This window comes from Romboutsia maritimum, assembly GCF_002251085.2.
GTDB lineage: Bacteria > Bacillota > Clostridia > Peptostreptococcales > Peptostreptococcaceae > Romboutsia_B > Romboutsia_B maritimum.
Genome location: NZ_NOJZ02000013.1, coordinates 1 through 57,671 on the forward strand (window position 1 = coordinate 1; position 57,671 = coordinate 57,671).

Here is a 57,671-nt window from a genome sequence, read left to right on the forward strand (position 1 = left end):
ATGCCATCATTCTATCATAGTTATTAACATCTGTTAAATCTGCATTATCTAATAAGTCTATAGCTATTCTCATTTCTTCTATTGCATATACTAATTCTTGATTATACTCTTGTTTTTGACTAACTTCTGATTTAGATTCATTTTCATTTGCATATATATTTGTTGGAACTACCGTACTAAACATTAAAGCTGATGCCATAGCACTTCCTACTAATTTAGCCATTTTATTCTTAATCATTCTTATTTATACCCCCTAATTTTATAATATAAATTTTATGCCTAATTTCAATATACTGAAATATATGAATCAATTGATAAATTTACTCCCTATATCATTCTAGCATTTAATATAATATTTAGAACCATACCGAAGTATAGTTATTAGGTATAATTTTTTATTATACTTTAGGTCCGTTGCAAAAAAATAAAAATAGAACTATCTCAAAATTCCATTTTAAGTAGTTCTATTTTTATTTTTAACTTTTTTATTCATTTTTTATATTTAAATTTGCTATTCCATCATATACATCAAAATCATTTGGTGTAATTTTACCATCTAACCTTCTATTTTTCACAATATAATCATCTTTAATCACTAAGCTTATAAATGCTGCATTATCTCTAACATATTTTTGTATAGATTTATAGATTTCTTGTTTATTACTCTGTGATGTTGATTTAGTCAATGATGTCATATAATTAGTTAGTTTTTCATCATTATATCCACTATTCTCTATTATCTGACTTGCATCTGGTATTAAGGATAATTCCCATCCTACACATGCTAAATCATAATCTTTAGAACTAAGTGCTTTATCCATTTCTTTATCGTCTAATTCTTGTACTGTTGATTTTATACCTATTTCTTTTAAATTCTCACAAATTATGTACGCTGATTTTATTCTCTCATTATTATTTTTATTTACTATTATTTTTAAGTTCAAATCTAAAATCATTTTTTTAATCGTTTCTTTTTGATTATCTATTTTTTCATTTGAACTACTATTAGAACTTGATGAATTTTTATTTACTTTTTTTACTTCTTCACTACTTGATAAATTTACTTTTTCAAGATATTTTTTAGCTTGTTCTTTATTATATTCTAAAGGTTTAATGCTCTTATCATAATATTTAGAGTTTGAGTTAAGAGGAAAATTAACTAAAGTTGCTTTATCCATATAGCCTTCTTCTTGTATCTTTTGTTTATTTATGGAATGTGCAATAGCTTTCCTAAAGTTAACATCTTTTAAAAATTTATTATTATAATTAAATATTAAATACTCATATTCTCTTCCTTCATAATTAGTTATATTAAATTCTTTTTCATAAAATTTACTTAAATCATCAAGTGATACATTCGCTAAATCACTTTCTAAAGCCATTACTAAAGAAACTTGAGATTCTTCATCTGGAACTACGCCAACCTGTATATCTTTAATATTTTCAGGTAATTGATCATAGTAATCCTTATTTACTTCTAGTATAATCCCTTTTCTTTCTTCATATTTTGCTATTTTGTAAGGTCCATTACCCACTAAATTTTTTTTGTACTCTGTAATATCTTTTTCAGCAAATGAATTCAATTGATTTTTACACACTATAGGAAAAATTAAAGTATCAATTGAAAACGCATATGCATCTTTAAACTTTAAATTTACTTCATTAGTACCATTTACTGATACTGAAGATATATTTTGAGTAAATACGTTATATGGACTATCTGAATTTTTTTGTATTAAACCTATAGTATATTCTACATCGCTAGCTGTAACACTTGTCCCATCGTGCCATTTTGCATCTTTAAGTTTAAGATTAACACTCATTCCATCTGAAGATACATTATACTTTTCTACTAATTGAGGTACTACATCATAATTTTCATCTATAGTAAATAAACCATCATAAATTAAATTTGTAACATACCCAACTGATTTATCCTTGTTTAATATAGGATTAATAGTCTTAGGTTTTACCATAGTTAAATGTATAAGTTCTGAGTTTATAGCGCTTTGAGCTACTTGATCAGACGTACTAGTTTTTTGATTAATATTACATCCCGTCACTATAAGAGATATAGTTAGAATCATAGTTAAAACTTTCATACTTTTCATTAGTTTGTTCCTTCCTTGCCATATATCTTATTATACTTTTCATAGTTATTTCTAACTTTTTCTACATATGAAGATGTCTCTTGAAATGGAATACTATCTAGATTTTTTCCATCTTTGCTGTAGCTGTGATTTTCAAGCCATTTTCTAACATTGCCTGATCCTCCATTATAAGCTGCTATGACTAAATCTAGCCTTCCAAATTCTTTGTACAACTTATTTAAATACCAACATCCAATTTGTATGTTAGCCTCAGGATTAAAAACATCCACTTCTCTTAATTGTAACTCTTCTATTGCCCAATCTCTAGTTATATCACTTATTTGCATTAAACCTTTAGCCCCTCTATGAGAAACTGCAGCCTTATCGAACTTACTCTCAGCTTTCATTACACTATATACTATGTTTTCTTCTAATTTAAATTCTTTAGCATATTTTTCTACGTATATAGAATATTTTTTAGGATACATTAATTTTTGTATAGCTTTACTTTCCACAAATAAAGTACCAAATAAGATTATAAAAATAGATAGAATTAACACTTTTTTCTTATTCACACCAATTCTCCTTCATATACTTTATAAATTCATCTGCTTTTTTCTGTAACTGCATTAGTGTCCCCGAATTATCTATTATATAATCTCCATATTTAGATTTTTCCCTTTGACTTATCTGTGAATTAATTCTGCTTAAAGCATCTTGTTTACTACAATTATCTCTAAGCTGAATTCTGTTAATTTGTACTTCTTCATCACAAACAACTACTATAAGTTTGTCTAAAATCTCTAAATATCCACCTTCTACTAACAAAGCTGCATCTATTAATACTATATTTTCACCTTGTAACTTTATATTTTCTACTTCATTTAATATTTTTGCTCTTATTCTTGGATGAGTTAAACTATTTAATTGTATAAGTTTATTATTATCATTAAATACAATTCTTCCTAAAGCCTTTCTATTTAATGTATTATCTGAATTTTTTATCTCTTCACCAAAATATTTAAATACATCCTCTAAAACTCTCTTATCATCAAAAATTTGTCTAGATATAATGTCTGCATCAATTATATGTATCCCATTTTTTTTAAATATATTAGACAGGCTGCTTTTGCCACAGCCTATATTTCCTGTAAGACCTAATACTAACACAAAATCACCTACTTTGTTTCATACCAAGAATCACCTACATTCAAGTCTACATCTAAATGAACGTCCATACTAACTGCATTTTCCATCTCTTCTTTTACTATCTTTTTAACTATGTCGATTTCTTCCTCTACAGCTTCTACTATCAACTCATCGTGAACTTGAAGTATAAGTTTTGATTTTAAATCATTCTCTTCTAATTTTTTATATACATTTACCATTGCTATTTTTATAATATCTGCTGCACTTCCTTGTATAGGCGCATTCATCGCAAATCTTTTTCCTCTATTTCTTTCCATAAAGTTACTTGATTTTATCTCTGGTATATATCTTCTTCTATTAGCTAGCGTTGTTACATATCCATCTTTACTTGCATTTTCTATAGTCGTATCCATAAATTCTTTTATTTTACTATATTTAGAAAAATAACTATCTATATACTCTTTAGCTTGTTTTACTGAAATATTTAAATCATCCGCTAAGCCAAAATCACTTTTTCCATAAACAATACCAAAGTTAACTGCCTTTGCTGCACCCCTTAATTCACTAGTTACATTTTCTATTTCAACATCAAACACTTGAGATGCAGTTTTTGTATGTATATCTTCATTATGTTTAAATGCATCTATCATATTTTCATCACCACTCATATGAGCTAAAACTCTAAGCTCCACTTGAGAATAATCAGCATCCACCAATTTACATTTATCATCAGAGATAAATACTTTTCTTATATTTCTTCCTAATTCTAATCTTACTGGTATATTTTGAAGATTTGGCTCAGTTGAAGAAATCCTTCCTGTTGTAGTTATAGTTTGATTAAATGATGAATGAATTCTATTACTTATTGGATTTATTATTGATAACATACCATCAACATACGTAGAATTCAATTTTACAATTTGTCTATACTCAGTAATTTTATCTATTATCGGGTGCTTATCTCTTAGCTTATCTAGTACCTCAGCATTAGTTGAATAACCAGTTTTCGTCTTTTTAATTACTGGAAGTTCTAATCTTTCAAATAATATTACACCTAATTGTTTTGGTGAATTTATGTTAAATGGCTCTCCTGATAATTCATATATTTCTTTTTCTAAAGTTAATATTTTTTCTTTAAATTGAGCACCTAATTCATTTAATTTCTCTATATCTACTTTTACACCCTCATACTCCATTTCTCCAAGAACTTCTACTAAAGGCATTTCAATATCATATAAAAGAGAATCCATATTAGTTTCTATAATATTTTTTTCCATTCTTTCATAAACTGTAGCCACAACATTTATTACCTTACCTATATACTCTGACAGTTCTTCAAGTTCTAAATCTTCATATTTTTTAGCTTTTACACCTTTACCTAATAATTCTTCTTTAGATTTCATTTTTCTTGTTAAATATTTCATAGATATATCACTACATTCATAAGATGTTGATGAAGTTGAGTCTATTAAATATTCAGCTATAGTTATGTCAAATCTCATATTTTCTAATTTTATATCATAAGGTCTTAATGCTAAATAATCATCTTTTAAATTATATCCAATTTTCTCAACCTCATTACTTGAAAGTATAGTTTCTAATTTTAAAATTTCATCTTCGTTTATGTAATATATGTTCTTTCCATCTATACTTATGTACATATACATTATATTTTTTTCAAGTATATTTCCTTCTTTTTTAACAGTTTTTAATATTAACTTTTTCTGATTTTTTGATTCATTAATAAATTCTTGTATGTTTTCTAATTTACTAATATTTAATTCTATTTCTTCATTAACTATATTTCCTCCATCTAGTTCAACAAGTCTTGATAATAAACTTGTAAATCCTAGATTTCTAAAAGATTCTATAACTGCATCCTTGTCAAAATCTCCATATTCTAATTCTTCTAAGTTTATTTCTATAGGAACATCTCTAATAATTGTTGCTAGTCTTTTACTCATTACAGCTAACTCTTTATTTTCTTCAAGTTTTTTCTTAACACTACCTTTAAGGCTATCTATATTTTCTATTATATTTTCTATACTCGAGAATTCTTTTATAAGTTTTATACCTGTTTTTTCTCCTATACCTGGCACTCCTGGTATATTATCAGATTTATCTCCCATTAATCCTTTTAAATCTATAAATTGAGTTGGGGTCATTTCATATTTTTCCATAACAGAATTAAAATCATATTCTTCTACTTCTCCAACACCCTTTTTAGTTATTAAAGTCGTTGTTTTATTAGAAGCAAGTTGTATAGCATCTTTATCTCCTGTAACTATATATACTTTATAATCATTTTCTTCTGCAATTTTAGAAACTGTACCTATTATATCATCAGCTTCAAATCCATCTATTTCCAATCTATGTATATTAAATTTATCTAAAAGTTCTTTTAATGGTTCAAACTGAACTCCTAAATCATCTGGCATTTTTTTTCTACCAGCCTTATACTCTTTAAATTCTAGATGTCTAAATGTTGGTGCTTTTCTATCAAAAGCTACACTTATATGTGTTGGTTTATATATATCAATTATTTTGAATAGCATTGTTGTAAATCCATAAATAGCATTCGTCTTTAATCCTTCTTTATTATTCATTTCTGGTAATGCATAAAATGCTCTATTTATTATTGAATTTCCATCTATTATTATCAATCTTTTGTCCAAATCTATCACTCCTAAGACTTCTCTATTTTTATATCATATATGTATTATATACAAATATGCTATTATTTAATATTACCACAATATTAATAGGATATTAAGCTTAAATGTGTTGCTAATGATATATTTAACTGCTATAATGAATATTTTATATTCTGTCGTCATTTTTTAATGATAATATAAAAGCTTACTTTCATAAATATTGTAGTTATTTTTGTAAATCAATTGCAAATTTATAATTTATTTGATATAATTATACCGATAAGCCGGATTGGTGGAATGGCAGACGCGACGGACTCAAAATCCGTTGGTAGCAATACCGTATGGGTTCAAGTCCCATATCCGGCACCAATAATAACTTTATATACTCATAAAAATACTAATTTTTTAATTAGTATTTTTTTATGCTAAAAAATCTAGCATGTATTTATGCTAGATTTTTTCCACTATTATCTTTTATTAATCTCTAAATTCACGTTATATTTAGTCCAATTACTTTCTAAAAATGCTACAACTTCTCCGTCTTTTAATATTTGATGTATCGCTATTAAATTTTCTTCTTCTTGTCTTATTTCTGTCTGAGCTTTTACATCTGATCCATATGGAATTTCTATTTCATATTTAATTTTCAGATGAGATACTCTGTAATTTTTAATTATATCTATAGGCATAGTTTCCATTATCCAAGATACATACTTAACATTTCCAACATGTGAGTTAATATCTATATCTATGTATCTAACATTAAAATTTTTTTCATAATCTATATTTTCTAACTTGCTTATTTTAAACTTAGTTCTAGAAACTCCACCTGTTTTAATATCTACTCCATAAGCTTCATAATACTCTTGTGGTATCATAATCGTTTTTCTTTTTATAGTATCAATTAAAAATGCTACTGTTTTTCCTTCAACTATAAGCTCATTTTTATCATTGTATACTTTAAAATTTCTTACAGCATAAAACTTTTTTATACTATCCACATATGTAACTATTTTTAATACATCTCTATATTTTGCATATTTATATACATTAATATTATAATCATAAAGTACCCATGTTTGATTATTATCTATTAAATCAAAAAATGAAAAACCAAGATTATTTTCTTGACTCATTCCACAATCTGCCATAAAATCCATATATGAAGTTAAATGACATTCTTGTCTAGCATCAGCATCTCTATATGTTACTTCATATTTTTTTTCATATTTTTTTTTCATATCTGCACCCCTATTCTATAAAACATCCTCAATTTATCTCTAATAACACTCAATCTACCTATTTCATATAAATTTAAATTATTGTGTTAAATGGTTATCTAATAAGTATACATTAATCAGATAGATTATTGTACTTTTATATTAAATTAATAAAAAAGATTAGAAAACTAATTTTATAATTTCTTTATCACTATTTTCATGATTATATAAAGTTTAAGTTTACAAAAAATAAAACAAAAAAAAAGAGCATTTATCATACTCTAAAAAATTATATTAGTGTTATAAATTAAATTTTAATTTATAATAGAGTTTTTAAATTATATACTCTATTATAACTGTTGTTATTACAGTGATCTTAGGATTAAATTTATGTTTTAAATCTACTAAATTAAACATAACATACCTTCAGTTATATTTCAATAAATCTGCATAAGTAGCTATTATAATGGTATAACTGGCTTATTTTATATTACATTTTATAGGAATCATTAATTTTAACATAAAATTATAATTAGTATACTCTATGTTTATTTCCCCATTATATTTTTTAATAATTCTTTCAATACTAGAAATTCCCATTCCATGATAAAATTTATTATTTTTACTAGTTAGTATTTTATTTTCTTTTTTTATTATATTGTTTTCTTTAGAATTTTCTGCCTTTAATATGAAAATTTGATTTAAGTAAGTTCCTCTTATATTGATTTGCCTATGTATATCTAATGTGTTTATTTTTTCGCAAGCTTCTATAGCATTATCTATTATATTAGAAAATATACTACATGTATCCATCATATCTACAAAATGACACATTTTAAAATTTATATCAGCTATAAAATCTATATTCTTATCTTTACATATTTGTTCTTTTTCGCTAAGTATTATATCTAATATCATATTTCCTGTATTAAATGAATTTTTATGTTCATTTAATTCTTTATTTATATCTTTTATATATTCTTTTGCATTTTTACTATTACACATCTCTTCTATGCACATCATATGATTCTTCATATCGTGATAAAGTTGTCTTATCCTAATATTACTCTCTTTCAAACTTTTATAATGTTTATACTGGATATCCATTTTTTCTCTGATACATTTACTTTCATTTATTGCCTCTCTATCTTTTATAATTTTAGATAATATAAATATAATTGATACATTTGATCCAAACAAGATTATTGGCATTAATAAAATAAACGGACTTTCTTTAAAATTACCCGTATTTAATTTCAAAAAATAATTACATACTAATGATATACTAAACACATTTGCTATAACAGGTATGCTCATGTATAGGATTTCTTTTTTAGAAATATTAATTTTTAGATTTCTGTACTTATAAATTAATATTAATACTATTAATAACGACTTTGATAATATCATACCCTCTAATCTATATTTTGTATTATGTAAAAGCAGTCCTGCATTTGGTAAGTCATTTACTTTTATAAGTATAGACATACTAAGAACTTCTGCACCCATTAGAGTCATTATATATATAAGTACTATTAATATGCCCTTAGATAATTTTTCATTATAATTTAATTTATAAAAAATAATTAAGTTTATTATATTTAAAAAAAGTCTAATGTTATGTTGGATATCAAATAGCAAAAAACTAATACTAATACACAAACTTATTATAAAATTAAAGTATATCTTTTTATTACTTAACTTTTTTTCACTCTCATCATCAAAAATTAATTTCATTAGAATATACTCTAAAATCGATACACTTGCATTTAAAATTTCCCAAAATAAGTTTCCTTGTATCATATTTTCTCCCCTAATACATTTAATAATTCTAGCTTAACTTCTCGAAGTCGATATTTACTTATAGGAATTTTATATTTTTGTATTATAAGTACATTTTTTTCAATATACTCTACCTTCTTTAGATTAACTAAAAAACTTTTATGACATCTAAAAAATTTATATTTTCCTAATTCCTCTTCAGCTAATTTCATACTCATAACAAACTCATACACCTTATCTTTTGTATATATTTTCATATCTTTTCTATTTACTTCTAAATATAATATATCTTCTATAAATATTTTGTATATGTTTCCTTTTTCTTTTATTAAAATATATTTATCTTTATAATTTTCTATTAACTCTATACATGATATTATATGTTTCTTTAATTCATCAAACTTTATAGGCTTTAATAAGTATCTATAAGCTCTTACTTCATACCCATCTTGTATATAGTCAATTACTCCTGTAATAAAAATTATTTCTACTTTATTATCAAATCCCCTTATTTTTCTAGCTGTTTCCATACCATCTAATCCTGGCATTTGTACATCTAGCAATAAAATATCTATATTTTTAGGGTAATTTGATATCAACTCAATCCCAGATTTATATTCAAATATTTGATTTTTAATATTTTTCTCATCTAATATTTTTCGTAAATAATCTTTCATCCTCAATCTTTGAATGTCTTCATCCTCACATAAAGCAATCTTAAGCATAACAAATTCTCCTTTTAAAATAAAAACGCATGATAAACTACAATCTCAACCTCAAGATTGTTTGAAATTTAACTTATTGATTTATATGTATCACTAACAATAACATATTTTATATTAACACTATTTTCACCATTAGTTAATATAAATTTTAAAATTCATTTATTTAAAATGCGCAAAAACATGAAATTTATCGAAAAACTAAATATTTTGAAATTTATTTTGATTTAAGTATTATTTTAACTATCTCTGGTCTACAATTTAATCTAATTAAAACTTTAGAACCTCCTAAACCTTTAGTTAATAGCATCGTTGAGTTTTTTATATCATATCTTCCTAAATCGTATTTAGGAAAAAACTCCCTATTTGGTGAAAGTAATCCTCCTAAAAAAGGAATTCTTATTATACCTCCATGAACATGACCTGCTAAAGTTAAATCTGCCCCCCATTTTGCATATTCCTCAAAATAAAATGGTGTATGAGCTAAAAGTAAATTAAAATTATTTTTATTTATATTTCCTAATCTATTTTGTATAAAATCATTTTCTAAGTTAATATTTTTATTTTTATTAAATAAATATTTATAATTTTCTAATGGAATAATTAATCCATATACATTTATAAAACTATTCCCTTTTTGTATTTTTACTACCTCATTATTAAGGTTATTTATATTTTTCTTCTTTAAATCTTCAAAATAGCTTTTATATAAATTTTTATATTTTTTAATTAAAGATTTTTGCTCATGGTTACCTATTATATGATATATTTCATATTTTTTAGTTAAATCATCTATTAAATTTAATGCTACTTCAAAATTTTTACTTTCTCCTTCAACTAAGTCCCCTGTTATAAATACAGCATCTGGATTTATATTATCAATCTTTTCAAGTAACCTTTTATTATCTTTTCCAAAAGATTTATTATGTAAATCACCTATCTGAACTATAGTAAAACCATCAAATTCTTTTGGTATTTTTTCTGTTTCTATTATATATTCTACAGTTTCTATAGTATCTGTCTCATATTTATAAAAAATATAACCAACTAAAAATATAGCCACTCCTATTAATATTTCTACTATCATAATGGTCAACCTTTCTGAATTTTATTTTTCCTAAATAATTATATAACACTAGAAAATTATGTGCTATATATTTATTTTCTTACCTATAAAATAACCCTGTAATAATTGAATTTTAAAATTCAATTATTACAGGGTTTATAATTTACATAAACTATTATATTTTAATCTTTTTTCTTAACTTTATGATATAATTTTTCAGTTTTAGTTTTGTTAGTCCCGCTATCCTTTGCTCCTATTTTTTGACCATCTTCCACTCCTAATTCAGAGCCATGTTCATAATACATTTTTCTCATTTCAGCTTTTGATTTTGGTCTGTCTTTAAGTCTATTTTTATTATTATCCATTAGAATGCCTCCTGTAACACTATTGATTATATTAATGTTAATTTGTCCAAAACTAATTTCTAATATTCTTAATTTTATCTATATTTGCAATTTCTATTTACTATGAAGAGTGCTATAAACACCTTTCTTAGTTATTAACTCATCATGAGTTCCTCTTTCTTCAACTCCATTTTCGGTTAAAACTATTATTTCATCTGCATTTTTTATAGTAGACAATCTATGTGCTACAACTAAGCTTGTTCTATCTTTGCTCAATTCTTCTAAAGATTCTTGTATCTCTCTTTCAGTTACATTATCAAGTGCTGAAGTTGCTTCATCTAAAATTATTATTGGAGGATTTTTTAAAAAGATTCTTGATATCGAAATTCTCTGCTTTTGTCCTCCAGATAATTTAACACCTCTTTCTCCTATATATGTATCATATCCATCTGGTAAAGCTTTTATAAAATCATGTATCCTAGCCTTCTTGGCTGCACTTATTACTTCATCATCAGTTGCTTGTGGTTTACCGCAAAGTATATTATCCTTAATAGTTCCTGTAAATAAAAATACATCTTGTTGAACTACACCTATATTTTTCCTTAAAGATTTCAAACTTATATCTCTTATACTTTTGCCATCAATTTTTATATCACCTTTTTCAAATTCATAAAATCTAGGTATCAAGTTACATAGAGTAGTTTTTCCTCCTCCAGATGGACCTACTAATGCTACTGTCTTACCAGATTGTATCGATAAACTTAAACCATCTAGAACCCTAGTTTCATCTTCATACGTAAACGATATATTTTCTATTTCTATTCTTCCTTTAACGTCTTTCAATTCAACAGGATTTTCAATTTCTTTTTCAGTTTCTTCATTTATTATTTCTGTAAATCTTTCAAAACCAGTCATCCCACTTTGATATTGTTCGGTAAAGTTTATAAGTTTTTTTATTGGCTCTATAAACATCTTTACGTATAATATATATGCTGCAAAATCCCCAATAGTTATTTTACCAAGATAAGTAAAATAACCTCCAGCAACAAGTGCTATTAGTTCTAAAATATCCATAAATAAATTCATACCAGAAAAATACTCTGCCATAACTTTATATGCACTTTCTCTAGCTTTTTTAAATACGTCATTACTTTCAATAAACTTTTTTAGTTCTTCATTTTCTGTACAAAAAGATTTTGTTACCTTCATCCCTGCTATACTATTTTCTAAAGTCGCATTAACATCACCAGTTTTAACTCTAGTTTCCATAAATGCCTTATTCATCTTTTTTCTCTGAGCCACTGCAAACCATACTACAAAAGGTAAAACTACAAATATTAATATTGTAAGAATTACATTTATATCTAAAAGTATAAAAAATGATCCAACTAGCATAATTATAGAAATAAATAAGTCTTCAGGACCATGATGAGCTAATTCTGATATTTCCATTAAATCATTTATTATCCTAGACATAGTTATACCCGTCTTATTATTATCAAAATAAGTATTTGGTAGTTTTTGCAAATGTGTAAATACATAGCCCCTCATGTCAGCTTGCATTCTTACACCTACAACATGCCCCCAATACTGCATAAAATAATTTAATCCTGCCTTAAATATAAAAATACCTATAAGTACTATTGTAAATAACAACAACATTTTTAAATCTTTATTTGGCACAACATCATCCATTATATTTCTAGTTATCATAGGATAAACTAAATTACATAATGCAAATAAAAACGCCGCTAATAAATCTAATATAAACAACTTTTTATAAGGTTTATAATATTTAACAAACTCTTTCAACATTTATATATTCTCCCTTCTTTTATCTTCAAATCAGTATAACACAAATTAAAGACTATAATAAATTTATAATTTTAATTAAAATAAACTGCCCTAACATAAAAATCTTAGGACAGCTTATTTTAATTAATAATATAATCAAGATCATTTTCACTTACCTGAATATAATTTTTAATAATACATTCTTCTAAATAATCAGCTATTTTATTATAATCATCTAATTTAAATTGCATTATATCTAAATCATAAGTTATATCACTTACTATACCTATTAAATCATTAATATTAGATATAAGATCAATATATTTATTCTTTCTTGTTATTTCTAATTTTTTAAATCTATACTTTTTATAACCTTCTATTATAATTAAATCCATATTTTTGTATAAAGCAATTACATCTTTTAAATTCTTCTCTTGGTTTACCTCTTCTATATAAGAAAATCTATTTTTAGAAATTACAGATACTTTACTTGCACCAGCTTCTCTATGTTTATAAGTATCTTTACCTTCCTTATCTATATCAAAATCATGGCATGTATGTTTTATAGTTCCAACTTTGTATCCTCTTTTAGATAATTCTCTTACTATAAATTCTATTAAAGTTGTTTTACCTACTCCTGAATATGATGTTATTGATAATATATTATACATTTCTAATCCTCTCTATTAAACCTATAATTATTAAAATGTAACTACTTCTACCATTTGATTATCAGTTAATGTAGTTCCTTTATTAACTTTTATCATACAATTGCTATTTAAAGTTGCATATAATCTAGCTTTTGCATCTTTATTATCCGTCATCTTTACGTATAATTTAGCATTTTCAGTAAATAGTTTCGCTCTTATAAATCTATCTTTTTTAGATTTCTTATTAAATTCACCTTTAAATATTGCTTTTATTTTATGATTTTTTTCTTTATTAGTTATATACTCTATTGCAGGAATTAATATGTTATCAAATACTATTAAAGCAGCATGTGGATTTCCAGACAATCCAAGTAATAATTTTTCTTCTAATATAGCTGAATAACATGCCCCTCCTGGCTTTACATTAACCCTCCAAAACAACTCTTTTGCCCCTAATTCTTTAAATGCTTTAGGTATCAAATCCTTATCTCCAACAGACACTCCTCCTGTAGTAATTAAACAATCCACTCTTTTAATAATACTTCTTACTTTCTCTTCTAATTCTAATAAGTCATCTGATGCTTTATCAACTACTACATTATTTATATCCATCTTTTTCAATTTAGAATTTAATATATATTTGTTACTATCGTAAATTTTTCCATCCATTAAAATTTCATGTAAATCTTGTATTTCCGTTCCTGTAATAAGGATACCTACTTTTATATCATCATAAACTAAAATTTCATGTATACCTAAGCTTGCCAATACACCAATATCTTCAACTGATATTGTACAACCTTTATTTATTATTAATTGACCCTTGTTTATATCTTCACCCTTAAATATATAGTTATCGTGTTTATTTAATTTTTTATTTAGAATAATATATTCATCAATTATATCTACATCTTCTTTTTTTATAACACAATTTGCTTCTTTTGGAATTTTAGCTCCTGTCATAATTTTAACTGCTTCATTTTTATCTAATTTTTTTTTGAAAATCTCTCCAGCAAAAACAGTTCCGACTACCTTTAATTTATTAGTATCTATATCACTATTATATGTATATCCATCATATGGTGATCTATCAAATGGTGGACTATCTATCGGCGAATAAACGTCTTCTACAGATACCTTATTTATTGCATCAATAATATTACACGTTTTTACTCTTTTTATTTTTTTTACGTTTTCTTTTATAATTTCAATGGCTTCTTCTAACTCTATCATTTTATCCCCCCTATAACTTCATAAAAATACGTTATATTACATAATTTCTTTAATCCTATATAAATTCCTTCATAAATACAAAAATTAAAAAAGACCATAGAAATCTATTTATAAATTTACTATAATCTTTAAATTTAACTATTTTAATAAATAATTTTTTATTGCATTAATGCTCTTTTCTCTATCTAGTATCTTAACTTCTTTTATTTTATTTCTATATATAAATATAGTTAAAACCTTACTTTCATTTTTATTTTCATCTTTTAATAAGTAACTCATAATATAAGCTTCATCTTTATTTTTAGTATATGCTTCTAAATTAGGATTTTTATTTCCTACTATTTTCTTTATTTTTTCTTTGTCTTCATCTTTAAACTTTTCTAAGTCTATATTTTTTATATCCTTTAAATTTATTTTCTCTTTTTCGTCATACTTGTCTATAATTATATCTATATTTTTGTTATAACTTTCTTTGTTAATATCACGAGTTGAAAAATCATAATTTTCAACTTCAGTTACTTTATTTTTATTAATTTCTATATACAATGCACTTTTTTCCATTTTATTATCTGATGTATATTTTGGATACACTAACCTAATATTAGTCACTTTATTAAGTTTTTCTATTGTATCTATATCTTTTTTTATACTATCAGCACTTATATAATACGTTGTACAGTATGGAACCCCCATGTTTTTTACAACATAGTTATAGTCTTTATTCATTATTTCATTAACATCATTTTGAACTTTAGTCATAGTTTTTTGTTGAGTTGCCTTGTCTGCTATGACATCCTCTTTTTTTGTATTTTCTATATTACATCCGGTAATAAACATACTTAAAACAATTATACTAACTAAGGATTCTTTTAATTTCATAAATTACCCTCCTTTCGTTAAATCTTGTATAAGAATAAACTTAAAATCTAATTTAATAACTAATATTTTTTAATTACTTAAATAAATTATATAACATTTGTTTAAATTTAATCATATTTGATGACAACCTGTAATTTTTTTGTAACATGATATATTTTCCAGATAGTCTTTGACAATAAATTTGTATAATTTAAAAATTCGATATAAATACTTTCATAAAATTATACCATATTATCCCTTTAGAATCAAAAACTCTATTATACTCATTAGATTTTTGTTGAAAAAATACACAGCAAGCTTTATTTTATCTTCTATGTTATAATATATCTAGATAATTTAAGGGGGATTTTTTAATGGACTTTAAACAACTCGAAGTATTTGTTGCCGTTGTAAAACACCAAAGTTTTTCTAAAGCTGCAAAAGAACTTTTTTTAACTCAACCTACAGTAAGCGCTCATATTCAAAATTTAGAAAGAGATTTAGATACTATTCTTGTTAATAGAAGTAATAAAACTATCACTCTTACAAAATCTGGTGAAATACTTTATAACCATGCTATATATATATTAAATAATTGTAAAAAAGCTGTATATGATATTAAAGAATATTCTGGTAAAATCGAAGGTATTATAGATATAGCATGTAGCTCAATACCCGAGACTTACATACTACCTGATTTTTTAAAAAATTTCTCATCTCAATATCCCGATGTCAAATTTAGTATTAGTCACTATGACTCTCAATATGCTATATCAGAGATTTTAAATGAAAGAATTAGCTTTGGCCTTGTTGGTTCTAAATTTAACAATAATCAAATTAAATATATTGACCTAATTAATGACGAATTAGTCCTTATTACTCCAAATAATTTAGAAATTTATTCTGAAAATGGCTATATTGATATTAATGAATTGTATAATCTTACATTTATTATGAGAAAAGAAGGTTCAGGTACTAGAAATTTATTATTAAATACACTTAATAAAAATGATTTTCCTATAGACAAATTAAATATTATAGCTCATGTTGAATCTAATGAATCAATTAAAGAAATGGTAAAACTAGGAATCGGAGTATCCTTTGTGTCATATACTTCTGTAATTGACTATATAAATACAAATAAATTAAATTGTTACAGAATAAAAAATATTGATTTTGTAAGAAAATTTTATTTTATATGCTCTAAGAAAAAAACTTTTACTCCTCTTGAGGACAAGTTTTTAAATAAATTATGTGAATACTTTGATGTAAATAAATCTTGTTAGTATTATATATATTTTTTATTTTTAACATGGGCCTATCTTAAAAGCTTAAAAATTTTGTGAAATAACCCAGCGAAGGGGTGATATATAAGTTATACTTATATTCAACCCAAGCAGTAGGTTAACCACAAAATTTTATTTTTATAACTTCTATAAATTTATATTAAAAAATGCTTTATATCCCCTATACATTTCATATATATCAGCTTTAGAAACTACTTCATGAGGTCCATGCATATTTAATACACCTACTCCACAATCTATAACTTCAGCTCCATAATTTGCTAATATATATGCTATTGTTCCACCACCGCCTTGGTCTACTTTACCAAGTTCAGCAGTTTGCCATACTACACTTTCTTTATTAAATATTCTTCTGATTTCTGAAACAAACTCAGCATTTGCATCATTACATCCGCCTTTACCTCTTGACCCAGTATATTTACATAAAACTATTCCATTTCCCATATATGCAGAATTTCTTTTATCATAAACATCTGGATAGTTTGGATCATACCCTGCAGCTACATCAGCTGATAATACTTTTGAGTTTGCCATCGCTCTCTTTAACTTTAATTCACAATAATCACCTTGTAATGCTATAAGCTCAGCAACTGTATTTTCAAAAAATTTTGATTGCATACCTGTATTCCCTATTGAACCAACTTCTTCTTTATCTACACATAAAGCTACCGCACTATATTCTGGTGTATCAGTTTCTAATACTGCTTTAACAGCTGCATAAGAACAAACCCTATCATCATGACCATAAGCTAATATCATAGATTTATCAAATCCTAAATCACGAGCATGACCAGCTGGGACTACTTCTATTTCAGCACTTAAAAAATCTTCTTCTATCATAAAATATTTTGCATTCAATATTTTTAATATATTTCCTACTATTGCTTCTTTTTCTACACCTTCTAAAGGCATATGTCCTATTAATAAATTTAATCCCTCTCCAGTTACTCCATTAGCAAGTTTCTTTTGCATTTGATCTGATGCTAAATGAGGTAACAAATCTGTTATACAGAATACTGGATCAGAATAGTCTTCACCTACACAAATATCTACTTTTCTACCATCATTTAATATAACTGTTCCATGGATAGCAAGCGGTAATGATGTCCATTGATATTTTTTTATACCACCGTAATAGTGTGTTTTAAATAGACCCAAATTTGCTTCTTGGTATAATGGATTTTGCTTTAAATCTATTCTTGGAGCATCTATATGCCCTCCAACTACCTTCATCCCTTTTTCTAGGTCATTTTTTCCTATTGAAAATAAAGCTACACCTTTATCTTTATTACATGCATAAATTTTATCCCCTGGATTTATACACTTCTTATTTATAGCTTCTTCTAATGATATATATCCTTTACTTTTTGCCATCTTAATTATTTCTCTAGCTGAAGTTCTTTCTGTCTTTCCATTATCTAAAAACTTCATATAATCCTCTGAATAATTCATAACGTCTTTCATAGCATTATTTTCTCTTATAACATCCCATGCATTTTTAAATTCATGTTTTAATTCCATATTACCCCTCCTGAACATAGTTTATAAATATAAACCTAATAAACTTAATTTTTATTTTTTTTCATATATTCATCATATTCTTCTGGTGATACTACCTTTACATTATCTAATCTCGATCTAAAGTGTTCTCTAAAATTAGCCAAATACTCTTTTCTTAAAATTTCTCTTTCTTGCTTTTCTTCTTCTGTTAGCCCTACTTCTTTATTCTTTTTAGCTAATTCATTTATTCTATCTAATTTCTTTTGATCAAACATTTTGTCCTCCTAAAAAACACTAATTTATATTATTTTTTCTTTATTTAATAATAATTACTATATATGTACTGATTTAATAAAATAATTTATTGCTATTTATACTTGTTTTTAGTTTGTATTTCTCATAAAATATATCTAAATTATCACTTATTATAGATATTCCCTTTTCTAAATCTTGTATACTTGACTGAGCTATATTTAATCTAAAAAATCTATCATCTATTAAATTTTCAAAGAAGTATGTACCCGGGAGTACAGATACTCCTTTTTCTAATATAAATTTAGTAAAGTCTTGAGATAAATACCCTCTTGGAAGTTCTAAAAAAAAATTTATTCCTCCATTAGCATCTCTAACCTTTAATTTATCACTTAATTTTTCATTTATCAATCGTTTTGCCAAGTTATATTTTTCTGTATATATTTTTTCTATATTATTTAAATAATTATTCCAATTAAAATATTCCATATAATAATACATGGATTTTTGAATAAGTCCTGGTGTTGATATATCTGATGAATACTTTGCCCACAAAACTTTTGTTAATAATTCACTTGGCATTTCAACAATACCAATTCTAAGCCCTGGCATAAGTATCTTTGAAAAACTTTTTATATATATAACTCTATTTTTATCATCATAACTTTTTAACGGCTTATTATCTTTTGAATCAAATTTAAAGTCACTAATAAAATCATCCTCTAATATATAAAAATCGTATTTTTCTGCTAATTCTATCAACTTTTGTTTTTTATATGTAGAATATGAAATTCCAGTAGGATTTTGAAAATTAGGCATTGTATATATTAATTTGGGCTTAATTTTTTCAAGTTTTAATTTTAATATACCTATATCAATCCCATCATTTAACATAGGTATTGATATAATTTTTGCACCTCTACTCTTAAATACCTCTATTGCCCCATTATATGTAGGTTCTTCAACAAAAACTACATCTGAATAATTAATTAAACCCTTACAAACTATGTCTATGCCTTGTTGTGCTCCTGATATCACTTGAATATTTTCTTTTGTAGTATCTATACTTCTAGTTTTTAAATACTCTACTATTTTTTCTCTTAAACTATTTGAACCTAATCCTTCATCATATTCAAATATTGAGCTTCCATCTTGAGTTAATGCCATATTAACCGCATTTTTAAAATCCTCTATAGGAAACATATCTGTAGATGGATTTCCACTATCAAAATGTATAATACCTTCTTTATTTCTAGACTCTTTCATACTTTCTTTTTTTAAAGCTGATACAAAAGTTCCACTTCCAACTGTTTTATATACATATCCTTCATTTTCTAAAAGTTCATAAACTTTAACTACAGTAGAATTATTTACGCCTATCAGATTGGCTAGCTTCCTTATTGGAGGCAATTTTTCATGATCCTTTATTTTATGCTGCAATATTAATTCTTTAATATGATTATAGATTTGTATATACTTGCTAGTTTCTTTTATTAATTCAATATTATATTTTTCCATATTAATCACCACTTACGTTTACCCCATTTTTGATGGTTGTTTTTATATTAGATATTATGTAGTATGTATATATAATACCAAAATTTTTATAAAAAGGGGACTTATTTATGTTTTATGACTATCATATGCACTCTAACTTTTCAGGAGATAGTAAAACTACTATGGAAGATATGGTCAAAAAATCTATCGACTTAGGATTAAAAGAAATTTGTTTCACTGATCATGTTGATTATGATATTAAAGATAGTATTTATGAAAAAATTAATTACGATAAGTATTTCCAAAATATAGAGTTTTTAAAAAATAAATACAACAATAAAATTTCCATAAAAAAGGGTATTGAATTAGGGCTTCAACGTCATATTGTAGATACATGTAAAAAAGATGTTGATGATTATCCTTTTGATTTTGTTATATGCTCTATACACACAATTGACAAACTTGAACTATACTTTAATAAATTTTTCGAGGGTAAGACTCAACTAGAATCATATCAGCGATATTATGAAGAACTATACACAGTTGTAAAAACATTTAAAGATTATTGTGTTCTAGGTCATTTAGATTTAATTAAAAGATATGGTGACTTTGATAAGCTATTAGATGATTCTTTATTTTATGATATAATTGAGTCTATATTAAAACAAGTTATTTCTGATGGTAAAGGTATTGAAATAAATACATCATGTTTTAGATATAATTTACCTGATTTAACTCCTTCAAAATATATTCTAGAAATGTATAAAAATCTTGGTGGAGAGATAATAACTACAGGTTCTGATTCTCATAATCCATCTCAAATTGCATACCAATTTGATTATATATACCCACTATTAAAAAATCTTGGGTTTAAGTATATATCTACATTTAATAAAATGAACCCAGAATTTATAAAATTGTAATTATTTTTTCCCCTCCTTACGAATATATTAACCTAAGGGGGGTGATTTTATTGAGGGTACCTAATTTAGTTCTATCAACATTAATATTATTTATATCTAATTTTATAGTAAGAGTTCTTGGATTTTTATATAAAATATTCTTATCTCGTATCCTGGGCGATACTTATCTAGGTATGTATCATATGATATTTAATTTCTTAATGATATGTTTAGCTCTTACTACTACAGGTATACCTACTGCCCTTAGTTGCTTAGTTGCTAAAAGAAAAGCTTTAAACGACAAACATTCAACTAATGTATTGTTTATATCTACTCTTTATGTTGCTTTTATAATTTCTTTAGCTATATCTTTTGGAGTATCTTTTAATAGTAGTTATTTATCATTAAAATTACTTCATGATTCAAATTTTAATTTATTTATTCTAGCTATATGTCCAGCAATGGTAGTTATAACTATATCAAATGTTCTAAGAGGCTATTACTATGGTATAAAAAAAGTTACTGTTCCTGCTATAGGTCAAATTTTAGAACAAGTATCTAAAATTATTTTTGTTATATTATTTGTTTTTTATCTAAATAACAAAGTTATGAGTTGCTATATTGCATTATTAGGTATCTCAATTGGAGAGACTATAAATATTTTGTTTATGACATTTTATTTGTACAAAGATTCTAGTTTAGAAAATAAATATACTATTCGAACTAAAGATTTTTTTAATGCTTCTGTTGAAACTTTAAAAATGTCATTGCCTATAACTTGTAACCGTATGTCCAATGTATTTTTACAATCTATAAGTTCTATGATGGTTCCTTCCAGACTAGTTTTATCTGGGATATCATATTCGAAATCTTTAAGTATGTATGGTGTTATTAGTGGTATGGTAATGCCTTTTGTGTATATACCTTTTACTGTTGGATCTGCTTTAGTCGTAAATTTGATACCTAGTATATCTCAAGAGATGGCTTTAAATAAATATAAAGTTGTTTTAAAAAAAATAAAATATGCTTTATTACTTACTATAAGTGTAGGTTTACTATCGTCAGTATTTTTTTATTTCTTTGGGAATAAATTGTGTATATTAGTATTTCATAACAAATTAGCTGGTACTTATTTAAAATCAATTTTCTTGGCACCATTATTTCTATCACTAAATCAAACTTTATCAGGAATACTACATGCAATTCGAAAAGAGTTCGCATCTAGCGTGAATACAATTATTGGTATGGTAATTCAATTAATTGCTCTATATGTTTTGCTTCCTATTCCTTATATTAATATATATGCTTACATATACGTACTGACAATAGTATCTGCATTTACTTGCTTATTACATACTTTTGTTCTAGTTAATACTATTAAAAAATTTAAATTATAGGAGGTTAAAATGCATTCAAGTATACCAGATATAAAACCATTTTACGTTTATACTAATAGAAATAACTTGTATATAAAAAATATAAATGAACATACTGAAAAATTAGCCAATAACGTACATACTTATTGTGCTAATATTGATGATTCTAGAAGAATTCATATTTGCTTTATAGATATACATGGTAAGCTTATACATTTGACTAATGAGCATTCTCATTGGAAAAAAAAAATAATCTGTAGTGTTTTTAGTAATATAAAAAACATAAAAAATATGAGACTTTATATTATAAATAATTTTTTAAATTTATTTATTATTGATAAGTCACCTATATCAGAAAACTTGTTTAGAGTTTCTCATTTTAATTTTTCTCCCTCTAACTACAAGGTTTTTAAATATCACATAAATAACATTGTAAAAGATAAAGAATCTATTTATAAATTAAATATAGATGAATTATCTAATATAGTATTAGAATATAAGTCTAATCCAAATTCTAGTAGAGGTTATAAAAATAATATTATGGTTTTTAATACCTTGTCCAGAACATGGGTGGTCCCTAACACTCTACTTAGAAGCTCTAATAGTGATATCTTTTTTAATATCAAGGATGATTTATTTGAATATTGCTATAGTTTAATATATAAAATATAAATTAAGGGCTATCAAAGCCAAATTTTAGCTCTGATAGCCTTTTTTACTTTATCTATCTATTACATCCACAGCCTTTTCCTTTATTATTATTATTATTTTCTACACCACATTTACTAAAATTACATACTTGAGTAAATGAATCAACTATTCTTGGATTTAGTGAATTTGGAGATCCTAAAACAACTAATTGATCATTTATTAAAGTACTAACTGTTTCTTGCAAGCAAAGTATTAAATCTATTCCATTTGGTATATCTAGTTCACAATATCTTTCTCCTTCACAACATTCACAACATAACAATGCTTTTTCTATACAATCTACTGTTAAACTAGTTTTGAAGTTTTGTCTTAAAATAAATGATCTTCCATCTGCTGGCACACATATAGGAGCTGATAATGTGTTAAATCTAAATTGGATTTTATCGCATCTATGTCTTGCTCCTCCTATTCCATTTAGAGCAGGGAACGCTAATGCTACAAATTTTGTACATCCACATCTTCCTCTTAGTTCTAATACTAAATTAGAAACAGTTGCAGTTAATCCTCTTTGTTTATATCCTAAATTCCTATTTTTACCTTGACTACAACATGTAGCATTTCTTTGACCACATACAGAATATTCAAATTTAGTTTCACATGGTTTTCCCATTTGAGGTTCATCAGGTTCTAAGTCATAATCTTCTAAAGTAATTATTCCTGGATTTATTTGTATTCCGTCATGATTTAAGCATATTTCATCTATAGTTACATTTACTTGACTTCCCATTGGTATTGCTCCATTTACTTCAATTACATCAAATACAAATTCAATTGGTGCTCCATCTTCGTCTACTGCATCTGTAAAAGTTTGAAATTGCATAGTATCAAATATTCTATTAGTTTCTATTGCAATTGGAACACTATTAGCTGGTGAAAATCTAGGTATAGTAATTGGATCGCAGCATTCTGGCCCACAAACGTTTTTAATACATTCATCTGATTCTATTTGGCAAGGTTCGCAATCAGGTTCTTGTTGTTTTTTACAAGTGCAACTACATATACAATCACACTCAAATTTTTCATCATTTTTATTATTACAGCAATTTTTTTCATCATGGCATATATCAGAACAAGAAGGCTTATGTTTACATCCTCTATTACCCTCTTCTAACATAGACTCTTGTGCTTCTAATTTATTTGCTGTTATTGATGCTTGATTATTTATCATTCTTCTTTTATTCTTTTTAAGATCTTGCATTTTTATTTGTCCTCCCCTTAAATGAATATTTTAAATGTCTTGGATTTTTTTAATCCTAATTAATAATATGCAGTTTAATTAACATTTGTTACTTTCCTATTTTATTCCTTAATAAAAAGTAGAATAAATATTTTTTTTGTAAATATATATATAGTATGAATACTTTTAACAAGGAGGTTGTATATGAGTTTTGTAAATAAATGTTCTACAATTATTAGACGTTCAGATAAAAATATGTTTCATATTTATAGTGACAAAGGAATTTACTTAAAGTTATTCGATAAAAATAATGATTTTATAAGTTCTAAAAATATAATAGATAATCAACTTGTAGATTTTACTAAGTGTTACTTTACTTTAGACAAATCTAATAATTTATATGGTATTTGTAATGATGATAATCTAGTTTTACTTGAAATGCTGAGCGATTCTTGTGACTTTACTAAAAGAGAAATTATAGAGTATAATAATCAAAAATTTAATATATTATTTCCATATATAAAAATAATTAATGATAATATACATATCATTTACTATGTTTATAATAGTAAATCCACAAATACCTCTGCTTTATTTCATCATTATAGATGTAATGGTGTATGGACTGAAAATAAAATTGATTTTATAAATCACGTAATTTTAGATAACTTCATTGTACTTTGGAGCCAAAATTCTCCTATATTGTTTTATTTTAATTTAGTAGATGGATTTGAAGAGATATTTATTTCTAGATTTAATTGCAGCACATTAACATGGTCCGATCCTATTCAAATTACTAATTCTAAAAAAAGTAAATTATATTTATCTGTATTAAAAGATAGTATGAACTTTTACCATATAACTTTTTGTGAAAATATAGAAAATGGATATGCTGTAAAATATTTAAATGGATACTTAAATGAAAATAGTTTAGATATAGATTCATCTACTTATATAACCGGTCCATCAACTTGTATGTACCCTACTCTTATCAAGCACAAATCTATTTTATATTTAATGTGGGTAAATTACGGAAAGCTAATTTCGTGTTATTCCAATAATTTAGGAAAAAGTTGGTCAGAACATAAAATTGATGAATTTAGTATTGAAGAAGAATTCTCCAGAGCTTTATTTCAATCTAATTACGAAAAAGATATCTCTTATAATCTAACTTGCACATTCACTACATTAAATGATATTGGTTTGCTAGGATTTTAAATTTAATAAATAAAAAAGTGTTGCTAAATAGCAACACTTTTTTTGAATCCCAAAACACCGGTGGCCCAATAAATTCATACCCGAGATACTCCCAGGTGGGTGACCTGCTAGCAATTTTTAATTTCCTATTTAAAAAACAGGCTTATTATCTATTACTAGACTCCAGTCTCCCTTACAACATTTGTCGGTTGAATTTAAATAAGCCGTGTCGTATGCTTCAGGATTTCATATTCTTATTATATAATAAATCTAATTATTTTTAAAGTGGTTTTATATAGTAAATAATATATTTTTATGATATTTATCTATTTTTTTCCTTTTTGTTAGACTATGTAGCTGTAAAATATTAAATTTTATTAGCATTATATATACTTTTTTAATCTTTTTCATCATCATCTTCATATTCTTCATACTCATCACTATCTTCTTCATATTCTTCATACTCATCACTGTCATCATATTCGTATTCTTCACTATCATTTTCATTATTGTCTCCCCTTAAAAGACTTCCTAGCAATTTTAAATTATTTAAACTGCCTAAATTATTTATATTAGCTAATGAACTTAAACTAAATCCACCTTCTCCAAAATCATCTGGTAAAAATAACTCTGCAAATAAATCTATTTTTTTCTTTATATCAATAGCTTTTTCAAAAGATTCTTTTCTCTTATCAGGAAATACTTCCATTATTTCTTTTATCATCATATTTTTTTTATCATCATCGTCCATACTTCTAAAAAAATTAGTTTCCTCTTCTTCATCTAATAAATCAAGATTACTAAGTTTTTTTATACCTCTCACTAAATCTAATACACTTTCAACTTTTATAAGTATTTTTCGCTCATCTCTAGACATATATTTTTTCGTTCTAGTTATAATTTCCATGCCTCTTTCTAAATCTTCATCACTTAAATCCATTAATTTCATTCCTTTATTTATATCCTGTATATTGAATTTTAAAATTTCCTCTTTATCCTCTCCATTAATTTTCTTTTTTATTTTTTTATCTTTTTTTAATTTAGTAGATTTAGTTTTTTTAATTTTTTTACCTTGAGTTAAATTTTTATCTTCACGTAAATTTTCTTTTGGTTTATTTGATTTATTCTTATTATCAAATAATGATATATTACCATTACTCAATGCTATTATTCCAAGTATCAACAATAGATTATTCAATCCGAGTCACCCCTTAAAATATACTACTCCCTCATACATAAAGTATGCTTTCTTTAATGTTAATGTTACTTTTTTTAATATAAGTGCATATACATTACTTATAAGAGATTTTATTTATCTCGAATACAATATATTATTCACCATTACAACATTATTTCTATATATAAATACTATGAGTAAAATTCAATATATATTATAGAAAGGGGTATTTTTTATGAAAAAGTTAGATACAGATAAATTGGAGAAAATGGCTAAGCAAAAAAATATTGATAAAGATAAAATTGAAAAAATCGCAGATAATTATAAGGGCAAATCAGAAAATGAGCTCATGGATGAACTTATAAAAATCGGAAAAAATTTAGAAGGAAGAGAAGAAGTTGTTTCTAAATTTAAAACTTTTCTAGATGAAAATCAAAGAAAGAAACTAGATACTATTATGCATAAAATATCTGAAGCTGAAGTTCAAAGTAAGGTAGAAAGTAAAAAATCAAAAATTTCTAAAAAAAATAAACATGAAAAATCTAAATCTTCTAAAGAATCTTCTAATCAAACATTAGAAGAAAAACCTCAAAATAGCAAACAAAAAAAACAGAAAAAAATAGTTAAAAGAATAAAAAAAATTACTGATTAATAAATGATATTGAAAAGGGCTATCTAAAAAATCCAAGAATTTTAAGATAGCCCTTTTTATTATTTTTCTAATTTAAAATGAATATGATTTAGCAATTCATCTTTAATTTTTTTTCCTTTTAATAAAATATTGTTACACTCATCTAAATAATGATTATGCATTTCCTCATTCTTAAGACTCATTAAATTTACTTTAACATTTAATATTGCTCCTTCTAATCCAGTATATATCATCAATGTGCCTACCCCTATATCTGTTATAGCATTTTGATTTCCATGTTCAATTAAATAATCAACAAGTTCTAATGCCTTTAAGGATAACTGCGCTGTTTTAAAAGGAACTTCTATTGAAAATATAGTTGCATCTTCAATTGCACCTTTTCTAACTTCGATTTGTTTAGGTGTATCTTTTGGCATTTTTAAAGCTTTCATAAATTCATTAAATGACTCCGTATCCTTGTCAACAAGTTCTTTTAGCACTTGTCTTAAATCACCTAGTTTATTAAATTTTTCAACAAACTCGACTCTAATACTTTCATCTAATTTTTCATAGGATTTTTTGCCAAAACTTAAATGAGCCATCATTCTAGCCAGTCCTATTCCTATATTACTCGATAAGGCGGAAACTGAACCCCCTCCAGGAGCCGGTGAATTTGAATCTACCTCATCTCCAAACTCGGATACAGTCATATCTATAAGTTTCATACTTATTTTCCTCCTAAATAATTTCTATTATCCTAATATGCTATTGTCATAAATAATTTGTTTATTATCAACTACTAGTTTTCCTTCTTTATAAACACGCTCTATATGATTTATACCAAAATGATACATTAAATATTCTATATTAGGTGCATCAAAGACTGCTAAATCAGCTTTTTTTCCAATTTCAATAGACCCTACCTCTTTGTGTCTATTTATTGAACATGCTGCATTTATTGTAACCGCAGTTAAAACTTCGTTTGGTGTCATTTTCAGCCCTAAACATCCTAATTGCATTACAAGTTGAAGATTTTCACTTGGGCAACTTCCTGGATTATAATCACTAGATAAACTTACAGGTACGTTAAAATCTATCATCTTTCTAGCATTTGCATAATCTTTATTTAAATTAAATGATGTTGCTGGAAGTAGATTTGCTACGACCTTATTTTTAGCCATTTCCTTCAAACCTTCTTGACTAGCAGCCATCAAATGATCCGAAGATATACACTTTAATTTAGCTGATAATTCAGCTCCTCCTAATGATACAATCTCATCAGCATGTATTTTTAACTTGTATCCCATTTCTTTCGCTTTACTTAATATGTATGCACTTTCTTCTATAGAGAATACTCCCTCTTCGCAAAATACATCACAAAATTCAGCTAGTCCTAAATCCTTAACTTTTGGCATCATTTCTTCTACTATTATATCAATATACACTTTGTGATTTTCTTTATACTCAGGTGGTATTGCATGAGCTCCTAAAAATGTATTAACTAAATCTATCGGATGATTTTCATTTAGTTTTTTAGCAACTTTTAATTGTTTTAACTCTGTATCTAGTTCTAATCCATATCCGCTTTTTGCTTCTACTGTAGTAACCCCAAATTCCAACATTCTATCTAAGCTTTTTCTTGATTTATTATATAATTCCTCAAAAGTAGCTTCCTTAGTGGATTTTACTGTGCTTAATATACCTCCACCTTGATTTAATATTTCTATGTATGGAACACCTGCTAATTTTTTAGAAAACTCATTTTCTCTTGAGCCTCCATGGACCAAATGAGTATGAGAATCTATAAGCCCTGGTGTTACTAATAGCCCATTTGCATTTTCTATAGAAGTATATTCTTGTACTATATTCTCATATTCATTGCCGGTACCAACTTCTACTATTTTACCATCAGCTATTGCTATATATGCATTTTCTATTATTTCTAAATCATTCATTTCATCTTTAATTCTCGGAGAATTTTTACCTCTCATAGTTACAAGCTTACCAATATTATTTATAATCACATCTACTCTCATTTATCTACTCCATTAAACTAGTTTCTAATACTTTATCTAAAGAAAAATCTTCTAATCCTAAATAATAACTAGCTACATCTACTAATGCTTCCATTGGACAAAGACCTACAACTTCACTACCTGTAACATTTACTCCATATCTTTTTGCTTCCATTTTAACAGCTTCAAAAGCTCTATACATACTAGTTTTTGTATAGTCAGTTAAATTCATAGTAACTTGTGTGATTTTTCTTTCTGGTACCTCAACTGGACCTGCTTTTATATATCTATATCCACCACTTGAATGTCTTATAGTTTTTGCTATTTTAGATGCTATTTCTATATTTTCAGTGTCTAAATTAATATTATAAGCTATAAGTGGTCTTCTCGCTCCTATAGCTATTGCTCCTGCTGTTGAATGTTTTTTAGCTTCTCCAAAGTCAGGGCTCCAATTAGTATCTTTTAATTTTTCTTCTAACCCCTCGTATTCTCCTTTTCTAACTGTTGCTAAATTTTCTCTCCCTGGTTTACTTGCTGCTTGTTCATATAAAAATACTGGTATTTTATATTTATTAGCTACTTCTTCACCTAATTCTTTAGCTAATTTAATGGCATCATTCATATCCATATCTTTTATTGGTATAAATGGACAAACATCTGTAGCTCCAAATCTAGAATGTTGACCTTTATGATTATTTAAATCTATTAACTTGGTTGCTATTCCTATAGATTCAAATACTGCTTCTTTAACTTTCTGTGGTTCACCTATTACTGTTACAACTAATCTATTATAATTTTTATCAGCTTCATAATTTAATAGTTTTACCCCTTCTTTTCCTCTTAATGGATTTACTATTTTCTCTATTTTTTCTAAATCTCTTCCTTCACTAAAATTAGGTACACATTGTACTATTGCCATATTATCTCCCCCTTTTTGACTACTGATAGTCTAAAAATCAGATTAATCAATTAAACTATCTATTAAATTTTCGTCTACTATATATGGAAGTGTTATGTGATCTTTTCCATCACACATTTTATTATATTCCATAGCTGTTGTTATTGAGTTTTCATTTCTAGCCCAAGCACGTCTTGCAACTCCACTCATAACATCCCAAGGCATAGATGTTCTTAATATATCATCTACCCTTTGAGATCCATCAAGAACCATTCCAAATCCTCCATTTATAGATTTACCTATACCAACTCCTCCACCATTGTGAAGAGCAACTAAACTCATCCCCCTTGCACAGTTACCTGCAAAACAATGAGTAGCCATATCTGCCATTATATTACTTCCATCTTTTATATTTGATGTTTCTCTAAATGGTGAATCTGTTCCTGATACATCGTGGTGATCTCTACCTAACATTACTGGTCCTATTTCACCTTTTCTTACCATATCATTAAACTTAAGTGCTATATTAGTTCTTCCCATAGCATCTTGGTAAAGTATTCTCGCCTTAGACCCTACTACCAACTCATTTTTCTTAGCATCTCTTATCCAAGCCCAGTTATCTCTATCTTGGTATCTTCTTTCTGGATTTATACAACTCATAGCTGCCTTATCTGTCTTTATTAAATCTTCTTCTTTTCCAGTTAAACAAACCCATCTAAATGGCCCATATCCATAATCAAATAATTGAGGTCCTAATATATCTTCAACATATGATGGGAATATAAATCCATCTTTTTCATCTACTCCATTTTTAGATATTTCGTTGCATCCAGCATCATACATAGCCTTCATAAAACTATTTCCATAATCAAAGAAATATACTCCTCTATTATGTAACTCTTTAATCAATTTGAAATGTTTTTTAAGTGTTAAGTTTACTAATTCAGTAAATTTTTCTTTATCATCTGATAATAATCTTGTTCTTTCTGCAAAAGTTATTCCTTGAGGACAATATCCTCCATCGTATGCTGCATGACAAGATGTTTGATCTGAAAGTAAATCTATATGTATATTTTTATCAACTGCATATTGAAGTAAATCTACTATATTACCGTGATAAGCTATTGCACAAGGTATTTGTTTATTCATATACTCACTAGCCATTTCAAATGCTTCTTTACAAGTTTTAGCTATTTTACTTACCCAGCCCTGAGTATATCTAGTTTCTATTCTTGAATAATCTACCTCTGCAATTATACCTACTCCTCCAGCAATCTCAACTGCCTTACCTTGAGCTCCACTCATTCCACCTAATCCAGAAGTTACAAATAATTTGCCTCTTAAATCAGAATTTTTATCTACATCAAGTACTAATCTCCCTGCATTTAGTAATGTTGAATAAGTACCATGTACTATTCCTTGAGGTCCAATATACATCCATCCTCCAGCAGTCATTTGTCCATAATTAGAAACGCCTATAGCTGCTGCTCTTTTCCACTCTTCTTGATTATCAAACATACCTATCATTAATCCATTAGTTAATATTACTCTTGGTGCCTCTGGCTTTGACTTAAACACTCCTACTGGATGACCTGATTGAAGTACTAGAGTTTGATCTTGAGTTAATTGTTCTAAATATTTTTTTACTAATCTATACTGCATCCAATTTTGAAATACTTGTCCTGTTTCTCCATAAGTTACTAGTTCATATGGATATAGCGCTATATCAAAATCTAAATTATTATCTATCATAACTTGAAATGCTTTTCCTTCTATACACTTTCCTTTATAGCTATCAATTGATTTACCTTTAATTTTTCCTTCTGGTCTAAATCTATATCCATAAATTCTTCCCATAGTCATTAACTCATTTAAAAATTCTGGAGCTAACTTATCATGATATTCTTCAGGTATATATCTTAAAGCATTTTTTAAAGCTAATTTAATATCTGACTTTGATAACTTAGCTTCTCTTTTAGGAGCTCTTCTTATACCTTCTATAAATTCTGGTATCTTATCTGGAATATAGTCTAATTTTATACTCATAGACTCTTGTATTTTTTCATTTACACTATTTAAAACTTTTTCTGAACAACGCATATGATTCCCCCTGTAATTTATTAATTTAAACTTCCAACTAGAACTTTTTAATTAACTAATAAATCATTACCTATAGCCTTTTCAACTGCATCTACTAATAAATTTTTCTTTATTATATCTTCACTTATGTTAATTTCTTTATACATTACTCTGTCTTTATCAACAAAAGAAGTATGCTCTCTTACTACCTTATATGCTGCATTTGTTCCTACTCCTAATTTCTTTATGCCCCTTAAATCTATAGCTTGAGCACTTGCTAGTATTTCCATTGATAATACTTTTCTTGCATTTTCCATTATATCTCTTGCTTTTCTCGCTGCTATTGTACCCATAGACACATGGTCTTCTTGATTTGCTGATGATGGTATTGAGTCTACACTTGCTGGATGAGCTAAAACTTTATTTTCTGAAACTAATGATGCTGCGCTATATTGAACTATCATAAATCCTGAATTTAGACCACCTTTATTTGCTAAAAATGCTGGTAATCCATGATTTAAAGCAGGATTTACAAGTTTTTCTAATCTTCTTTCTGATATATTTGCAATTTCAGATAAAGCAATTCCTAAAAAATCAAAGCTTAATGCCATAGGTTGTCCATGGAAATTTCCACCTGATATAACTTCTTCTTCCTCTGGGAAAATAATTGGATTATCTGTAACTGAATTTATTTCTATATTTATTTTATTTTTTACATATTCAATTGCATCCTTACTTGCTCCATGTATTTGAGGCGTACATCTTAATGAATATGCATCTTGAACTCTTATTTCACCTTGTTTACTTGTCATTTCACTACCACTTAATATCTTCAGTGCATTTTTCGCAGTATTCATTTGACCCTTATGAGGTCTAACTGCATGAACTTTTTCATCCATAGCACAAGTTATTCCATTTAAAGCTTCCATAGTAAGACCAAATGCTATATCTGCTGTTTTTAATAAATTAATAGAATCATATACTGTTAATGTTCCTATTGCTGTCATAACTTGTGTTCCATTAATTAATGCTAATCCTTCTTTTGAAGATAAATAATCTAAAATTTTTATACCTGCTTTATCCATAGCTTCTTTTGAACTAAGTCTTTGACCTTTATATATAGCTTCACCCTCACCTATCATAGTTAATACCATATGAGATAGTGGTGCTAAATCACCAGAAGCTCCTAAAGATCCTTTCTCTGGTATAATAGGATGAACTCCTTTATTTATCATTTCTATTAAAGTTTGTAATGTTCCTATTCTAATTCCTGAATAACCCTTTGATAAAGCATTTACTCTAAGCAACATAATAGCTCTTACAATATCTTCACTTAGAGGATTTCCTACCCCACAAGAATGACTTATAATTAGATTTTTTTGTAATTGTTGTGAATCTTCTTTAGATATTACTACATCTGAAAATTTACCAAATCCAGTAGTTATACCATATGATGTTTTCCCTTCATCAACCAGCTTATCTACTAAATTTCTAGCTTTATTTACATTATCTATAGCTTCTTTAGTTAATTCTACACTATAATTATTTCTTGCTACTTTAACTACATCTTCAATAGTTAAACTATCCCCATCAATTAATATTTTTTTCATAAGCCATACTCCTTATTTATTATTATCTATCTCTATTAAATTAATTTTTAATTATAATATTCGATAGATTAGAAACTAACATCTTATTTCATATTTTTCTACATATATATTCAAATTCCTTCTTTTAATCATAATATAAATTCGTATCTATATAATCATATTTATTAATAATTTAAATAAAAAATTCGCTTCGCTCATGTCCCAACGACTCTGTCCATTGCTCAAAATGTCATTTTTTATATTTCTAAACTCATCAGTATTACTATTATTTATAGGTTATCCACATAAAATTAGACAATATAGTTTTCTTACATATAAAAAAATTACCTCAAATATTAATTTTAAAATTAATATTGAGGTAATTTCTATAAATTTAAAAATATTATATTTATTTTTTTCTCTCTATAACACTTTCTCTCTCTATAATCCTATATGGTAATTCTATTTTTTTACCATCTATAGGTTCTTTATTTATTAATTTAATGACCATTCTTATTGCAACCGCTCCCATATCATATAAAGGTTGATAAACTGTAGTTAACTTCGGTCTATACATTTTAGCTATTTTGACATCATTAAATCCTGTAACAGATATGTCTTCTGGAACTTTATATCCTGCATCACATATAGCATTTATAGCTCCTATAGCTGCTTCATCTCCTGTAACAAAAGCTGCATGAGGTATTATTCCATCTTCTAATAACTCTTTCATACTTTTGTATCCACCTTCATAAGTAGTTCCGCCATGTTTTATTAAGCTATTATCTAAATTTATATTATTTTCTGATAAAGCTTTTTCATATCCTGAAAGCCTTTCCATCTCTAATACCGTATCATCTTGACTAGTCATAACAAAGGCGATTTTTTCATGGCCTTTTCCTATAAGGTAATTAGTCATATCATAAGTAGCTTCCTTATTACTCGTACTAACAGTATAGATATCAAAATCTCTTGCTGTTTTACTTATATATGTAGCTGGCATACCACAGTTTTGTATATAGTTTATATGATCTTCATCTAATATCCAAGATATCATAACTATACCTTCTACTTGTTTAGCTCTTAATAGGTTTATACTTTTTAATTCCTGCTCTTTGTCTGAATAAGTATTCGCTAAAAGAATATCATAGTCATACATTTTGGCTATTTCTTCAATTCCATTTAAAATTTCATTTACAAATGAATCTGAAACTTCAGGCACTATTACACCTATTAATTGGCTTTTTTTAGTTACCAAACTCCTTGCAAGTGGATTTGGTATGTATCCAGTTTCTTTTATAACATCTAAAACCTTTTGCTTAACTTCGTCCGTTACTGGCTTTGAATCATTTATAACTCTTGAAACAGTAGATATTGATACTCCTGCTTTTTTAGCTACATCTTTAATTGTTATATTCATTTTCATGTCAAATTCCCTCCTTGTCTCAAATTTAATCTATTTAAATCCTTCAACTGTAATTAAAATTATATTTTATCATAAAACTTTAATTTTATAAACACATTCTAAATTATATTATGTAAATTTAACAAATTATTCCGAATAGTTTTTTATATTTTTATATTTCTCTATTTAAATATACTTTATTCAAATAATAATAAAAAAGCACTGGTATTAAATACCAGCACTTCTTACTTAATTAAAATTTTTAGCAACAGCCACATCCTCCGTCATCATCAAAGAATCCTGCACATGAACAAGTGATTAATAATAGAATTAAGAAAGGTATCCAATCTATCATATCTATTTCTGCCCAACATTCACCAAAGGCTAAAAATAAAAAGAATAATACTATTATCCACCATGCTCCTGTAAAGCATCCATCATTCCCAAAGAATCTATCTAACATTGTTAAGTCCTCCCCTTAATAAAATTTAAGCTAAACTATAAATAAAATATAGTTTTTAATGTGCTAATTTTATATTTATTCTATGAATTTAAATCAATTTTGTTACTCTAATCTAAACATCCACCACAGCTACAAAGTATTAATAATATTATTAAGAAAGGTATCCAATCCATTATTTCTATATTTTCCCAACAATCACCAAATGCTAAGAATAAGAAAAATAATACTATTATCCACCATGCTCCTGCCCCAAAGAATCCATCATTCCCAAAGAATCTATCTAACATTGTTAAGTTACCTCCTGTTGATATTTTAATTTATTGAGCTTTCGCTCTTAACATATAATATGCAGACACCATCATTTGTGATAATAAATTCATTTTTTTTATATGCTAATTTTATAAAATAGTTAAATTTATTTTTTTATAATTTTTCCTAAAAAAAGAGCTATCTCAAAATTAATTGAGACAACCCTAAATGTCATATGTTAACTAACATCCACAGTCAAAATTATTATCTAGGCAACCACAATCATCCTCTCCATTTCCAAATCCACTTGAACATGAACAAAGAATTAATAATAAAATTAAGAATGGAATCCAATCAGTAATACAAATTTCAGCCCAACATTCTTGGAATGCTAAGAATAAGAAGAATAATACTATTATCCACCATCCTCCGCCTTCAAAAGATTCAAACATTCTACCAAATTTATGACTCATATAAATTCCCCCTAATTATAAATTTTTCATTTATGTAAGTACTTGATGTCTGTATTAATATCTCTTTATATAATATGCTTTAATCTTAAAAGTGTTATTAATTTTTATAAAATATCTAAAAATAAGAGGGCTAAATAAACCCTCTTATTCTTTTAACAACATCCACATCCGCTGTCAGAATCAAGACTATTTAAAATAAATATTAATAATATTACCCAAATCAAAGCCATGTCTTCACAAAATAACCATTCTATAATATCATCTCCTAAAAGAAGAATTGCTCCTATTATAAGAAGTATCATAAATCCTCCTGAAAAACCATTACCACAACATCCACTTCCAAAGAAACGTGATATATTTTGTTCGCTTAACATATAATTGCCCCCTTTTTAGAATTATAGGCTCTTATGCACCTATTTAATGTATAGTATGTAATTTGGAGCTAAATTGTTACTTTTTGTCTAAAATTAATAAATTTTTCTTAAATACAAATCCAAACAAAAAAGGAGTTATCTCAAAATTTTTATATTTCGAGATAACTCCTTTTTGTTTTACTTTCTTTATTAACAACATTCATCATCGAAGTTAAATAATAATAGTATTATTAAAATAATCCATATCCATACATTATCGTCGTCAAAAAAATTTTCTAATATATCTGTTCCTAACAATAAAAATACCAATACTATTATTATTAACATTTCTCCACCAAAGAGGCTGTCATTACCTCCAAAAAAACGTGATAGGGTATCTTCTAATTTTGCCATGACCGTCCCCCCTTAAATCCAAAAATATAGCCTTAACTAAATATATGTTCTTGCCGATAAATAAGTTACTTTTATAAAATCATTATTTATTAGTTTATCTAATTCTTTATCTCCTAACTTATTGTATTTATAAACTGCCTCTAAATATTCTTTTTTTCCTTTATCCTGCGATATCATATACATTAAATTTTCTATTGATTTTATTTTATATTCTTTATAATCATTAATTAAAAATGAAGTTTTAGAATTTGTTATACCTTTCTTTAAAATCATTAATCTTGATATATACTCATCTTTATTTTCTTCAACCTTGCTTTCTTTTTCAATTATATCTTCTAAAATAATATTACACTCCCTAACATAATCTTTTATCTTTTGCATGTCCAAAGTTATTGAATTATAATATAAATTTACTAAAATAACTAAAAAAACACATATAGATGATAATAGTAATCCTACATATTTCATAATGTTTCCTCCTATGTTATATTTATATAATAATTTATATTCATTTAATGTAACTTTATTACTTTTTATTAATTTGTGTATTGAAAAATCTTTAATATTATATTAAACTACAATTAAATTATGAACTGTTTTTAGGAGGTAAAATAATGTTTGAAAAAGTAAGAGCAATAATTTCAGAGCAATTAGGTATAGATAATTTAGGTGAAATAACATTAGAAACATCTTTAGTAGATGATTTAGAAGCTGATTCACTAGATGCTGTTGAGGTTGTAATGGCTCTTGAAGATGAATTTGGTATAGAAATACCAGATGAAGATGCTGAGCATTTTAAGACTATAGCAGATATCTGCAAATTTATAGAAGAAAATAATTAAATTTATAAAAATTAGGCTGCCTAAAAATTTAATTTTAGACAGCCCTTGTATTAGCAACAACAATCATCAGAGTTGTTATTATTAAATAAAAATAATATAAAAACTATTAAAATAATCCAAATCAAAAAATTATTTTGTTCGAAGAAACATTCAAAATTATCATTTCCAAGTAATAAAAAAAGTATCAATCCTATTATTGCAATTATCATAATTGGATTATCATCTATACAATCAAAACCCCTAAAAAGTCCACTTAATTGATCCATCATTTACCTCCTATAAAATATGTATCTAAATTTAAACTTTCCTATTTTTATATATGCAATTAGAACAATTTAAGTGCTTGTATTTATTTTTCCTCATAGAAATTAATATTTTTTATTACTATATCTATAGAACCATTTTCATTTTGCCTTACACTATATTTCATTGGATCTTCAAAGTCAGATAGATTCCCTTTTATTTCAAATCCATTATCAGTTTTAATATTTCTTTTTTTAAGTTTTTTCTCAACCCATTTTTTATCTATATTAAATCCTTCTTCTAATCCTTTATCTTCCATGTGTTCTTTAAAGCTTTCTTTTAAATCATTATCTTTTATAGAATTCTCAACAAATTCATTTATATCCATTTCATTTTTTTCTTTTAGTGTATAATTTAATATACTTCTAACATCTTCAGCCTGCTTTATATCATTACTTAAAGCATTAGTTATCCAATTTTCAGCAGTATTTTTAAATACTTTTGTTTTATATTTATCATCATCTATTCTTTCAGCATTTAAAAATTCTGTAATAAATTTTGATTGTAATTCTTCTTTTTCAGCATCTTTATCTAGAAGTCTTAAATGATATTCATCATTTATACCACTAGCTCCTATTAATGCACATTGTTTTTGTCTACCTGTTTCTGGTATTCCTATTTCATTTGCAATCATTTGTATATTAAATTTATCATCTATAAATTCAATTGAATGTGTATAAAGCTTCTTATAATCCAATTTAATTATAGCAATATTTTTTTCATCTTTTACCGTATATAAACATATAGCTAAATCACAAGATTCTAATTCTGCATTTATTTTCATAACTTCAAATAAGTAAGAAGCTATTTCTTTTGAGTTTTCTAAAAATGTATTTTCATCATATATTATTTGTTCACAACAATTTTTAATTATATTCTCATTATAATTTTTGAATGCACCTTTTCTTAAATCATCATCTTTTGTAACTCTTTTTATAACCTTTTGGAAAAATTTATCTACTTCTTGATTTACTTTTCCTTCATAGTCATTTAATATCGGTACTTCACTATTTTTATCTAGTACGTGTATTATAAACTTATGTATTATCATATTCTCACCTCTATATTTTATTTTAATTTTTTTATTAATTTCTTTATATCTTCTGGTAACTCTGCATTAAATTCTAACTTTTCTTTTGTTCTAGGCTGCTCAAATTCTAATTTATAAGCATGAAGAGCCTGTCTATTTATAAGATTTTCATCAACATATCCATATAGTTCATCACCTATTATTCCATGTCCTATATGACTCATATGAACTCTTATCTGATGAGTCCTTCCTGTTTCAAGTTTTACCTCTAAAACTGTCGCATCATTTAATCTCTCAAGTACCTTATAATGAGTTATTGATGGTTGTCCTTTTTCATCAACTATTCTTTTTATGCTATCATCTGTTTGTCTATATATAGGTTCATTTATAGTACCTTCATCATCTTTTACTATTCCTTTAACTACAGTTATATATTTTTTTTCTACTTTATCTTCACTCATAGCAACTGATAATGTATGATGAGCATAAGCATTTTTAGCCACTATAACTAAACCAGATGTATTCATATCTAGTCTATTTACAAATCTTATTTTAACTACTTCCTCTTGTTTTAATATATAGTTTGTAACTCCATTAGCAATAGTTTTATCATAATGACTTTTGGTTGGATGAACTACCATGAACGGTGGTTTATTAATCATAATTATATCAAAATCATCATATATAATTTCCAAATTTAAATCTTGTGGCTCAAAGTTAGCCATTTCTTCTTCAATTTTAACTTCTATTAAATCACCTTTATTAACTTTAAAATTAGGCTTTTTAAATTCTTTATTTACTAATACACTTTTTTCTCTTTTCATTTTTGATAAAGATCTTACTGAGAAGTTTAATTTATCTAATAAAACTTCCTTTAATGTCAAATTGTCTTCACATATATATGAAATGAGGTTGTATTTTTGTTCTTCTTTCCTAAACAATTTTACACCTGCTCTCTTTTTTATAATAACATTATATATTTTACACTATATTTAAACTTTAAATAAAGATATTTTAAAATTTATAATATCATCTATTACGTTTTTAATGTTTTTAACTAAAAAAAGAACTGTTTCAAAATTTCATTTTAAAACAGTTCAGTGTATTTATACTTATATAAATCTATTAAATTAACACTCCTACTCCAAGAATTACTATAGCAACAACTGATATAATTACAATTAAAGGTGTTACAAACTTTAACCATTTATCATAAGTAACATTTACCATTGCTAATGAAGCTAAAATCAACCCTGTTGGAGTTATAAAACTTATAAGACCTTGTCCAAATTGATATGCAGTAACTATTACGTCCCTATTTACTCCAACTACATCTGCAAGAGGTGCCATTATAGGCATTGATAAAACTGCAAGACCTGAAGATGAAGCTATAAAGAATCCTAATATACTATAAACAAAATACATAAATGTTGAGAATACAACTCCACTCATATGTGAAACTCCACCACTCAAAGTATTTAATATAGTGTCACTTATCAAACCATTATCCATTATTATAGTAACACCACGAGCAAGCCCTATAGTAAGTGCAACACCTAATAAATCTGCTGCTCCTGCTACAAATTCACTTACAAATTCTTTTTCACCCATTTTTGAGAAAAATGCTAATATAAATGCTACTCCTAGGAATAATTGGGTCATTTCACCAAACCACCAACCTAATTCCTTAACTCCATAAACCATTACTACAAATGATACTGCAAATATAATTAATATAAGCTTTCTTCCTAAAGTAAACGCTGGAATATTATTTTCATCGTGATTTGCTAAAAATTGTGCTTCTAATTCTTCTTTTTGAGAATATATTAATGAAGTTGATGCATCTTTTTTTACTTTTTCAGCATACTTAATTGTGTATATTACACATATAGCTGTACCTATTACAAGCATTAATATTCTTAATCCCATTCCACTTGTAAAGTCTATTCCTGCTGTATTTGATGCTATAACTGTTGAGAATGGATTTACTGTTGATGCCATTGTACCTATAGAAGATCCTAAATAAATTGCTGCTATAGCTACTAGAGCATCATATCCTGCTGCTAAGAAAATTGGTACTATTATAGGGTAAAATGCTATTGTCTCTTCTGCCATACCAAATGTTGTTCCACCTAATGAAATTAAAACTGTTATTATAACTATTAGCCACGCTTCTTTACCTTTTGATCGTCTAGATAAAGCACTTATTCCTGCTGTAAATGCTCCTGTTTTATTTATTACTCCAACTATCCCACCTATTACAAGTACAAATGCAATTATGTCTATTGAATCATATAATCCTTGTATTGGTGCATTTAAAAAAGTAGTTACTGCTTTAAATAAATTAGTTTCTTCTTTTGGCAATTCTTCATAAGAATTTGGGATTGCCACTGGCTTACTTATTGACCCATCTGTAAATTTATTTAAGTTTGTTTTTACTCCAAACTTGTCTAAAATTTGCTGAGTTGCTTCGTATTCTGATACTTCTCCAGTAGGATTTTCTACTGTAAATAACTTAGTTTCTTTATCATACTTTAACTTAGCATATTTACCAGATGGTATTATGTACGTAAGCCCTAATACTAATAACAGTACTATTAGTATTACAGTGTAGGCTGTAGGAAATGAAAATTTAGATTTTTTTTTCTTTGACATATATATTATCCCCCTTTTTTAACACTTTTCCCTATAAAAATTATAGTATATATATATTCTTAAATCTATAAAAAGTTTTTAATTTATATGAAATTTTTTCAATTTTATGAAATCTATAAAATACCAATAATAAAATTTTCATTTTATTTTTGTATTTAAAGTATTTATATATAAATTTATATTATATACATAACTAAAATTTTTAAATGTAATTATAGGAATATACAAAATTAGAAATAGTATTAGCAAATTATGTTATAATACAAAGTATAAAGAGGTGGAAAGATGAGAAGAATTATAACTATAAATTCAAACCAAGTACATAGGTCTTTAGAAACTAAAAAATTACTGACAGAAAAACTTACAGCAGCTGGCTTTGAAATACACTATGATTTCCATCCAGATGCAGAACTTATAATATCTATAGGCGGAGATGGTTCTTTTTTAAAGACAGTTCATGATTTTGATTTTCCAGAAATTCCTATTATAGGTATAAATACTGGACATCTTGGTTTTTTTCCAGATATATCTCCAGAAGATATAGATGATTTTATTGAATTTTATCTAAAAGACGATTATATTACACAAGATATATCCTTACTTCAAGCTAGTGTTTGTACTCAAAAAAGTTGTCGTGACGTATTTGCAATTAATGAAGTAGTTGTAAAGGGAGACAAATCAAGAACTATACATCTTAATTTAAGAGTTAATGATAGACATATACAAAACTTTAGTGGTGATGGAATGATTGTTTCTACATCCACTGGGTCCACTGCATATAACTATGCAGCTGGTGGTAGCATCGTAGATACTAGCTTAGAGCTTATGCAACTTACTCCACTTTATCCGATTAATACTAATGCTTATAGATGTTTTACATCTAGTATAATATTTTCTAATGATTCTATAATAAGAATTACTCCTGAATATAGATTTGAGGATTCTATATTAATAGTTATAGATGGAGTTGAACATAGGTTTAGCAAAATTTCAGATATACAAATTTCTATATCTGATGTAAAAATAAAATTACTTAGAAGATCTAATTATGAATTTTGGAGCAGAGTTTCTGATAAATTCTTATAGACTCTATATAGGAGGACTAATATGAAAATAGGCATAATGAGTGATACTCATGGAAGTTTATTATATTTTGAAAAAGCACTTACTGTGCTAGAAGATTGTGATGTTTTACTTCATGGTGGAGATGTTTTATATCATGGACCTAGAAATGACCTTCCTGAAGGATACAATCCTAAAGGCGTTATTAAAAAAATAAATGATGTTAAAAATATTATTATTGCTAGGGGTAATTGTGATGCAGATGTAGATCAAATGGTTATAAACCATCCTATACAAAGCCCATATGTAATAAATCAATTTGGAGAAATAAGAATTCTATTAACTCATGGTTATGTAGAATCTAAAGATAAAATTATTCAACAAGCAAAAAATATGGATGCTGATATACTTATACTTGGGCACACTCATGTTAAAGAGTTATATTGTGATGATGAATTGATAGTTTTAAATCCTGGAAGTACCGCTATTCCAAAAGATGAAACTCATTCTGTTGCGACTATTGAAATTATTAAGTCTAATGAAGATGAACTTGAATTAGATATTAATTTAATAGATATTAACACTAATGAAATTATACATTTTTAAAATTTCAAAGCTATGATAAAAATAAAAGACTTGTCTTTAAAAAATTATTTTTAGACAAGCCTTTTTTGTTATAGTTTTTTATTTTTTTGAATAATTTTCAGCTATTTTAACTATTAACTGAACACATTTTTCCATTGAATTAGTTGATATACACTCATTTTTACTATGGAAGTTTAATCCACCTGTGAATATATTTGGACATGGTAGACCTTCAAATGATAACCTAGCTCCATCTGTACCTCCTCTTATTGGTATTATAAGAGGCTCTATTCCAACTTCCTCCATAGCTTCTTTTGCTATGTCTACTATAAATTTAACTGGCTCAACTTTTTCTTTCATGTTATAATAAGAGTCATTTAATTCTAATGTAATTCTTCCATTATATTCTTCATTTAATTTTTCTACCACTTGTCTCATATACACTTTTCTTTGTTCAAATTTATCTCTATCGTGATCTCTTATTATATATTCCATAGAAGCTTCTTCTACATTTCCATTTATCTCGTCTAAATGATAAAATCCTTCATATTGTTCTGTAGTTTCTGGTCTTTCACTCTTTGGAAATTGTTCTGATATTTCGCATGCTACATGTAAAGCATTTATCATTTTATTTTTAGCGGAACCTGGGTGAACATTTCTACCTTGTATTTTTATAGTAGCTCCTGCAGCATTAAAATTTTCGTATTGAAGCTCTCCTAATATACCACCATCTATAGTATATGCATATTTTGCTCCAAATTTTTCAACGTCAAATAAGTCTGCACCTCTTCCAATTTCCTCATCTGGAGTAAATCCTACTTTTATATCTCCATGTTTAATTTCTGGATGATTTACTAAAAATTCAATTGCAGTTATTATTTCAGCAACACCTGCTTTATCATCTGCTCCTAGCAATGTTGTACCATCCGTTACTATTAAATCTTGACCTATAAATTTAGCAAGCTCTGGATAATCTTTTACATATGTAGTTATATTTAAATCTTTATTTAAAATTATATCTTTTCCATCATAATTTTCTATTATTTTAGGATTAACATCTTTTCCTGTAATATCTGGAGCTGTATCTAGATGCGATATAAATCCTATAGTATCTATTCCTTGAGTATTTCCTTTTAATGTAGCCATTACATAACTATTTTCATCAACATGAGCATCTACCAAACCTAATAATTTTAATTCTTCTACTAAATGATTAGCAAAAACTCTCTGTCCTTTTGATGATGGACAATTTTCATTCTTAGGATCTGCTGTTGTGTCAAATGTTACATATTTTAAAAATCTTTCTACTACTTTGTTTCTCATTTTAACCCCTTCTTTCTTATGTTGTATTAAAGTATCTCTACTTTTTTTAGTATATCATGCATTATAACTAAGCCTAAACAAAATATAATGCCTACTATCCCCTTAACTTGCACCCCAATAAATATTGCTGCTACAGTTGCTAAAGGACTTAAGCCTATATTAGCTGAAACTAACTTTGGCTCAAGTACCTGTCTTAACAAAGATAATGTTATAAATACAATACTTATTGATACTGCTATAAAATAATTTTCTACTATAAAATAGTATATTGTTACTGGAACGAATATCACCATAATGCCTAAAAATGGAATTAAGTCTAATAAAGCTCCTATAAATCCTAATAAAAGTCCATATGGTACTCCAAAAAAGCTAAAACTTCCCCATATAGTAATAAATGTTATCCCCATAAGTATAGTATAGGCTTTTATATATCCTAATACAGAAAAAATAATTTCTTTTTTTATATTTTTTACTTTTCGCTTCGCACTTTCTGTAAACATATTATAAAATTTATATTCAAATATATCTATATCTTTAGCGATAAAATATGTAGATATAAATAAAGTTATAATAAATATTACAATATACGGTATAGAAGTAGCTAAGCTTATTATGCTAGCTAATAATCCTTTAGCCAACTCTATTATTTCTCTACTATATTTAGTAATCATTTTTTCTACATCAAAATTTGATACATCTTCAAAATATTCAATATAAACAGTTGCTTGATTTAATAGATTTGTTAAAATTTCATTTAAATTGTTAGAATTACTTGTTATATTATTTAAAAAATACATTAAATGCTTAGTCCCTGACATAATCAACAAAGTGGTAAACGTTATCACAATAGCCACACCAAAAAAACTTAAAACTAATGTAGATACCCCTTTATCTATGCGAAATTTATTTTTAAGTTTTTGCGATATAGGATTTATAATAAATGCGATAATTCCTCCCACTAAAAATGGAGCTATATATGGAAATGTCTCGTATGTTAAGATGAAAAATATACTATATATAATTATAAAAATAATATTACATTTAAATTTATATAAAAATTTTCTATCTAATATAGACATATCTTTATCCTTTCTTATATAAATAAAACACTGCAATTGCAGTGTTTTATTTATGTAAAAATTCTAATTTTTTTTATTCTATTTTTATCTATGCTTTCTATACATAGTCTTATATTTTCTACTTCTACTACTTCATTTTCTTCAGGTAATCTCTTTAAATATCCGATTATAAATCCACCAATTGAATCAAACTCATCTGATTCTAGTCTAATTCCTATAAGTTCATTTACATCACTAATTTTAGTTCCACCCTCAACTACATATTCATCTTCTTTTATTACTTGTATTTCTTCATCATCTTCATCATATTCATCATCTATATCCCCTACTATTACTTCTACTAAATCTTCTATAGTTATAAGTCCTGCTGTTCCACCATATTCGTCTACAACTATAGCCATTTGACTTTTAGCAATTTTCATTTCTTCAAGTAGTTGTGTTATTTTTTTAAATTCATATGTGAAAAATGGTTCTCTTAAATAATTATTAATATTAAAATGTTCTATTTCTTCATCTAATAAAAATATTACATCCTTTATATTAAGTATACCTATTATATCATCTATAGAATCATTGTATACAGGTAGCCTACTTAACTTTTCATTTTTAAACATTTCTATGATTTCATCATAACTATCCTCTGAATTTATAGCTACCATATCTAATCGTTGAACCATAGCTTCTTTAGCTTGCATATCTCCAAATTGGAATACATTATTTATAATTTGTCTTTCTTCAACTTCAAGTACCCCTTCTTCATGACTAACTTTTACCATAGTTTTTAATTCTTCTTCTGTTATATATGGTTGATTGCCTTTATTTTCTATACCAAGTAATTTAAATATCACTCCTGTAATAATATTAAATATCCAAACTACTGGTTTTAAGATTATTACTATCAACTTAATTGGCTTAGATACAAAAAGAGCAATTTTCTCTGAATTATTAGCAGCTATAGTTTTAGGAGTAATTTCTCCAAATATTAATACTAATATTGTCATAACAGCTGTTGCTATTGGTACTGCTTCAGGACCCTTAAATATTGACATAAACAATGAAGTTGATATAGAAGTAGCTGCTATATTAACAACGTTATTTCCAACTAATATGGAACCTAAAAGACTATTAGGATCTTCGATTAAAGAACTAACTAATTTAGCCCCTTTTACACCTTCTTCTTGCATATACCTTATCCTAATTTTACTTAATGACATTAGCGATGTCTCTGATGCTGAGAAAAAACCAGACGCTACTAATAATATCGCTAAAATTATAATTTGAATCAAATTGCTGGTCGAATCCAACCCTTACCACACTCCTAGTTTTCGTTTTAATGTTAGTATTAATTATATCACAACTACATATTTTGGGAAATAGTACAGTTCATTTTCAAATTTATCTCACATATATTATTCCCTATTAATCATAATAAATATTTATAAATTATAAGCTATATTTATGCTATATATTTACTTATATGTAGTATTGGTTATAATTATTATTTTAATTTATATTTTTTTTATATTCATATACTAAATATAATGTCAGTGATAAGATTTGACAAATATCTTCAAAAAAATATTTTTTTTAGTTTTTTTCACTAAATTGTGTCACTTTTTACAGTTATTTCATATGTTATATTAAGAGAAGTAATAAAGCTTCTCTTGATATAAAAAATTTAATAAAATAATATGAATATCAAAACTCCTGTTAATATTCTAAATTTGAGCGGATTTTAAATAATAAAAGATTTCTTTCCCCCCTAAATCTTTAAGCCATCTATTCTTTCCCCCCTTGGATAGATGGCTTTTTTATTTTTATATGTATAAAAAATAAAAAGAAGGTTAATACTTATATATGAGAGCGGAAAATATATATCTCTCCCCCTAATAAGTATATATAAAGGCATCTACAAATTCCCCCTTGTAGATGCCACTTTTTTGTAAAAATAGAATATAATTTTAACTATATTCTATTTTTACTCTTGAACCACTTCCCGCCTCACTAGGCATAACTAACAACTTTACCGGAACTCTATTCTTTAATTCTTCTACATGACTTATTATCCCGACACTGAGTTTATCACTATGTAATCTTTCTAAAGATTCCATCACAATCTCTAATAACTCACTATCTAATGAACCAAAACCTTCATCTAAGAAGAAAAATTCTAATGGTGCACTTCCCTTTAACTGTATCTGAGATGATAGCGCCAGCGCTAATGATAATGAAGTTAAGAAAGTTTCTCCTCCTGAAAGTGTGTCTACACTTCTTCTTTGGCCTCCATTAAAATTATCTCTCATAACAAAATTTAAGGTTGAATCAATTTCTAATGCATATCTACCTTTAGTTATATTTTCTAATCTTTTAGATGCTTCTAATGCTATATATTTAAGTTGATTAGTTGCCACATATTCTACAAATCTATTTCCTTGAATGATTTTATCTAAGTCTTCTAAAAGATCTACTTTGTGCTCAACAATTTTATGTTGTTTATTTAATTCTTTTAACTTATCTAAAGATTCTTTTACTGTGTTTAATGAGTTTTGCTTAGCTCCTATATTTTTAGAAATTTCACCAACCTCTACTTTTAAGTTATAAATATTATTTTTTAAATCATCAAAATCTTCTTTTTTAACTCTTTTATCACCTAGAATTTCTTTTAATTCTTTAATTTTAAATGTTATTAATCTTTGCTCTTCTTCGTACTCAGATATTACTTCTCCTAATTCTTTCATTTGCTCTGATTCTAATAATGCTCTCTTAACAGCGTAAATATTTTCAAATTTATTTTCTTCTAATAATTGATTTAAAGTTTGTTGTTGAATTTTATATTGTTCTTTAGCAGTTTTTATTATTCCTTCTACATTATTTTTTTCTGCTAAATACTTATCATACTCTTCTCTTTGTAATTCTAAGTTCTTCTTAGTTTCTTCTTCCAACTTAGAAATTTTTAATATCTCATTTTCTAAATTAGATAAAAGTAATCTCGGTGATTCTCCTTTTGTAAGAGCTATTATTTGATTATATTTTTCATCTCTAGATTTTCTTTTTTCTACATATAACTCTCTAGTTTTAATCAACTCAATTTCTATTTGATGTAATTTATTTTGATAATTTTTTAATTCTAAATCAGTATCATCTCTTAACTTAATAAGCTTTGAATATTCATGATCTAGTTCTTCTATCGTCTTTTCATTTTTATTAATTTCTTCTACTTTTTCTGATAAATTTGAAATCTTTATATTTGTTTTTAATCCTAGGTATTCATTTTTTATTCTTTTATACTTAGATTCTAAATTTTCAACATCTTCCTTAAGTTCTCTAATCGTACTTTTATAACTATTTATAGTTTCTAAAATTTTTACTTCTTCTTTTTCAACTGAATTTTTTTCTTCTTTTACTTTCGAAATTTTTTCCTCTGTAATTTTTTTATCTTCTTCCCAACTTTGTACATTGCTTTTCAAAATTTCTAGCATTCTCTGATCTTCATCTAATCTATTTGTTAGTTGTATAGAATTTAACTCACCTATTTTACTTTTTAATTCCTCTAATTCTTTCAACTTTATTTTTTCAATAGATACATACTGACTATTTTTTATATTTAGTTCTTCCAATTTATGAATTATTTCTAATTCTTCCTTTTGTTTTTTTTCTAATTTATCCCTATTAAATTGTATTTTTTCATCTTGATTTGTTATATCAATATTTTCATGATGCCTTGACCCACATACTGGACATGGCATATTTTCTTTTAGTTCATTTCTTAACTCTGATGCTAAGTTTAGATATCTTAATTTATCTATTTCTTTATCTAAATCTAATATATCTTTTTTAATATTCACTAGCTTTTCATTAGTTGTATCTATTTCTCTTTCAATATTATATTTTTTTTCTATTATTTCGTTTAATTCGTCTTGAAGTTTGTCCTTTTTAACTTCATCAATTTTTAAAGTTTCTACTTTTGATTTAAGTTCAACTATATATTCACTTTTAACTAATATATCTTGACTTTTGCCTGGGCATTTTTCAATTAATAAATCTAAATGATTTTGAGCATCACTTAGCATATTTTCTATGTCACTCTTACTTTTTTCTATATACTTACTCTTTAGATTTAATTCATCAAATGATTTAGATAATATTTTAAGTCTTTCTTCCTTTTGTTTTTTTTCTTCATCTACTTTGATATATTCTTTTTCATATTCATATGCTAAAAATATTTTTTGTTTTAAATCTGCACTAATTTTAAGCTTATCTAAGTTAAATTCTATTTCTTTTACAGATTTTAATAAAATATCTTTTTTCGATTCAAAATCTTTTTTTATAATCTCAGATTTTTCCTTTTCTATATTTAATTCAGTACCTTTTTCCTTCATTTCTTTTAATTCTTCATCTATCGATATTAACTCTTCTTCTGTTTCTAAAGCACTTTGAAGTTTTGTTTTTTCTTCACTTAATTTTGGAAGTTTATCATTTTTTATTTTGTAAGATTCTTCATATTTATTTTTTGTTATTAAAAGTTCTTGATTTAATATGTTTAAATTTTTTTCTAGTCTATCTATTTTAGTATTATCTTCTATTAGCTTTTTTTCTAAATTTTGAACTCCTGATATATATGGATTTACTTTATCTGCATTAATTGCACTTTCTAATTGAATCGTTTTATTTTTTATATCATTATTTTTTAGATCTAATTCTTTTTTTCTAATTTCATATTTCTCTAGCTTTAGCTGTTCTTCATAAATTTCTTTACTTTCTTCATATAGCTTTTGAGCTGAATCTAAACTTTTATTTTTTTCTTTTTCATCAACTTTAAATTTTTCTAAATCCTTCATAGTCTCACTATATAATTCTTCATCTATTCCTTCATACTGACTTAGCTTAGTATTTAAATCTCTAAGATTTTGAAGTTGTACATTTTTTCTTTTTCTTACTTTATCTATAAGCCCTCTACCATACTTTTCAAGATTAAAAATTCTCTCAAGCATATCTCTTCTTTCAGAGCCTGTTAATTTCAAAAAATCATTAAACTTTCCTTGAGGTAGTACTACTGATCTTGTAAAATCATTTGCAGTTAATCCTACAACTTGAGCTACCTTATCATTTACTTCTCCTACTTTATCTGCTAAAACCGTTTCTTTTAAATCATTATGTATTTCTATTAATCTAGCATGAGACGTTTTTGTTCCTGTTTTACTTCTAACTATAGTCCTATCTACCTTATATTTTCTCTTTGAATTTTGACTACCTATTTCAAATTCATAAGTAATAATGGCTTTTTCGCATGAACTATTTATATACTCTTTTGTATTTCTAGCTATATTTCCATACATTGCTATAGTTATAGCATCAAGAATCGTAGATTTTCCACTTCCTGTATTTCCAAAAATACCAAACAAACCTCTCTCTGTTAGTTTATCAAAATCAATTATCTGCTTATCTGTATAACTATTTAATCCACTTAACTCTAATCTAATTGGTTTCATCTTGAGTATCACCTTCTTCACTTATTATATCTAAGAATAAGTCCATAAGCTCTCCTTTAGGCTCTAATCCTCTACTAAATGTATAAAATTCTTTAAATAACTCTACCATCGATTTTTCTTTTATATCCACATTCTGATGCTCATATTCTGATGATATTATAGGTCTTATTTCAATAATATCTTTTAATAATTCTTTCATTTTTTTTATATCTGATTGAGATATAACTTCATCTGTATTTATTTCAAAATATGACCATATATCCCTATTTTTATTTTCTTCACAAATTTTTATTGCTTCTTCAATTCCTATACATTTAAAAACTTCTATAGGTTTGTAATTTTTAAAGTATATAGGATTTATAGTAGGATTTTCTTTAGCACTAATATCTACTATATACGCACCTTTTGTGTATGCTCTTTCATCCTTACTATATTGTAGTGGTGATCCTGAATAATATGCATTTAAACGTTGAGATACTTTTTGTGGCTTATGTAAATGACCTAATGCTATATATTGTGCTTTACTTGGCAAATCCTTCTTGTCTACTAATAGACTTCCTCCCAATTGTATTGGTCTTTCTGAATCAGTACTTTCTCCTCCAACAACAAATAGATGAGATACACAAATTTTTATATCATCTTCACTAAAATTTTCTTCTAAACTTCTAAATATATTTCCTATTTTCTCTGAGTAAGTTTTTTGTCTTTCCTCATCATTATCTGAGCTTCCTATTACCTCATTCAATCTTCTTTCACTTGGATATGGTAATGTTATTAATGTTACTTTTTCACCTTTTATATTTATTTTTGTGCATCCTTCTTTTGATTCTATTATTTCAAAGTTTTTGTATTTAGCTTCTTGGGTAAAACTTAGAGGATATCCTAAAATTATTATTCCCTGTTCATGAGCTAATGGTGTAACAGCTGCTAATCTTTCAGGATTATCATGGTTCCCTGATATGATTAATACACATCTATTTCCATTATCCGCTAGCTTAGAAACTGTTTTATAAAATAACTTTTCTGCTTGAGCTGGAGGATTTGATGTATCATATATATCTCCAGAAATTATTACCATATCTATATTATTTTCATTAACTATCTCTATAAATTCTTCACAAAATTTTTCTTGTTCTTCAAGTCTTGAATGTCCTTCCAAACTTTTTCCTAAATGCCAATCCGATGTATGGATAAATCTCATCTTTATCCTCCTTTAAAATTTAATTATTTATTCTAACATAACACAGCTTCATCTATTGCAAATAAATATAAATATTTTTCTTTTACTTCTTTTCCCGTAAGTTTTGATACTACATCAGAATAAATATCTAATTGCTTTTTGTATTTATCTAATATTTCATTTTTATTTTCTTCATTTATAAAGTCAGTTTTATAATCAACTATTACTATTTTACCATCTTCTTCAAAATATACATCTATTATTCCCCTAAGCATAACACTTTCTTCATCATATGTATTATTAGTATCTTGAATAATTAAATCTTCATATATATATATATCTTTTAACTTTATTTGAGCATATACTGATTGCTCTCTCTTTAAAAAATCTGCGTTTAACATTCTTTTCCCTAAATCAGATTTGAAGAATTTATATATTTTATATGGATTCACAACGCTAGATTGATTTTGAGTAATTATTCCCTTTGATACAAAGCTTATAATTTGAGATTTAATGTCCTCTATAGTATATATTTTACTGAAATCTAAAATTTGCATAGCTAAATGAACAATTGTACCTCTTTCAGCACCACTTATTTTTTCATTTTCTTCATTTTCTTTTATAAACATTGGTTTCTTTAAATTAATTTTTTTATTAAATATATCTTCAGCAAAATCTTCTTCATAACTATTTTGTATTTTTTTTATTTCTGTAACAGATATACTTGAAGGCTTAGTTGTACTTAACTTAAATGGATATTTATAATCTAATTTTTCTTTTATTAAACTGTAATATTCACTCTCAGGATTATACATATCAACTTGTTCTAATATAGATTCTATACTTTGATCTTCTTCATCTTCTTTTTTCTCTATAACAACATCTTCTTTATACCAAAGTTTCGCACTCCATTTTGATTGATGATCATCAATTGTATCAATATTTAATTCCATATAGTCTCTAATATTTTCTAAATCTCTATGCTTTAATACTGATGGCATTATCCAATCTAAGAAACTTTTTCCATTTAATATTTGATATTGTGATACCTTATCTTTGTCTTCTATACCTAATACCCATTTTTTCATACTTGTTTCTAAGTCTTTACTTGAACCTGTTATTATCAATTTCTCCTTAGGTCTTGTAAATGCAACATATAATACTCTCATTTCTTCAGATAAATTTTCTATATTTATCTTACTTTTTAACGCCTCTTTAACTATACTTGGGTAAGATATTCTTCTTTCAAAATCTACAAGTTGTGGTCCATATCCTAATTTATGATGATATAATATACTTTTCTTAAAATCTTGAGTGTTAAAGTTTTTTCCCATTCCAGAACAAATAACTATTGGGAATTCTAAGCCCTTACTTTTATGTATACTCATAATTTTCACTACGTTTGCATTTTCACCTAATGTTTTAGCACTCCCCATATCTGTACTAGATTTTTTTAACTTGTTTATAAAGTTTATAAAATTAAAAATCCCTTTAAAACTAGTCTCTTCAAATTGTTTAGCTCTTTCAAATAATATTTTCAAGTTAGCCTGTCTTTGACTTCCTCCTGGTAATGCTCCAACATAAGCATAATACCCTGTACTTGTATATAAATACCATAAAAATTCATCTGTACTCATATATAAAGATTTTTCTTTGTAGTCTTTTAATTTTTTTAAAATTTCTTTACATTTAATACTATGACTTAATTCATCATTTAAAGATAATTTTATTGATTCATAAAAACTAAATTCTTCTCTGCCTATTCTTATATCAATTAATTCTTCTGGCTCAAATCCAAATATAGGCGACTTTAACACTGCTAAAAGTGGTATGTCTTGTAATGGATTATCTATAACTTGAAGTAGTGACAATATTGTCTTAATCTCTATTGTATTAAAATATCCTACGCCTATATCTGCATATGTTGGTATATCCATATTCATAAGTTCATCTGCAAATACAGGTGCCCATGCAGATGTCGCTCTAAGTAAAATTACTATATCCTTATATTCTACTGGTCTGTATTTATCTAATTTTTTATCATAAACCTTATGGATTTTTCCATCCTCATTTTGATTAATTAAATCTTTGATAATTTTTCCTACCATCCTAGCTTCAAGTTGGATATTATCTATCTCTTCTTCTTCAACTTCAGATTCATTGTTGTCTTTATCTGATTTACTATTTTTTTGAATTATATGTATTTCTGTAGGTCCTCCCACAATACTGCTTTCGTCTTCACTTTCTATAAATGATGCACCTAAATTAAGTCTCTCTTTTTCTGTATAATCTATTTCTCCTATATTTTTACTCATTATATTTTCAAATATATAATTTGCACAATCAACTACTTCTTTTCTACTTCTGAAGTTTTTATAAAGCATTATTTTTCTTTCTTTACTTCCCTTTTTTTCATCATAATCACTATACTTTTGTAAAAATATTTCTGGTTTAGCTTGTCTAAATCTATAAATACTTTGTTTAACATCTCCAACCATAAATCTATTAGGATTTTCAATTTTAGAAATAGTACTTAATAGTACTTCTTGTACTAAATTACTATCCTGATATTCATCTATAAATATTTCATAAAATTTATCTCTATAAGTAAAAGCTACATCAGATGGAATAATCTTTTTATCTTCATCTACACTTGTAAGTATCTTTAAAGCAAAATGTTCTATATCATTAAAGTCAATTATTCCTTTTTCTCTTTTTTTATCATCATAAGCCTTCTCAAATCTTAATACAACTTGAGAAATTGACTTAACTATAGGATACAAGTACTTAATTTCCTCATTTATACTATCATTTTCTTTATAGAATGTTGCATTTATTATACTCTCTAAAGATTTTTTTACTTTATCTCTTATACTTTTAGACTTTTCCTTTGATTCTTTTATATACAATGGAGCATCTTTAGGAATTCTTTTTACACCTTTTGAGTAATTTTCAAATTCCATTGATACCATCTGTCTATAAACATCATCCCATGAATTTTCACAAGCCTTAACTATTCTATTTATCTTATCATGCTCTATTTTTAATTTTTCTTTAAATGTATCTAACTCTTCTATTGCCTCTACTTCAGCTATTGCTTTTAACATGCTTACTTCTATTCCATTTACTTCTATTTTTACAGTTTCTAGTATTGCTTCAGACCAAATAGAATTAGAAAATTTAAAGTCTTCGTCTATATTAAATAATTCTGATGATTCATCTAGCCACTTTTTTGGATAAGGAGATGCCATAGCAAATGAATATATATTAAGTATTATATTTTGAAGTTCATTATCTCCTCTTTTTTCTGCATAACTTTCAACTAAATTCAAGAAACTTTGATTTTTCTCTACATAAAGTTCTTCAAATACTTCTTCTATTGCTTCTGCTTTTAATAATGAACACTCAGTTTGATCCCCAATTCTAAAATTAGGATCTAAGTTTATTTTATGAAAATTTGATTTTATTACCTCTAAACAAAATGAATGTATTGTTGTAATACTGGCTCTATTTAATAATACAAGTTGATTTTGTAAATGTTTATTCTCTGGATTTTTGTCTAATGCTTTACCTATAGCATCGCCTATTCTCTCTCTCATCTCTGATGCTGCTGCATTTGTAAATGTAACTACCAGTAATTTATCTATATCTATAGGATTATCACTATCTGTTATCATCTGTATAATACGTTCAACTAATACTGCTGTTTTTCCCGATCCAGCAGCTGCGGCTACAAGTAAATTACAATCTCTACTATCTATAACCGCCTGTTGTTCTATTGTCCATTTAGGAGAACTCATTACTCAACATCTCCCTTCATAAGTTTTATTATTTGTTCATTGCTTTTGCTATTTAAAATTTTATATTTATTATCTTTTAATGTTGTATCAAATTGACATATTGATGAATAACTACAATAATCACACGAAGTTACATTTTTATTTTTAAAAGGTTCAATATTTATATTTCCACTTACCATATCTTCACACAAATCTTTTATTGTACTTTTAACATATTTTCTAATAACTTCAAATTCATCATATGATACACCAGATGTATTTTTTCCAATTCCACCGTCTTTAGTTAAGTTAGCTGGTATTATCAGTGAACTGCTTCTTTCTCCATTTGCTAAAGAATTATCCATTTCTTTTATTATATGTGCATCTTTTATTATTAAACCTTTCATTCTAAGGTCTTTTAATATAGCCTCTCTTACTATTTCGTCATCCTGATCTTCATCAAACTTAACTATTGGATCATCTATTCTACAATATAATATAGCTGCTGGATTAAGATTACCAGTTTGATTATTTGCCGTTTCTAAAATAGCATCTAAATAAACCATTAGCTGTAATTGTAAACCATAATAAATATCACTCAAACTTAGTGATTTATTTCCAGATTTATAATCTACTATTCTTATATATTTATCATTTCCTTCTTCAAATTCATCTACTCTGTCTATTTGACCAATTAGATTTATTTCTTGTCCATTATCTAACACTATCTTTATAGGTGGATATTTTCCTTTTACACCAAATCCAACTTCATAATCTATTGGTTCAAATGACCCTTGCTTTATTTGTTCTGAAATTATACTTATCGCCGCTATTAACATATTTTTTAATCTATATGCTAAATACTTATATCTCTCAGAACTATTTAGTATATATCCTGGTATTTTTGATACTATTTCATCTACTATTATAGATACATTTGTTCTTATATATTTCTCGTCTATATCTCTCCATTGTAAATTATCTTTACTTAATGATTTTGAAAATGTATCTAATATATTATGTATAAATGTTCCCAAATCTGGAGCTGTAAATGAATATTCTTTTCTTTCTTTAGCTTTTAATCCATACTGTATGAAATATGCAAATGGGCATTGTG

The 57,671-nt window shown here is 26.1% G+C and carries 50 protein-coding genes, 1 tRNA gene, 1 other RNA gene and 1 pseudogene (1 of these 53 running past the window's edge); 10 read left to right on the forward strand and 43 right to left on the reverse strand.

Annotated features, from left to right (window positions below):
- The 5 genes from CHF27_RS08325 to polA form a co-directional block, all read right to left on the reverse strand.
- The coding region (locus tag CHF27_RS08325) for a hypothetical protein (RefSeq protein ID WP_147294078.1) at positions 1 to 238 on the reverse strand (238 nt) is incomplete at its 3' end.
- Positions 239 to 485: 247 nt separating this feature from the next.
- Positions 486 to 2,111: an ABC transporter substrate-binding protein gene (locus CHF27_RS08330; protein ID WP_095406644.1), complete on the reverse strand. Its 1,626-nt coding sequence runs from the start codon at positions 2,109 to 2,111 to the stop codon at positions 486 to 488.
- Positions 2,111 to 2,665, reverse strand: a complete 555-nt coding sequence (locus CHF27_RS08335; protein ID WP_095406643.1) for a lytic transglycosylase domain-containing protein — start codon at positions 2,663 to 2,665, stop codon at positions 2,111 to 2,113. The genes CHF27_RS08330 and CHF27_RS08335 overlap by 1 nt, the downstream gene beginning before the upstream one ends.
- The gene (gene coaE / locus CHF27_RS08340; protein ID WP_095406642.1) at positions 2,658 to 3,260 is read right to left on the reverse strand and encodes a dephospho-CoA kinase; all 603 of its coding nucleotides are present in this window, start codon (positions 3,258 to 3,260) and stop codon (positions 2,658 to 2,660) included. The genes CHF27_RS08335 and coaE overlap by 8 nt, the downstream gene beginning before the upstream one ends.
- An 8-nt stretch (positions 3,261 to 3,268) precedes the next feature.
- On the reverse strand, positions 3,269 to 5,914 hold the full coding sequence (polA, locus tag CHF27_RS08345) for a DNA polymerase I (protein ID WP_095406641.1): 2,646 nt from the start codon (positions 5,912 to 5,914) through the stop codon (positions 3,269 to 3,271).
- Between the two features lie 262 nt (positions 5,915 to 6,176).
- On the opposite strand from polA, the gene CHF27_RS08350 reads away from it, so the two are divergent.
- Positions 6,177 to 6,262: transfer RNA gene (locus CHF27_RS08350), tRNA-Leu, on the forward strand.
- A gap of 98 nt (positions 6,263 to 6,360) precedes the next feature.
- On the opposite strand, the gene CHF27_RS08355 is transcribed toward CHF27_RS08350, so the two are convergent.
- From CHF27_RS08355 to CHF27_RS08395, 9 genes are all read right to left on the reverse strand, one after another.
- Entirely contained in the window at positions 6,361 to 7,134 is a 774-nt protein-coding gene (locus CHF27_RS08355) for an acyl-[acyl-carrier-protein] thioesterase (protein WP_095406640.1), read from the reverse strand.
- Between the two features lie 459 nt (positions 7,135 to 7,593).
- The gene (locus CHF27_RS08360) at positions 7,594 to 8,916 is read right to left on the reverse strand and encodes an ATP-binding protein (protein WP_095406639.1); all 1,323 of its coding nucleotides are present in this window, start codon (positions 8,914 to 8,916) and stop codon (positions 7,594 to 7,596) included.
- Positions 8,913 to 9,620 carry a LytR/AlgR family response regulator transcription factor gene (locus CHF27_RS08365; protein ID WP_095406638.1) on the reverse strand — a complete coding sequence of 236 codons (708 nt, stop codon included), beginning with the start codon at positions 9,618 to 9,620 and terminating at the stop codon, positions 8,913 to 8,915. The genes CHF27_RS08360 and CHF27_RS08365 overlap by 4 nt, the downstream gene beginning before the upstream one ends.
- Before the next feature lie 214 nt (positions 9,621 to 9,834).
- Positions 9,835 to 10,704, reverse strand: a complete 870-nt coding sequence (locus tag CHF27_RS08370; RefSeq protein WP_095406637.1) for a metallophosphoesterase — start codon at positions 10,702 to 10,704, stop codon at positions 9,835 to 9,837.
- A gap of 161 nt (positions 10,705 to 10,865) precedes the next feature.
- Positions 10,866 to 11,048, reverse strand: a complete 183-nt coding sequence (locus tag CHF27_RS08375) for a hypothetical protein (RefSeq protein ID WP_095406636.1) — start codon at positions 11,046 to 11,048, stop codon at positions 10,866 to 10,868.
- A gap of 93 nt (positions 11,049 to 11,141) precedes the next feature.
- Positions 11,142 to 12,842 carry an ABC transporter ATP-binding protein gene (locus tag CHF27_RS08380; protein WP_095406635.1) on the reverse strand — a complete coding sequence of 567 codons (1,701 nt, stop codon included), beginning with the start codon at positions 12,840 to 12,842 and terminating at the stop codon, positions 11,142 to 11,144.
- Between the two features lie 119 nt (positions 12,843 to 12,961).
- Complete coding sequence (mobB, locus tag CHF27_RS08385; RefSeq protein WP_095406634.1) at positions 12,962 to 13,492, reverse strand: molybdopterin-guanine dinucleotide biosynthesis protein B; 531 nt, start codon at positions 13,490 to 13,492, stop codon at positions 12,962 to 12,964.
- Between the two features lie 30 nt (positions 13,493 to 13,522).
- Positions 13,523 to 14,704 carry a molybdopterin molybdotransferase MoeA gene (locus tag CHF27_RS08390; protein ID WP_095406633.1) on the reverse strand — a complete coding sequence of 394 codons (1,182 nt, stop codon included), beginning with the start codon at positions 14,702 to 14,704 and terminating at the stop codon, positions 13,523 to 13,525.
- A 138-nt stretch (positions 14,705 to 14,842) separates the two neighbouring features.
- Positions 14,843 to 15,583 carry a hypothetical protein gene (locus CHF27_RS08395; protein WP_095406632.1) on the reverse strand — a complete coding sequence of 247 codons (741 nt, stop codon included), beginning with the start codon at positions 15,581 to 15,583 and terminating at the stop codon, positions 14,843 to 14,845.
- Between the two features lie 353 nt (positions 15,584 to 15,936).
- On the opposite strand from CHF27_RS08395, the gene CHF27_RS08400 reads away from it, so the two are divergent.
- Complete coding sequence (locus CHF27_RS08400) at positions 15,937 to 16,848, forward strand: selenium metabolism-associated LysR family transcriptional regulator (protein WP_095406631.1); 912 nt, start codon at positions 15,937 to 15,939, stop codon at positions 16,846 to 16,848.
- 147 nt (positions 16,849 to 16,995) lie between these two features.
- Here the strand turns inward: CHF27_RS08400 and CHF27_RS08405 are convergent, their stop codons facing one another.
- The 3 genes from CHF27_RS08405 to pdxR all read right to left on the reverse strand — a co-directional run bounded on the left by CHF27_RS08405 (position 16,996) and on the right by pdxR (position 20,139).
- Positions 16,996 to 18,390 (reverse strand): aminopeptidase, encoded by a 1,395-nt coding sequence (locus tag CHF27_RS08405; RefSeq protein ID WP_095406630.1) that lies wholly within the window; start codon positions 18,388 to 18,390, stop codon positions 16,996 to 16,998.
- Between the two features lie 44 nt (positions 18,391 to 18,434).
- Positions 18,435 to 18,644: a DUF896 domain-containing protein gene (locus CHF27_RS08410; protein ID WP_095406629.1), complete on the reverse strand. Its 210-nt coding sequence runs from the start codon at positions 18,642 to 18,644 to the stop codon at positions 18,435 to 18,437.
- Between the two features lie 73 nt (positions 18,645 to 18,717).
- A complete protein-coding gene (gene pdxR / locus CHF27_RS08415) occupies positions 18,718 to 20,139 on the reverse strand; it encodes a MocR-like pyridoxine biosynthesis transcription factor PdxR (RefSeq protein ID WP_199533645.1) in 1,422 nt (473 codons plus the stop codon).
- A gap of 107 nt (positions 20,140 to 20,246) precedes the next feature.
- Between pdxR and CHF27_RS08420 the strand changes: the two genes are divergently transcribed.
- From CHF27_RS08420 to CHF27_RS08430, 3 genes are read left to right on the forward strand one after another with little or no spacing between them, the layout of a single operon-like run.
- On the forward strand, positions 20,247 to 21,041 hold the full coding sequence (locus CHF27_RS08420) for a histidinol-phosphatase HisJ family protein (RefSeq protein ID WP_095406628.1): 795 nt from the start codon (positions 20,247 to 20,249) through the stop codon (positions 21,039 to 21,041).
- A gap of 50 nt (positions 21,042 to 21,091) precedes the next feature.
- Positions 21,092 to 22,417, forward strand: a complete 1,326-nt coding sequence (locus CHF27_RS08425) for a polysaccharide biosynthesis protein (protein WP_199533646.1) — start codon at positions 21,092 to 21,094, stop codon at positions 22,415 to 22,417.
- A gap of 9 nt (positions 22,418 to 22,426) precedes the next feature.
- On the forward strand, positions 22,427 to 23,068 hold the full coding sequence (locus CHF27_RS08430) for a hypothetical protein (protein ID WP_095406626.1): 642 nt from the start codon (positions 22,427 to 22,429) through the stop codon (positions 23,066 to 23,068).
- Between the two features lie 52 nt (positions 23,069 to 23,120).
- On the opposite strand, the gene CHF27_RS08435 is transcribed toward CHF27_RS08430, so the two are convergent.
- On the reverse strand, positions 23,121 to 24,305 hold the full coding sequence (locus tag CHF27_RS08435; RefSeq protein WP_095406625.1) for an exosporium morphogenetic protein CdeC: 1,185 nt from the start codon (positions 24,303 to 24,305) through the stop codon (positions 23,121 to 23,123).
- A gap of 183 nt (positions 24,306 to 24,488) precedes the next feature.
- On the opposite strand from CHF27_RS08435, the gene CHF27_RS08440 reads away from it, so the two are divergent.
- The gene (locus CHF27_RS08440) at positions 24,489 to 25,502 is read left to right on the forward strand and encodes a hypothetical protein (protein ID WP_095406624.1); all 1,014 of its coding nucleotides are present in this window, start codon (positions 24,489 to 24,491) and stop codon (positions 25,500 to 25,502) included.
- 42 nt (positions 25,503 to 25,544) lie between these two features.
- On the opposite strand, the gene ssrS is transcribed toward CHF27_RS08440, so the two are convergent.
- A non-coding RNA gene (ssrS, locus tag CHF27_RS08445) (6S RNA) lies at positions 25,545 to 25,729 on the reverse strand.
- A gap of 152 nt (positions 25,730 to 25,881) precedes the next feature.
- A pseudogene (locus CHF27_RS08450) lies at positions 25,882 to 26,679 on the reverse strand (hypothetical protein); the annotation flags it as partial.
- 214 nt (positions 26,680 to 26,893) lie between these two features.
- On the opposite strand from CHF27_RS08450, the gene CHF27_RS08455 reads away from it, so the two are divergent.
- Positions 26,894 to 27,310 carry a hypothetical protein gene (locus CHF27_RS08455; protein ID WP_095406623.1) on the forward strand — a complete coding sequence of 139 codons (417 nt, stop codon included), beginning with the start codon at positions 26,894 to 26,896 and terminating at the stop codon, positions 27,308 to 27,310.
- A gap of 59 nt (positions 27,311 to 27,369) precedes the next feature.
- Here CHF27_RS08455 and CHF27_RS08460 read toward each other — a convergent pair whose 3' ends face one another.
- The 12 genes from CHF27_RS08460 to CHF27_RS08515 form a co-directional block, all read right to left on the reverse strand.
- Positions 27,370 to 28,014, reverse strand: a complete 645-nt coding sequence (locus CHF27_RS08460; protein ID WP_095406622.1) for a cyclodeaminase/cyclohydrolase family protein — start codon at positions 28,012 to 28,014, stop codon at positions 27,370 to 27,372.
- A gap of 27 nt (positions 28,015 to 28,041) precedes the next feature.
- The gene (gene hutI, locus CHF27_RS08465) at positions 28,042 to 29,325 is read right to left on the reverse strand and encodes an imidazolonepropionase (RefSeq protein WP_095406621.1); all 1,284 of its coding nucleotides are present in this window, start codon (positions 29,323 to 29,325) and stop codon (positions 28,042 to 28,044) included.
- A 4-nt stretch (positions 29,326 to 29,329) separates the two neighbouring features.
- Positions 29,330 to 30,223 (reverse strand): glutamate formimidoyltransferase, encoded by an 894-nt coding sequence (gene ftcD, locus CHF27_RS08470; RefSeq protein WP_095406620.1) that lies wholly within the window; start codon positions 30,221 to 30,223, stop codon positions 29,330 to 29,332.
- A gap of 42 nt (positions 30,224 to 30,265) precedes the next feature.
- On the reverse strand, positions 30,266 to 32,302 hold the full coding sequence (locus tag CHF27_RS08475; RefSeq protein ID WP_095406619.1) for a urocanate hydratase: 2,037 nt from the start codon (positions 32,300 to 32,302) through the stop codon (positions 30,266 to 30,268).
- A 47-nt stretch (positions 32,303 to 32,349) separates the two neighbouring features.
- Positions 32,350 to 33,891 (reverse strand): histidine ammonia-lyase, encoded by a 1,542-nt coding sequence (gene hutH, locus CHF27_RS08480; RefSeq protein WP_095406618.1) that lies wholly within the window; start codon positions 33,889 to 33,891, stop codon positions 32,350 to 32,352.
- 388 nt (positions 33,892 to 34,279) lie between these two features.
- Positions 34,280 to 35,296, reverse strand: coding sequence for a LacI family DNA-binding transcriptional regulator (locus CHF27_RS08485; protein WP_095406617.1), 1,017 nt, complete (start codon positions 35,294 to 35,296; stop codon positions 34,280 to 34,282).
- Between the two features lie 241 nt (positions 35,297 to 35,537).
- Positions 35,538 to 35,738 (reverse strand): hypothetical protein, encoded by a 201-nt coding sequence (locus CHF27_RS08490; RefSeq protein ID WP_095406616.1) that lies wholly within the window; start codon positions 35,736 to 35,738, stop codon positions 35,538 to 35,540.
- Between the two features lie 107 nt (positions 35,739 to 35,845).
- On the reverse strand, positions 35,846 to 36,025 hold the full coding sequence (locus CHF27_RS08495) for a hypothetical protein (RefSeq protein ID WP_095406615.1): 180 nt from the start codon (positions 36,023 to 36,025) through the stop codon (positions 35,846 to 35,848).
- A gap of 204 nt (positions 36,026 to 36,229) precedes the next feature.
- Complete coding sequence (locus CHF27_RS08500) at positions 36,230 to 36,460, reverse strand: hypothetical protein (protein ID WP_199533647.1); 231 nt, start codon at positions 36,458 to 36,460, stop codon at positions 36,230 to 36,232.
- A 152-nt stretch (positions 36,461 to 36,612) separates the two neighbouring features.
- Complete coding sequence (locus tag CHF27_RS08505; RefSeq protein ID WP_095406614.1) at positions 36,613 to 36,834, reverse strand: hypothetical protein; 222 nt, start codon at positions 36,832 to 36,834, stop codon at positions 36,613 to 36,615.
- Between the two features lie 189 nt (positions 36,835 to 37,023).
- Positions 37,024 to 37,227 carry a hypothetical protein gene (locus CHF27_RS08510; protein ID WP_095406613.1) on the reverse strand — a complete coding sequence of 68 codons (204 nt, stop codon included), beginning with the start codon at positions 37,225 to 37,227 and terminating at the stop codon, positions 37,024 to 37,026.
- Between the two features lie 36 nt (positions 37,228 to 37,263).
- On the reverse strand, positions 37,264 to 37,695 hold the full coding sequence (locus CHF27_RS08515; protein WP_095406612.1) for a hypothetical protein: 432 nt from the start codon (positions 37,693 to 37,695) through the stop codon (positions 37,264 to 37,266).
- Positions 37,696 to 37,841: 146 nt separating this feature from the next.
- Between CHF27_RS08515 and acpP the strand changes: the two genes are divergently transcribed.
- Positions 37,842 to 38,069, forward strand: coding sequence for an acyl carrier protein (gene acpP, locus CHF27_RS08520; protein ID WP_095406611.1), 228 nt, complete (start codon positions 37,842 to 37,844; stop codon positions 38,067 to 38,069).
- Between the two features lie 50 nt (positions 38,070 to 38,119).
- On the opposite strand, the gene CHF27_RS08525 is transcribed toward acpP, so the two are convergent.
- The 4 genes from CHF27_RS08525 to CHF27_RS08540 all read right to left on the reverse strand — a co-directional run bounded on the left by CHF27_RS08525 (position 38,120) and on the right by CHF27_RS08540 (position 42,057).
- The gene (locus tag CHF27_RS08525; RefSeq protein ID WP_095406610.1) at positions 38,120 to 38,335 is read right to left on the reverse strand and encodes a hypothetical protein; all 216 of its coding nucleotides are present in this window, start codon (positions 38,333 to 38,335) and stop codon (positions 38,120 to 38,122) included.
- 83 nt (positions 38,336 to 38,418) lie between these two features.
- On the reverse strand, positions 38,419 to 39,423 hold the full coding sequence (locus CHF27_RS08530; RefSeq protein WP_095406609.1) for a nucleoid-associated protein: 1,005 nt from the start codon (positions 39,421 to 39,423) through the stop codon (positions 38,419 to 38,421).
- A gap of 17 nt (positions 39,424 to 39,440) precedes the next feature.
- A complete protein-coding gene (locus tag CHF27_RS08535) occupies positions 39,441 to 40,343 on the reverse strand; it encodes an RluA family pseudouridine synthase (protein WP_095406608.1) in 903 nt (300 codons plus the stop codon).
- 184 nt (positions 40,344 to 40,527) lie between these two features.
- Complete coding sequence (locus tag CHF27_RS08540) at positions 40,528 to 42,057, reverse strand: YfcC family protein (RefSeq protein WP_115976067.1); 1,530 nt, start codon at positions 42,055 to 42,057, stop codon at positions 40,528 to 40,530.
- Positions 42,058 to 42,342: 285 nt separating this feature from the next.
- Between CHF27_RS08540 and CHF27_RS08545 the strand changes: the two genes are divergently transcribed.
- Together CHF27_RS08545 and yfcE are read left to right on the forward strand one after the other, a co-directional pair.
- Positions 42,343 to 43,143 carry an NAD(+)/NADH kinase gene (locus tag CHF27_RS08545; RefSeq protein ID WP_115976070.1) on the forward strand — a complete coding sequence of 267 codons (801 nt, stop codon included), beginning with the start codon at positions 42,343 to 42,345 and terminating at the stop codon, positions 43,141 to 43,143.
- 21 nt (positions 43,144 to 43,164) lie between these two features.
- Positions 43,165 to 43,725: a phosphodiesterase gene (gene yfcE / locus CHF27_RS08550; protein WP_115976073.1), complete on the forward strand. Its 561-nt coding sequence runs from the start codon at positions 43,165 to 43,167 to the stop codon at positions 43,723 to 43,725.
- Positions 43,726 to 43,803: 78 nt separating this feature from the next.
- On the opposite strand, the gene pepT is transcribed toward yfcE, so the two are convergent.
- From pepT to addB, 7 genes are all read right to left on the reverse strand, one after another.
- Entirely contained in the window at positions 43,804 to 45,027 is a 1,224-nt protein-coding gene (gene pepT / locus CHF27_RS08555) for a peptidase T (protein ID WP_115976076.1), read from the reverse strand.
- Between the two features lie 26 nt (positions 45,028 to 45,053).
- The gene (ytvI, locus tag CHF27_RS08560; RefSeq protein ID WP_095405145.1) at positions 45,054 to 46,106 is read right to left on the reverse strand and encodes a sporulation integral membrane protein YtvI; all 1,053 of its coding nucleotides are present in this window, start codon (positions 46,104 to 46,106) and stop codon (positions 45,054 to 45,056) included.
- A 50-nt stretch (positions 46,107 to 46,156) separates the two neighbouring features.
- Positions 46,157 to 47,410: an HlyC/CorC family transporter gene (locus tag CHF27_RS08565; RefSeq protein ID WP_095405144.1), complete on the reverse strand. Its 1,254-nt coding sequence runs from the start codon at positions 47,408 to 47,410 to the stop codon at positions 46,157 to 46,159.
- Positions 47,411 to 48,067: 657 nt separating this feature from the next.
- Positions 48,068 to 51,595 carry an AAA family ATPase gene (locus CHF27_RS08570; protein WP_095405143.1) on the reverse strand — a complete coding sequence of 1,176 codons (3,528 nt, stop codon included), beginning with the start codon at positions 51,593 to 51,595 and terminating at the stop codon, positions 48,068 to 48,070.
- Positions 51,582 to 52,796 (reverse strand): exonuclease SbcCD subunit D, encoded by a 1,215-nt coding sequence (locus tag CHF27_RS08575; RefSeq protein WP_095405142.1) that lies wholly within the window; start codon positions 52,794 to 52,796, stop codon positions 51,582 to 51,584. The genes CHF27_RS08570 and CHF27_RS08575 overlap by 14 nt, the downstream gene beginning before the upstream one ends.
- A gap of 32 nt (positions 52,797 to 52,828) precedes the next feature.
- Entirely contained in the window at positions 52,829 to 56,575 is a 3,747-nt protein-coding gene (gene addA / locus CHF27_RS08580) for a helicase-exonuclease AddAB subunit AddA (RefSeq protein WP_095405141.1), read from the reverse strand.
- On the reverse strand, positions 56,575 to 57,671 hold the final stretch of the coding sequence (gene addB, locus CHF27_RS08585; RefSeq protein WP_095405140.1) for a helicase-exonuclease AddAB subunit AddB. The gene runs 2,362 nt beyond the window's last position; 1,097 of the gene's 3,459 nt are visible here — the last part of the coding sequence; the start codon falls outside the window, past its right edge — the gene reads right to left on this strand; it ends in the stop codon at positions 56,575 to 56,577. Before addB ends, addA begins: the two co-directional genes overlap by 1 nt.

What these genes read in the sequence shown, in the direction of transcription:
- CHF27_RS08330 (WP_095406644.1), bottom strand. Translation starts at nt 2,111, where the DNA reads ATGAAAAGTATGAAAGTTTTAACTATGATTCTAACTATATCTCTTATA.
- CHF27_RS08355 (WP_095406640.1), bottom strand. Translation starts at nt 7,134, where the DNA reads ATGAAAAAAAAATATGAAAAAAAATATGAAGTAACATATAGAGATGCT.
- CHF27_RS08360 (WP_095406639.1), bottom strand. Translation starts at nt 8,916, where the DNA reads ATGATACAAGGAAACTTATTTTGGGAAATTTTAAATGCAAGTGTATCG.
- CHF27_RS08365 (WP_095406638.1), bottom strand. Translation starts at nt 9,620, where the DNA reads ATGCTTAAGATTGCTTTATGTGAGGATGAAGACATTCAAAGATTGAGG.
- CHF27_RS08370 (WP_095406637.1), bottom strand. Translation starts at nt 10,704, where the DNA reads ATGATAGTAGAAATATTAATAGGAGTGGCTATATTTTTAGTTGGTTAT.
- CHF27_RS08375 (WP_095406636.1), bottom strand. Translation starts at nt 11,048, where the DNA reads ATGGATAATAATAAAAATAGACTTAAAGACAGACCAAAATCAAAAGCT.
- CHF27_RS08380 (WP_095406635.1), bottom strand. Translation starts at nt 12,842, where the DNA reads ATGTTGAAAGAGTTTGTTAAATATTATAAACCTTATAAAAAGTTGTTT.
- mobB (WP_095406634.1), bottom strand. Translation starts at nt 13,492, where the DNA reads ATGTATAATATATTATCAATAACATCATATTCAGGAGTAGGTAAAACA.
- CHF27_RS08390 (WP_095406633.1), bottom strand. Translation starts at nt 14,704, where the DNA reads ATGATAGAGTTAGAAGAAGCCATTGAAATTATAAAAGAAAACGTAAAA.
- CHF27_RS08395 (WP_095406632.1), bottom strand. Translation starts at nt 15,583, where the DNA reads ATGAAATTAAAAGAATCCTTAGTTAGTATAATTGTTTTAAGTATGTTT.
- CHF27_RS08400 (WP_095406631.1), top strand. Translation starts at nt 15,937, where the DNA reads ATGGACTTTAAACAACTCGAAGTATTTGTTGCCGTTGTAAAACACCAA.
- CHF27_RS08405 (WP_095406630.1), bottom strand. Translation starts at nt 18,390, where the DNA reads ATGGAATTAAAACATGAATTTAAAAATGCATGGGATGTTATAAGAGAA.
- CHF27_RS08410 (WP_095406629.1), bottom strand. Translation starts at nt 18,644, where the DNA reads ATGTTTGATCAAAAGAAATTAGATAGAATAAATGAATTAGCTAAAAAG.
- pdxR (WP_199533645.1), bottom strand. Translation starts at nt 20,139, where the DNA reads ATGGAAAAATATAATATTGAATTAATAAAAGAAACTAGCAAGTATATA.
- CHF27_RS08420 (WP_095406628.1), top strand. Translation starts at nt 20,247, where the DNA reads ATGTTTTATGACTATCATATGCACTCTAACTTTTCAGGAGATAGTAAA.
- CHF27_RS08430 (WP_095406626.1), top strand. Translation starts at nt 22,427, where the DNA reads ATGCATTCAAGTATACCAGATATAAAACCATTTTACGTTTATACTAAT.
- CHF27_RS08435 (WP_095406625.1), bottom strand. Translation starts at nt 24,305, where the DNA reads ATGCAAGATCTTAAAAAGAATAAAAGAAGAATGATAAATAATCAAGCA.
- CHF27_RS08440 (WP_095406624.1), top strand. Translation starts at nt 24,489, where the DNA reads ATGAGTTTTGTAAATAAATGTTCTACAATTATTAGACGTTCAGATAAA.
- CHF27_RS08455 (WP_095406623.1), top strand. Translation starts at nt 26,894, where the DNA reads ATGAAAAAGTTAGATACAGATAAATTGGAGAAAATGGCTAAGCAAAAA.
- CHF27_RS08460 (WP_095406622.1), bottom strand. Translation starts at nt 28,014, where the DNA reads ATGAAACTTATAGATATGACTGTATCCGAGTTTGGAGATGAGGTAGAT.
- hutI (WP_095406621.1), bottom strand. Translation starts at nt 29,325, where the DNA reads ATGAGAGTAGATGTGATTATAAATAATATTGGTAAGCTTGTAACTATG.
- ftcD (WP_095406620.1), bottom strand. Translation starts at nt 30,223, where the DNA reads ATGGCAATAGTACAATGTGTACCTAATTTTAGTGAAGGAAGAGATTTA.
- CHF27_RS08475 (WP_095406619.1), bottom strand. Translation starts at nt 32,302, where the DNA reads ATGCGTTGTTCAGAAAAAGTTTTAAATAGTGTAAATGAAAAAATACAA.
- hutH (WP_095406618.1), bottom strand. Translation starts at nt 33,891, where the DNA reads ATGAAAAAAATATTAATTGATGGGGATAGTTTAACTATTGAAGATGTA.
- CHF27_RS08485 (WP_095406617.1), bottom strand. Translation starts at nt 35,296, where the DNA reads ATGAAAATGAATATAACAATTAAAGATGTAGCTAAAAAAGCAGGAGTA.
- CHF27_RS08490 (WP_095406616.1), bottom strand. Translation starts at nt 35,738, where the DNA reads ATGTTAGATAGATTCTTTGGGAATGATGGATGCTTTACAGGAGCATGG.
- CHF27_RS08495 (WP_095406615.1), bottom strand. Translation starts at nt 36,025, where the DNA reads ATGTTAGATAGATTCTTTGGGAATGATGGATTCTTTGGGGCAGGAGCA.
- CHF27_RS08500 (WP_199533647.1), bottom strand. Translation starts at nt 36,460, where the DNA reads ATGAGTCATAAATTTGGTAGAATGTTTGAATCTTTTGAAGGCGGAGGA.
- CHF27_RS08505 (WP_095406614.1), bottom strand. Translation starts at nt 36,834, where the DNA reads ATGTTAAGCGAACAAAATATATCACGTTTCTTTGGAAGTGGATGTTGT.
- CHF27_RS08510 (WP_095406613.1), bottom strand. Translation starts at nt 37,227, where the DNA reads ATGGCAAAATTAGAAGATACCCTATCACGTTTTTTTGGAGGTAATGAC.
- CHF27_RS08515 (WP_095406612.1), bottom strand. Translation starts at nt 37,695, where the DNA reads ATGAAATATGTAGGATTACTATTATCATCTATATGTGTTTTTTTAGTT.
- acpP (WP_095406611.1), top strand. Translation starts at nt 37,842, where the DNA reads ATGTTTGAAAAAGTAAGAGCAATAATTTCAGAGCAATTAGGTATAGAT.
- CHF27_RS08525 (WP_095406610.1), bottom strand. Translation starts at nt 38,335, where the DNA reads ATGGATCAATTAAGTGGACTTTTTAGGGGTTTTGATTGTATAGATGAT.
- CHF27_RS08530 (WP_095406609.1), bottom strand. Translation starts at nt 39,423, where the DNA reads ATGATAATACATAAGTTTATAATACACGTACTAGATAAAAATAGTGAA.
- CHF27_RS08540 (WP_115976067.1), bottom strand. Translation starts at nt 42,057, where the DNA reads ATGTCAAAGAAAAAAAAATCTAAATTTTCATTTCCTACAGCCTACACT.
- CHF27_RS08545 (WP_115976070.1), top strand. Translation starts at nt 42,343, where the DNA reads ATGAGAAGAATTATAACTATAAATTCAAACCAAGTACATAGGTCTTTA.
- yfcE (WP_115976073.1), top strand. Translation starts at nt 43,165, where the DNA reads ATGAAAATAGGCATAATGAGTGATACTCATGGAAGTTTATTATATTTT.
- pepT (WP_115976076.1), bottom strand. Translation starts at nt 45,027, where the DNA reads ATGAGAAACAAAGTAGTAGAAAGATTTTTAAAATATGTAACATTTGAC.
- ytvI (WP_095405145.1), bottom strand. Translation starts at nt 46,106, where the DNA reads ATGTCTATATTAGATAGAAAATTTTTATATAAATTTAAATGTAATATT.
- CHF27_RS08570 (WP_095405143.1), bottom strand. Translation starts at nt 51,595, where the DNA reads ATGAAACCAATTAGATTAGAGTTAAGTGGATTAAATAGTTATACAGAT.
- CHF27_RS08575 (WP_095405142.1), bottom strand. Translation starts at nt 52,796, where the DNA reads ATGAGATTTATCCATACATCGGATTGGCATTTAGGAAAAAGTTTGGAA.
- addA (WP_095405141.1), bottom strand. Translation starts at nt 56,575, where the DNA reads ATGAGTTCTCCTAAATGGACAATAGAACAACAGGCGGTTATAGATAGT.